Raw genomic sequence first — 55851 nt, 5'->3', positions numbered from 1 at the left:
TTCCTAGATATGTGTCGGATCGTTGACGTGGCAAAAGCCACGCCCTATCCGAAATTTTCTAACTCACGACTGAAGTCACGAGTTTGCGAAAGCTGTTCATCAATAGTCAAAAGAGCGCCTATTGCCTTTGATGGCAATAAGCGCTCTTTTGAAATACTTGTAAGCCTAGCACAAGCGGGTCTTCACTTACTGACCGTTACACGTATCGTATCGCTTGAGGTTACTCCTGAAGCATTTACAAGCTCGGCGCGGTACTCATATGTGCCTATGCTTCTGTTAGCTATAGCTTTCATCGCAGACTGGGCGTTTGGCGATTGATCCGTCAGAGCTTGCGTATCAATAAGCACGCCGTTCTCAAACAAACGATATTGGGTACTGTTAGTACCCCACCACAAGTCCATTTTTACGTTGAAGCTACCGGAACCTCCCCAATTATCATGGGACAAAATCGGTTTCCCTGGATTCGCGTTCGTTACAGTCACAACCATCACATCGCTTCTCGTTGTGCCGAATGCATTGGACAGTTCCGCAACATATCGATACGTACCGTTCTTCTTGCCGTTAATTTCAGTAGTATAAACCTGGGCTAGCGGTGTGTCATCTTTGAGCATTCGCGTATCAATCACTACATCGTTCTCATAAAGCTTATAGGTGTTCCCGTTATCTCCGTACCACATATTCATCGTAACATTATAATTACCCACAAGAAGTCCTGTAAGGTAACCATTGTCGTTCGAAAGAGTGGGCTTTCCTGGTGCAGCTTTACTTTTCGGAGGCGAATCTACAGACGAATCGGGAGTGATATCCCCAGCTTGAAGATGATGATAACTAAAATGACTGATACGACCACTTAATCCATTTTTTTCGTAGACTCCAATATAATGGCCGGGTACCAAATTGCGAATTTCGCTAGGCACTCCACTCTCCAATGCAATTGCATCCGCTGGCACACTTCCACTTAGCGTACCGGGTATGGGAATGGCGGTTGGGGATACCTGCAGAAATAACTGGTATACCGATCCAGTCACACTGGACGACGTATATACAGCTGCTGTAACACTCGTCGATCCCGGAACGCTTCCCGGCACTACGACCAAGGGTGCTAATAAGGGAGGCGCTGGCGTATCCTGCGGGGTAACCCCATTCGTATTTCCTTTAAAATAAGCCCAATTGGCCTGGATCCCCTCCAGCAGTGCAATTCCATCCGAGCTTACTTTCAGGCTTCCAGCCTGAGTCCCAATCGAAATCTTGGTTCCCTGAATTACGTTTCCTGCGAATCCATATAATTGACTGCTTTTCATGATCCCTTCTGTCAATACTCTCCCCGACGCCCCCGGTTTAATTCGCTCCAACGCGATGCCTACAAAGCTTTCAGGAGCATCAGTGGCATTCATGAGCCGCAGGGTAGTATTGTCGGTATCAAAACGCACAGCCGCAAATCGGGGAATCCCAACCTGGGTATAATTGTTTAAAATTAATTGCTTATTCGATACCTGCGGATAATATTCACTACCTGTCACATTATATTCCACGGCTCTGCCTGAAACGCCCAAAGCTTCATTAATTTTGCCCAATACATAGGAGTTGGGCTGATTCGTATAATTTTCATTAAAAATGATCGTTTTGGTGGTTCCATTTTCAAAGGTCACTTGAAGTGTTTTATTATGGATGGTACGATCCCCAAGCCTTCTTCCCAACGTATTATTGACGTCAATGTTGGAACTCAAGCCCACCTTGATACCCGATATATCCCAGTATCCGTATAGATAGCCATCCAGGCCACCGCCTCCGTCCCGGGTTTCATACGTCCCCAGAATATCCGGCACGGCATCTCCGCTAACCCTTACAGAGGATTGGCTGCCTGTGGAGCTGCTGAACAAGGCCAGCGCCCTTCCCCTATGGCCATCCTCGTAACCGATCGGTGTGCTGTTCGTAAAGGTAACGTTATAATCCGCATGGTTCGCATATTGGTTCTCCGGTTTTTGCGTAATCCAAGGCGAATCATTCTGAACCATATAAGTCCCTATAATTTCAGTGTTATTGAAGATGACCTCATCGTTCGTTCCACTGCCCAAGGATTGGATAACAATAGGCTGCAAGGTCTCCGTGGAAACGATTTGACTGTTGTTGATCACATTGATTTGGGGTTTGGTGAAATCCTCGCGATTATGCACATACCAACCGATAGCTTTCGAAACAAAAGAACTGCCATAAACAGTCTCCCTTACACCGCTCGCGGAACCATAACCCCAAGCATGCGAACCCACCCCGCTGATCCCGCCCAATACCTTGGTCGGGTCCAAATCTGCCGGTGGAGTAACACCCGGATGAGCCGCCACCCAGCTTTTGCGATAATTAACAGCTTCGAGATTGCCATAATGCTCGATATGGGTATTTTTCACGATATGAACCGCATCCTTATTATTGCCGCTGTCCTCATTGTTAACCGGATGCCTCATATTTTTGGCGGTAATCGTGAGATTCTCCAGATTGGCCGTTCCCTTCAGCCATATGGTGGATTGGTTGGTGATCTCAAGGTTAGTGGCTGATGGACTATTCTCTCCTTTTAGGATGACCGTTTCTCGGTCGGTTCCCCGAAGGGTCGTATAAGGCTTAACCACCCAGTTTTTCTCCGTATATACACCTGGATAGATCAGTATGATATATTGCTTTTCGGGACTGCTATCCTGAATGCTATCGTTAGCCAGCTTAGGAGAGATGAAATCGCCGGTTCCATCAGTCTTTACTGTCAAGGTAACGGTTTCCACATACCCTTCTGTGACTGTAACCGCAGATGAAGCCGTTTTGGCTCCATCCACTGTCGTAATCGTGATAGTAGCCGTTCCCTCTTTTTTCCCATAGACGGCTCCATTCACATCCACAATAGCTACCAGCGGGTTGTCTGAGCTCCATGTGACTGCCCTTTCTACCGCATTTTGAGGCTCTATGGTGGCCATCAACCGCCTTGTCTTGCCTACACCGATCTCCATAGTTGTATGGTTCAGGCTGACGCCAGATACACGAGCTGGGATGGGGTCATTGGAATAGGTCACAGGCCGGATTTCTACGTCATCCAGATAATAGGCATCGGCTAACGCAGGAGAATCCGTATACAAATACATCGTCAAATTGGAAACAACACCGACTTCATTCAGCTTAAAATAGCCCTGTACCTGCTTCCAATTGGTAGCATCCATCGCAGGTCCTATTACCATAACCACCTGCTTGGAAACACCATCTAATTGGTACTGCAAACATATACGAAGCTTCTCTCCAAGAGTTGAGCCTTGCGCCAGCTTCCCCCATGCGGAATAGTAATATTCCTTCCCGTTTTCCACGCCGGGAAAATAGATTTTTGCATACGGATATTCTTTGGTGATTTTGACCGACTGATGACCGGAATGATATTCTGATGTGCTTAATTCCGTACTAATCCTTGATCCGGTATAGGGCAGTATGCTCATTTCCATCCCTGGATCAACTAACATATTATCACCCAGAATTTTGGGCAGAGAGCTGAAAATATACAAAGTTTCTTCCTGTGCTTTCCACACCGAATGAAAGCCGAACAATGCGTCTAACGCATCGATTGAAACCAGCAAATCACTTCCCGTCCATACAGGCACATGCTCCAGGTTTACGGGCGTATTTCCTTTATAGGCTGATCTTTGTCCGTATACGACCCGAATGACACTGTTATCCTTTACAGCGAGGAGAGAGCCTTCATGATCCCATTCATAAGGTACTTTCATTTTCTTAAGAATCTCGACCAAAGGCACCCTAACGCTGCCATCGATGATTTCCAAAGGTGTTAAAGTTGTTGCCGGCTTTCCGTCAAGCATCATCTTTATGCCCTCTATGGGAACCGCCACTAGGCCAATCCGGTCAATACTGAAATCACCTGTGGTTGTAATCGGGTCAACACGGATCTGCTTTATAGTTCCCGTCCAGTTACCAAGGCTCCACATCGGTACATAGTAGTCCGAATAGTTGCTGTCATAATTATTGACGTAAAAGTCGACGGCCATGGCTTCTTTCCAGACTTGATCCTTTTCGGTGATAAAATAAACCTTGCCTGCCATATCAGCAGTACTGTTTTTCATACGGATATGCAGGTAGGGATTCTCTTCCGCAGAAATCCCCAGTGAATCGGGTGAAAGTATGCCCGGATCATCACCCGTTGATGTACCCGAATAATAACCTCCCGCAATGCTTACAGGGTTGACCTGTTTAGCTATCGTCCAGCCCTCGCTGTCTCCATCCGTATTGAAATCCCATAATTTGCTGTACTGGATACTGCCATTATTAGTTAGGAGCGGAGGTTCAACCGCTTTGGAAGGGAGGACGGTTCTGCCTTCCGGGTATAAGACCCGGACTCTATCCTTTTGCTCGGGTGTAGGCACAACATTCGTATGTGTACCTCCCGCTGTAAATACTTCCCGGATTGCATCCAGATATCCAAATCCGTTTAACCCGGCTGGCAGAATAAAGTGGCCCTCCCCGTATTCATTCCAATTATCGAGCAATATGATTTTGCGGCCCGGGCTTTCTTTCGGTAAAGAGGGTATAAAGCTGTCTTTTACCCATTGTGCCGTTGATTGAAATTCCTGGGGTGTTGCATAATAACCCCGCGCTCCGCCCCAAGCGCTATCATCCCTGCCCATGCTGATAACGGGGATCACATCCATTATCCCTACATCCCTCTGCTGCTCCAGCTTAGACTTCTGGAGGGCTTCTCTCCCGGCAAGCGCGCCCCAGGAGTAGGCAAACACAGCATCCATACCCGCATTCTGCATATCGCTCATCATGGCAGAATCCGCACCTGAACTGGATATCAGAATAATCACATCATCAAAGCCAGCGTCTTTGCAGGCTTGCCTTAAATAGTCCATTTCCACCTTAAGTGACTCTGCCGTGCCGCCCAGACTATTTTTCAAAGGGGTATAGCCATATATACTAATAACCGGCTTGTTGTCGACGACCAGATATCTCGGGTCTTTGAAATAATATTCCATCCAGTAGGGCACCAGGTTATTCCTGAAATCATCGCTTCCGCTTACCTTGGAGGCAGCAGCCTCCCACATGATCATAAAATTCGTCTGGTTACTATATTTACCATTAAAGTAGCCATCATGAAGCGCCGCTCCCAGACGTGGGTCCTTAATCGGCTTTCCTTCCGATCCCGTTGGCCTGTACCAGCAATACATCTGGAAGTCGACTCCATGCTCTACCATCCACTTCGTTTCCCAGTCCGCTACCTCCGGGTTTCCTTCGTCATAAAAGCCAAGCACCGGGACTCTTTCTGGGTAAGGCTGGATCCGATCCCATCCCAAATGCTGCCCTTCTCTCCACAAGGAGCAGGCCTGGGCACCAACTAAGGCATTCCCTTCCTTGGCCACCGGCACAGGGGCAGGTACATAATCCGCAGGCTCCTCAGCCTCTTGGTACAAAAGAATATCATCCAAGGACATACTTCCGTGATTGGAGGCGGCAATGGCAAAGCTGACAAGATCAACGCTGCTCGCCAGTACATCCAATTGTTCTACCTTCAGCTTGCCGTTCACATAAAGATCTGCTTTATTTGTAACCGTATTCATTTTAAGCTTCACATGGTACCAGAGATTGGGTATATAATCATAAAAATTTATATATTGGCCAGCAGCGTTTTTATAGGAGAATTTTCCGTCTTGTGTCAGCCATTGGAAGGCTGTTGATTCTCCACCTTTTAGTTCCATGGAGAAGCCATCCAATTTCGTTGGCATCAAAACCTTGTACTCCATAACCAGGCGCCCGTCTTGGGAAGGAACAGATCGCCCTATATGCATAGCTCCATTCGCGTTGGCTGCATTCATTTTTAAGCTAAACACATCCGGAGCTTTTGAATTATTCATTTTTTCAACGGCAATCGCACCACCATTAGGCTGTGCGCTCCAGTCCTGTGGCAGCGGTCCTTCCACGGTAGAAAGGAACCTTTCATTAATGACATAGCCTTTATGAATCTTGACCGGTGAAAAATACATTTCGCCCGTAGTCACATCGCCTGTAATCACAAGAAAGTTGTCAATCGACTCTACACGATGGGTAAAGCCTTTTTCCGTTGCCTTTAACAGGCCGTTGACATAAACCTGCACGTTGTTGGCTTCGAGGTCAGCAATCACTTTAACCCCATATTCCACATCGGCGGTAAGCGTCTGGAGGTCATACCAGGTCTCCCCTGTTGCCAGACTCAGCTTGCCATTCTTTACCTCAAGGCTAACCCCTGCCACTTCTCCACTACGAAGCTGCCACTTTACTCCATTTACAATAGCAGGCATTCTAAATCTGTATTCCAAGGTGAGCTTGCCAGCATGCTGCGGACGAATTTTTTTAGTCATGGATACGGGAAGTACATTACTGGTATCGCTAATTTTAAACCAGCTGTTATAGCCGTAGGAAATCGCCCCTCCCGCTTTTCTTATATCCCATCCACTAGCCACGGCATCATTGGGATTATAGGCAGTAGTCATGACAGAAAAATCCTCATCCAATAGGTACTCCGCTTTGGGCGAAGCTACCATTTCTGCATGAGCGGTAGAAGCTCCCCATTGATTTATCATCCAAATAGACAAGATACATAGAGCCACAAGAATCCCTGACAAGCTGATCTTCTTTCCCAGACAAATCTCCCCTTTCATTATTGAAATCCGCTTTATGCTTTATCATCGCCTTTGTTTCAGCCAAACCGTAAGACTGCTTTCCGACATCAGAACGATAGCTATCCATTCGTCCTAAAGCAGCGTTTTGGTTAATCAACTGTCGTGTAAGCCTACTTTACATACTGCTTGTATATTTCTGCCGTTGTGTAAATTTTATCTTTATTCTTGGCGTACCAGTCTTTGTACCATGCCTCGATTTTGTCGCCGCCGCCTTTGCTCCAGGCCGTTTTAGCATCGTTTATCGCCTGATCCACGGAATAAGAATCACCGCTTACAATTGCTTTGTTGAAAATATCGTTGATCGATTGCGTTAATGAAGCCGAAAAAGCCGATAAATCTTGTGGAAGGGCCGGATTATAACCCGAAGCCGTGAATCCGTTGAAAGGACGCTCTGGATTTAAATAAGCAGGCTTCGCTTGCTGAAGCAGTAGATCCAGATATTCCTTCTGCAGCGGAATTTTCGCATCGTATACTTTTTCCGGTTGCGCGCATTTGGCAAGCAAACCTATCCCTATGTTGGCATGAATTCGGAAATCTCCGTTATAGTCCACCTCAGCTTTTGATTTGGCCGGATCAATCTGCTTCGGACAACCATTCTCTCCCATCTTCCAATGTTCATTTTCGACACCATATGTCAAAGACAATTGTGTCGAATCCTTGGTAAGAAAGTCCATATGGTCCATAACAGCCTGAGGATTCTTGGCTTTCGCATTCACCGCCGCTACCATCTGAATCGGTTCCCAGCCCCAGCTGTATGAACCGTATGCTGTCGTTGGAAATGGAATAAATTTAATTTTGGCATTTGGATTATTTTTACGTAACGTTTCGAAATTTTTGTATCCCACACTCATTGCGTTGATATTATTAGCACCGTAAATACCAAGCTTGCCGTTGACAAAATCCTGAAGCGCCTTTTCCCCTTTATCTGTCAAGAAGTCTTTATCTACCGTTCCTGCATCGAACAGCTGCTTCTTCAATTGCAGAGCAGCTTTGGAATTATCCCACTGCCGAACAAGCTCTCCATTATTTAGGATCATGCCGTCTGGGATTTCACCACTATTGTACATACGATCGATTACTCCCCCGCCGATGAAGCTTAGCTGGTAACCGAATGTATCCTTCTTCCCGTTGCCGTCCGGATCCCGTTCAGTAAACGCCTTGGCAACAGCCAATAGCTCTTCAGGGGTTGTCGGAGACTTCAAACCCAGATTTTCCAACCAATCCTCCCGAATCACCAGTCCCACATTCAGCGTAGAACCAACCACACGGCCAAAATAATACATCTTGCCATCTTCATTCATAGCCAATTTCTTGACGCCTGGATTCTGCTCAAGAAATTTTTTGTATTCCACACTTTTGCTGACCATATCATCTATTGGCATAAACTGCTTTTGCGCAAGAAACTGATTTTTAATTTTTGCATCAAATTCAAAGATTAAATCAGGAGCCGATCCCGAGGCAAACAAAGTATTCAGCTTCGCCAACGATTCCCAGCGTGGAATCGGGACAAACTCTACATTTGCCGGTCCGTTGGCATTGATCCATTTGCTCCAGCGGTTGTTGTCTATGGTACCTTCGGCAGCTGGTACAGTCCCCCGGTCATAGACGGAAACCGATATTTTCGACTTAGGCTTCATTGTCGCCGGTTTAGTCGCGTCTGGAGAAGCTGTATCACTTACTGTGTTATCCTTACTATTGGAGCAACCGTTCATAGTCAATATTACCAATGCCGATGCCAAAACGATCCTTATTTTTGTACGATATCCTGCTTTTATCCCCTTCATATTTAACCCTCCTGATTATATTTCGTTCATTTCTCCGAGCATTGATACCCTTGCCCATTCATACTCCTACTTCTTTCCTTATACGCTAACCGATTGACATCACCTCCTTAGCAATCCATAACAGCCTCTATCCCTTAACTGCACCAACTAAGGCACCTTTGACAAAATATTTCTGCAAGAATGGATACACGATCATTAGGGGTAGCAGCAAAATCACAACTGCTCCTGCTTTGATCGCTTCTGGTGTCATAGAAACCGAGTCTTCCGCTTGAAATGTATTGATTTGCTGAAGCAACTGCTGGCTTGCCACCATATTCTGCACAAGTACAGTAAGGTTGTATTTCTTAGCATCATTGATGTACAGGAGCACTGTTAGAAACTGGTTCCAATACCCTACAGAATAGAACAAAGTTAACGTGGCAAGGACTGGTAAGGAGAGCGGGAGAAAAATTTGCAGCAGCATTCTGTATTCTCCGCATCCGTCCATTCGTGCGGCATCTTCTAGTTCAGCGGGAATATTGAGGAAGAATGTTCGCATAATCATCATATTGAATGCGCTAACCAAGGACGGCAGCCAGATCGCAGCGTAAGAGTTAATCAACCCCAATTCTTTGATGACCAGAAAGCTTGGGATCAATCCACCGCCGAACAACATCGTGAACACAATCGCCAATGTAAAGAAACGTCTGCCATACAATGTATTTCTAGACAATGGATAGGCAGCCAATATTGTAAATAACATACTCAGGGCAACACCAACCACTGTTATGATGATACTATTTTTCAAAGCGTGAATAATTCTTGTTCCTTCGATAAGCTGCCTATAGGCTTCGATGTTCCAACCGATCGGCCAAATCGACACCTTTCCCGAGATAATGGCAGAACTATCGCTCAATGAGACTGCCAAAATATTGATTAAGGGCACCAATGCACTAATCCCGAATAAAGCCAAAAAAACGTAATTAACGGCGAAAAAAACGCGTTCTCCCTTGCTGGTTTTCATTCTGGAGTCCCTCCTACCATAAGCTCTGGTTATAACGTTTTGCGATTTGATTGGCAGTCACTACCAGAATTAATCCGATACATGATTCAAATAAGCCCAGTGCAGATGTCAGACTGAATTGTGAATTCTGTACACCAATCCGATATATGTAAGTGCTAATGACGTCCGATAGAGTCGCGACAGGCGTTCGCAATACATACACTTGATCAAATCCAACCTCCATTACACGCCCCAAGGAAATAATCAGAATAAGAATCATGGTCGAAGCCAGTCCAGGAATCGTAATATGCCAAATTTGCTTCCATTTATTAGCACCGTCCAGGTTGGCCGCTTCATATAAGCTGGTATCGATGCTTGTTATTGCTGCCAGATAGATGATCGCTGAAAACCCGGTTTCTTTCCATAACGCCGATCCGATAAATATCGACCACCAGGAGAAATTGTGATAAAGAAACGCATAGGTCTCTCCGGTTATCCGTTCAATTACATGATTAACAATGCCTGTTTCCTGATTAAATATCGTGAAAACAAACCCGCTGATAATGACCCATGAAAAAAAATGAGGTAAATAAATCAACGTTTGGATCGAGCGTTTGAACCACATCCTGCGTACTTCGTTTAAGAGAATAGCCAATATTACTGGCAATGGAAAGCCAAATAAAATGCCCGTTAAACTTAACACAAAGGTGTTCTTCACAATTCGAACCGTTTCGGGATTCGAGAAAATATAATGAAAGTGCTTAAGTCCTACCCATGGGCTGTCGAGAAAACCTTGAAACAGATTGTAATCCTTGAAAGCAATAATCAGTCCTAGCATAGGTATATATTTGAAAATAATAAAAAACAATAACACAGGGGTAAACATGATAAACAGTGGAAAATTTTCTTTCAATCGCTTTTTCTTGATGGTTACCATTTGATGCCTACCCTTCCTTTCTTAATCTCTTTTTATTGATAGTTACCATTTGATGCTTACCCTCCATTCTTCTGTGGTGTCTGTTATAAACCTAAGTGTAGGGATATTCATATTACGCCTGCAATAGACAAGAATCTGTTGTCAAACAATTTTCTGTATAAGCTGGGATATGCGATTTGCCTTCACTATAATTGCCGCGTGAGGATACTTGCTCAATAATAGACACAATTCAGTAGCAGTCATATTTCCGTCCAGTTCTCGAAACAATTCCTTTATCTGGCTTGGCATTCAATTTTGACCACAAAAAAAAAGCCTCAAACATATGAAAGATTCATACGCGAAGGCTTTATGAACATAGAGCAGCGAAAGAATCTCACTTTACTGATTCACTGCGGAATACAACTGGCGTTTTCCCGGTAATTCTCTTGAATACCCTGTTAAAAGAGACACTATGCTGATAACCGACCTTTCCGGCAATATCCTGTACAGACATGGAAGTATCACTCAGCAGTTGTTTGGCATGCTCCATCCTCACGAAGGCCAAATAATCAACAAAGTTTTCCCCGAATTCTTCTTTAAATAGTTGACTTACATATTTCGAATTGATTTGGAATTTATCACTTAAATGATTTAAGGAAAGATCCGGATCAAAATAGTTGGCTTCAATATAGCTCCTTACCTCGGCAAGCAGGCTCCTATTGTTCCTGCCTTCACGTATACGCTCCAGATGTTCTGATGTTTCAGTCAGAATCAGACTTGCCTTACCACGGAATTCCCGTAAAGTATCAAACCGCTGCAATAATTCATTGATAGGCAGCAGCCCTTTATTTCGCCATATTTCGCCATAGTCCTCCGAAAGCTCCATGAGCTCCCGATTCATTTGATAAATCAGATAATTTAGTATACTCTCTACATCTTCTCTGGATAGCAGTGTTCTCTCCAATTCATCAAAGAATGCCTCAAGCTCCTCCCCCCACGTTGGATTGCCCAAGCGGAATTGCTGTGACAGCTTCCGTACAGGCTGGAGATGACGGAACATATCCCCTTTCGGAGACATTTCGATATCGTTGTAAGCAATGATTCGATTGCTGCCCAAACCAGATTTATAGCCAAGCGCTTGCTTTGCGTCGTCGTATGAACGATAAATCAATGCGGCTTCCTTGATTAAACTGCCTACACCAATCGTAACGGTAAACGTCAGGTTGCTCTGCACCCATTCACGCACTTCCTCCAGCATACTTGCAAGCCGCTCGGAATTCTCCCCCTGCTCGTCCTGATATTGATAAAGCACCCCTACGATATGATGATCCATCCATTCATGCCAAACGATCACACCGTTATTTTGTGCCACTTCCGCAATCACACTGCACAGAATAAATTTTAACAAGTATTGATCCTTCTGGCTGTAGCTCATCTTAAAATCAGTAAATTTATCCATTTCAAATAACACGACTTCAAAACCGCTATACTTCACAGGACGTTCAAACTTGATCATTTCGTCCGTCCATTGCTCAGGTGTGATCTCTCGCGAACCTTCCAAGGCCTCTTGAAAAAATACTTCTTGCGGAATACGATATTCTCTTCATGCCTTTGTTGAAATTTATTCGATTCCTCTATTAAATTCTCTACCGCATTCTCAATAAAACTGAGCTGATTTCCTCCTGTATACGTAGCCAATTTCTGGCTGATCTTGAAGGAGAGCGATTGAATTTGATTAATCATAAGCTCGACCGGACGATAATTGCGACGGGTGATATAAACAATCCAGATGACTCCAAGCGCAACTATACTCAGACCAATAATAAGCCATATATAAGAAAAATTAGAAATAAAATAATACACCTTACCCGCCTCGACACCGCTGCGGAGATGCCAATTGGTTATCGGTGAGTGAATATCGGATAAATACATTTCTGTTGGCTTCTGCTTGGCTCGCTCTAACTCGGAACCATTTCTTGACAGAATTACATTGCCCTCACCATCCACAAGCTCCGCGTAGCTGATCCCTGAATCAAATAAATCCTGGAGTATCTTCTGTAAAGCCGTTATTTTGACATTGGTGACAATCTTGCCTTCTTCCCCGGAAAATAAAATCACGCTGCGAACAAGTGTTATTACAGATATCGGCTCCGTCTGCGAGGAGAACTCCACATATTGTCTACTTCCGCTCCATGATTGAAGCGACACATCTCCGGTCAGTTGGGCTTGCAGAAATTCCTTATCCCCAAATTCGCTGAGCGGAATAAAACGGTTCTTGCTTAAAATGGCTTGATCCGAGTTACGGTAAAGATAAATCGAATCGATAATGGCATGCTTTAAGACTAGATTATTCAATTCAAGTGAAGCTCCATAGGTTTGGAATAAAGGGTTAATTTCTTGCTGTGGTGTAAAAAAATCACGAATACTGCTGTGGTCTGCTATAATTTCATTGATAATACTTTGATCAATAGCCGAAAGTGATTGATCAATAAGCTTCATTACTTGTGTGGAATAAATTCGATTAGCTTCCTCGGCTTCCTTCTTTAAAACCTCACTCACTCCCAGAAAAAGAAATAAAATGAGCAAAGTAACAACAATCAAAAAAACCGGTACATAAGAAATCAATATCCGTGAAAACCAATGATTCCTAATAGGTACACCTCATTTTTTAAAACAACCTTATTATAGGTTAATTATAGCGACAGGATATTAGTTCAACAATAGACATGTTTCTGTGATAGACATAATTCCGTTCAGTTAGAAGCACGGTTATAAAGGTCGGTTTATCATGCCTGTTGATTAACCAGTTTTTAGGTTGTTTAGAGACGATAAATAGACGTGTTATCCAACACTCTAGCAATAGCGATACTCCATTCAGCTTGCAACTGCTCATGCTGAATCTGTTCTTTAAATCAAATGAGTGGTATTGACTTGCAAGAAATTACGAATGAATTGGCATGAGTGTACAACCATTTTATGATGACGTAGGTCATTAGCCCGGCAAAAAGTTGATTGAACACAGCATTCTTGGTTGTACCAAACAAAACAAGACAGGCACATTCAGGTTTTGCTTGATACCATTGTTGTCTGTGCATACAACGACGCGATGGCGAAGTGCTGACTGACACTGTTGTGTTCCAAGATAACAAGCCATATCCCGACTTACATTTGAAATTTCGGATGCCATTCGTTTTAAAGAGTGGGGAGTTACCAAGTCCACATTGTGGTGCAAACGATTTTACAGAAAGAGCGATCTTTTTTCAATTTATGGATTCCTTATTTTGGTTAATCAACAGGCGTGAATAAAAACACGATTAGATGTGTGGTTCTTTCCAAATTTCTGTTTCCAATAACATATAATCCTTCAGCTTTTGATCTGCCGAGTCATGACTTAGACGGACAATTTCCTCCACTTGCTGTGGGGAGCCTTGCAGGTCTTGGCTGGGATACTCTTTCTTCGAATGACGCAAAATTTCAAATAACATGCCCAACGGGAACCACCTTCTCTTCTTCAACAAATTCATAATCAACCGAAAGCATCCCACTGGCATGCGGAACAGAAGGAATAGGCAAATTAATAATTTCATATGACGTTATTTCAATAACTCTCGATTTATCTGGATGTAATGAACCTAGGTGCTGATTGACCGTCGTTACGCTTCTTTTGAGAATGCCGAATGCCTTAATGAGTGCTAATGGCATCATTTCCGTGCCTATGCGAAAATTCATAAAGCTTCACTGCGTCTGTGCTGCCCACAGCTTATCAGCTGGCACTTGAATTTCCCCTAATGTATCTCTCTCCACACGATATGTCATCGTTAACCTCCATCTGAATGGCCAAGATTAATAAAAATGCTGCCTGCCTTCTATAATAAATGATAATGATTATCAATCTTAATTATATTAAAGGAATAGGATTTTTCCCAATAAAAATAGAAACATTTCCCTTACGGCTACGTCTAAATAATTGAATAACAAGCACTTCGCCAATTAGAGATATCACAGGACTTAATCGTAAAATTTCATAGAGGAGAGATCATTCTGAGAAAACAAATCGGTTGGACACTTTCATTTTTCTTATTCATTTCTGCTATCTGGGGCCATACTGTGTTAGCTAATTCGCACGACTCAGCGCCAAAAGCAATTACGTTGTTTGAGAATACCCTTTTGTATAATGAGGCCAACGATCAATCCGCTCCTGTAGGCGCGATCTCTCCGCAGTCCGTGAAAGTGACGGGATTAGAGCAAGGATGGCTCTACAAAGATGATCCATGGGTTCGAATAAGTACGTGGATGGGCGACAAATGGATTCACCCCAGCCTTGCTTATGGAGGAGAAGAAACGGCGGCAACTAATAAAATCAGTCTTACAGGGGAAGAAGAACTCTATAACTACCCACTCAGCAACTATCCAACGGGTGCAACCATAAAGCCGCAAACTGTGCAAGCCCAATCCATATTAGGCCCTTGGATCAAGATCCAAACCTGGCTGGGTACCAAGTGGATTTTACCAAAGCACCCTGTCATTTCCGAGGAACCCCGTTGATAGAGCAAGATCATGATGGATATGTGATGATATCCAACCTACACACAGAGAAAGGTTCCGATGGAACTACCAAGCTGGTTTCAGGTACTATTCATATCAATAAGGACCTTGCCGGAAAAGCCATAGATATCTCTGTTATTGGTCAGGACTCTTCTGTTGTTGCAACCACCGATTACGTTTTCATCGCTGATCAGGATATTAATCCACCTAAAACGGGTGATAACCGTACCTTCCAAACTCAAGCCTCCCTCAATGGCGAAATAATGGCGTATCATATTATTGTCAGGGACCTCTATCGATATGAGCATTTTACTGATTATTTGTACGCGATGAATGGGGCCCCGATGAACCTCATGTTCGGACCTCCCTCTGGCTTTTCAGGCCAATTATCCGTTGATCAGATCAACCGTTTTTTTGTACGGTTGGATAATACAACCCAACATGCATGGACCGTAAGTCCAGTTAACATGGAATTGGAAGTGTATAAATCCAATGAACAAAACCAAGAGCTCGAGCTTGTTTACAGCTACAAGCTGCCAACTATTAACGGGACGATCGATACGAAATCAGGTTATTACATGGCTATTCCATGGAATCAAAGAGGTAACGATGGACAGTTTATCTCCCCAGGACGCTATTTGGTAAAACTATCGCGGCCTGATACGATCACTTACTTGCAAGCCGATAGTAAAGAAGTACAAACTTATACGGTTGAAACTGATACCAGACATCCATGGAAGTTCTTTGTGGAATATGTGAAATAAAAGCAAAAAAAGCTTGCCCGTTGAGGGCAAGCTTCTTGATGTTGTGAAAACCTTCTAGCATGTTCAGGTCTGAACAATCCAATCCTGCACATGCTAGAAAGTTGTTTAGTCTATTGTTATTAAGCCTCAACCTTATCGTCGCACTTCTCGACGTTGCCTTGTTCTTCCTTGTGCTTGAACGATTGACCGCAGCCACATGAAGCAACAGCATTCGGATTATTAATGGAAAAGCCCCCGCCCATACCTGCGTCTGTGTAGTCGATCTCTACGCCGTACAGATATTTGGAACTATCCTCGTCCACAACGACCTTAAGGCCGTGAATAGTCAATATTTTATCGTCATCCTTCTGCTCATCGTCGAAACCCATACCGTAAGAGAAACCACTGCAGCCTCCGGCTTTAACGCCCAGACGCAAGAATAGGTTCGGTGATTCTTCGGAAGCAAGAAGTTCCTTAATTTTGTCAGTTGCTGACTCACTAATTGTAATCATAACAGAAATCCCTCCTAAAGTTTTCCTTGAGGAAAACTGGCATCTTAACTTAACATAAGCTTTCGTAAAGCTTACTACTAAGTATACTCCTATTCAGAACAATGCTCAAGGGCAGATACATCTCTTAGGACCATTCATTACTGTCTAGGTCTCATCGCATAATATTGTAATAATAATTGATCCAGTTCTCTGCTGCATTGCTGCACTTCCGGATGAAGGAAGCCATACCTGGTTCCCAGTGTGACCATTTGGCCTCGAAGCTGTTCAATTTCTATATTTAATCGTTCCTGCGGTTCGGTCACGAAAATCGTTATCACGTTATTATCACCTTTTGCCCTACGTAATCACATTGCAATAGTATACAGGAATTTGTTAATATTGGGAATATATTTTCCCTAAATTTGTAATTAACATGTAGATTTTTGTAGATCGTGGAATTAAGTTCATGTAAATATTGCCCCTCCCAACGCGTAGGTTTATAATAGGTGGGATGGATTGCACGATGATAATTCAATAGGTGTGAATTCCTGAACCGAACTGGCTGACAGGTATGCGAGCGACTCACACCGCCAAACGCATTTACTCTTTTTCTAACTAAATGCGTCGATTTAAGCTGGGCTTTATTTTCTATTCAATAGGAGGAATCAAACAATGAGTGTTGTGACTACGGACCCGGTCAAACGAATGGCAGAAATTGCCGACAAGGTTGAGAATGGCCAGCGTTTATCGCAGGAGGATGGGTTGTTTTTATATGAATCCGATGACTTGTTAACCATTGGTCAATTAGCTAACAAGGTCAATACGCGTCTGAACGGAAACAAGGTCTATTTTGTCCAAAATATGAGTTTATACTTCACTAATGTTTGTGAGGAGCACTGTTCTTTCTGCCATTTCCGCCGCGATGAAGGTGAGGAAGGCGCATATACGCTGACACCAAGCCAAATGTTAGACTATATAGCAGAGAACTTTAATCCTGAAATCAAGGAATTCCATATTAGCCAAGGGCATAATCCTCATTTGCCATTCGAATACTACGTAGATTGCATTCGTCAATTAAAACAAGCTTACCCTGACGTCACGATTAAAGCTCATACAGCAGCGGAAATTGAATTTTTTTCCCGGATTAGTGGACTCAGCTACCGCGATGTATTGAAAACGCTCATGGATGCTGGCTTGTCTACGCTGCCTGGCGGTGGAGCCGAGATTCTGACTGAACGTTACCGTACGAAGATGCACGTCGAGAAAGTGTCTTCCGAAGAATGGTTGAATGTTCATCGCAATGCGCATCAGCTTGGCATGAAAACACATGCAACGATGCTGTATGGTTCTATTGAAACTAAAGAGGAACGTATTCGTCATATGATGCTTCTGCGCGAACTTCAAGATGAAACCGGCGGATTCCTTGTTTTCATTCCCAATTCCATTCAACCAGCAAGCAAGAATGCTGGTCTCAAAAGACGGGTTCCTGCCTTCGATGAACTGAAAACTATTGCGATTAGTCGCTTAATGTTGGATAATTTCCCTCATATTAAAGCTTATTTCATCAATATCGGCACCAAATTAACCCAATTATCCTTCACTTTCGGAGCTTCTGATGCACATGGCACGATTGTAAAAGAGAAGATTTCGCATGCGGCCGGGGCTCTTTCACCTGAAGGTCTGACGCGCGATGAACTTGTTTGGTTAATTCAAGGCGCAGGTCGTGTTCCGGTAGAACGCGATACTTTCTATAATGAAATCAAAGTGTATTAGTCATACTAAGGAATAGAGATAAAGATATAGAAGGGATATTGGATGGGATGAAAAAGTTCGTTATTCTCGGAGGCGGTTATGGCGGTCTGACCATAGCCTTGAACATGCTGGAGAAAGATTTGCCAGAAGATACTGTACTTGTCCTTATAGATCGAAGTCCTTTCCAAGGACTCAAAACCGAATATTATGCACTCGCTTCTGGAACCATTGCCGAAACCCACGTCCGTGTGGCGTACCCTGTGGATCCGCGGTTAATTCTGTCTTTTGGAGAAGTCAGCGAAGTGGATTTGAACAACAAACAAATTCATTTCAAAGATAAGGAACCTTTGACGTATGATTGGTTAGTTATCGGATTAGGCTGTGTAGACAGTTACCATGGAATTATTGGCGCGCAAGAGCACTCTTCCAGTATTCAAACTCTTGCCCAAACTCGCGCTACGTACCAACGCATCAATGATATTGCTCCTTACGGGCAGGTTTCCATCATCGGAGGCGGTTTGAGTGGTGTGGAAATGGCGGCAGAGCTGCGTGAAAGCCGCGCTGATCTGAACATTCGTCTCATTGATCGCGGACCAAGCTTGCTGTCTGCTTTCCCAAGCAATTTGCAGCAGTATGTGCGTGAATGGATGAATGAGCATCACATCGAGCTTCGTCCCCAAGTTTCGCTCGTTCGCATAGAGGGCGGAGATTTGTACAATCAAGATGAAATCATCAAGACAGACGCAACGATCTGGACAGCCGGCATACAGCCAACACCCATCGTTGAGGCACTCAATGTACCCAAGGATCGGCAAGGTCGCATCGTGCTGAATGAATATCATCAAATTCCTGATTATCCTGAAGTTTACGTCGTTGGCGACTGCGCTTCCCTGCCGTTCTCCCCAAGTGCGCAAGCTGCTCAAGCGCAAGGCAAACAAATTGCTGAAGCGATGCAGGCCATTTGGAAAGGCGATACACCACGTTTGAGTAAAATAAAGCTCAGAGGCACACTCGGTTCGTTAGGCAAGAAAAGCGGTTTCGGCATCATGGGTAAACGTACGTTAATGACAGGAAAAATTGCTCGTATTCTTAAGAGCGGCGTCCTTTGGAAATCAAAACGTCATTTCGGCTAATACTCAATCACCCAGAAGATCGTACATCGCTTCAATCTCTTTAATTTTTGCTAAAATGTGTTCGTGCAACTGCTCTGCACTCTCTGCAGCAATGATTTCGCCATTCAAAAGTGCGTAGGGTTCCATATAACATTGCCCGCAATTGCCAAGGCAACCATATTCAATAACATCATAGTCCGGGTTTTCTTCCAATGCTTTCATAACCTTATCTGTTCCGTGATGCATGTTGCTTGCACAAAATTCAATAATGGGTCTCATTTTCCAAATTCCACCTTATGTCCTATATATTCAAGTTGAAAACCATTTTCATTTAGACAGTATTGTACTATAATAATAAAAGAAAGGAGATGAATCAAATGACTGAAAAAACAAAAGAAGTTATTTATGATGAAGTTCTTGAGGTTTTAGATAAACTCCGTCCTTTCCTGCAACGCGATGGCGGTGACGTCGATCTAGTTGATGTGGAAGACGGTATCGTGAAGCTGAAACTGATGGGTGCCTGCGGCAGCTGCCCAAGCTCAACAATCACGTTGAAGGCTGGTATTGAACGTGCATTGGTAGAAGAAGTAGAAGGCATAACAGAGGTCGTACAGGTATTCTAATACGACTATATCATAAGAAAGAGCTTACCTCTAGGGTAAGCTCTTTTTGTTAGTTGTTGCTATGTGCTTGCTTTTGTGCCGAATGCAGCACAGGTAAAGGCTGAATAGGGTCTAGACCACCCGATATATCCATAATATTACCAGTAATGAAATCGGAGGCCGGCAAACAGAGAAAATCAATCACACGAGCAATATCTTCCCCCGTTCCCGGTCTTCCCACAGGTGTTTCGCTGTCTTCTTCCTGCCGGGCTTCCTGCATGGTACGTTCTTTGTTCTTGCCACGAATGTCTCCCGGACATATCATATTAACGGTGATGCCATGGCTCGCTTCTTCTTCAGCCAATGTTTTGGTAAAGGAGACTAAGCCAACCTTCGCGGCCGCGTAAACGGCACGATGTGTCCAGCCTCTCGCCTCTGCCGCCTTGCCGAATCCAAAATGAATGATCCGTCCCCAGCGGTTTGCTCTCATCATCGGTATAACCAAATGATCGAGTTCCATTACACCCAGCAGATTTCCCCGCATCAAATATTCGATTTCATCCACCTGATAATCAACAAAAAATCGCCGTTCTCTAACAAAAGGACCCGCATTGTTTACGAGTATATCAATCGGTCCTAATTGGGAGCAGGTCTGGTCTACCATCCGGACGATGTCCTCACGTTTGGCCACATCGCCTTGTATAGCCACACTTCGCACACCAAGCTGCTCCAATTGTTGGACAAGCTCAAGGGCTTCTTTTTCACTATTCACATAGTTTATAGCCACCTGACAGCCGCGCTGAGCCAACGTGATCGCTGTCATTTTACCTAAACCCTTTGCACTGCCTGTAATTAGAACCGTTCGGCTTCTTAAATCCATGGTCCTCTTACCCCTCTGCAATCTTCGCCGTAATATAAGAGAAAGCTATTGTTAAGGTTCTGCATACCATATCAAATCCCTGCTGCAAATCAGCTATATTCGATTTAACATTTTCTACATGAATACGTTCCCCGGGAACGGGCTCTTTTTGCATCAAATCATCCAGCATTTCAGCATTAATATAATGAATTTCCATGTTGCGTTGATTTCTTAATCGGTCTAGGGGTGACTTATAATCTATTTTGAGATTGTAAAGCTGCAGCTCCAACGATCCGTGGATATGCTTCTCATGCATACGCCGCAAAACGGTAAAATACGAAAACCGCGATTTCATCGTTTCAGTCTTCAGTTCGAAGAGATCGTTCATGAATGTACCCAATTTATCTAAAATTGAAAATAAGCGAATAAAGGCATTTTTGTAAAAGTAAACAAAGCGATGATAGGCTTCGACCTCTTGAACATTCATTTCCTCCAAGAAAGCCTTGCTGATATGCTCGGCATACCGTTCACAGCAATATTTACTCTGCTCCAGCTCATCCAAAGCATCGATAAACCCTTTACTCCAAATCGCCAAACGATGGTACTTGGTATATTCCGAAGTCAACCGGATTCGCTCTTTGGACTCGAGTAATTGTATATAGGCTCTTACCGCATTACCAGCTTCCAAAAGCAGTCCACGGTCGATACGTTTCGGTTCATTGAATAGTACTCGAAGCATACGCACACCCCTTTTGGTCGTTCAATATCATTCTGTCAGAGATTTACCGCTTGTACGAGATAGATTGCTCCGTTTCACCGTTTGGGTAGGATTACGCTGAACCAGATACATCGCGGCTAATACGCCGATACCTCCCATGCATTGATTCAAGGTTATCGATTCGCCCAAGATGAAAAAGCCGGCAAGTGCTGCCGTTACCGGAAGCAAGTACCCATATGCGGATGATTTAAAAGGGCCCAGCTTTGCTAAGCTCCAGTTATGCAGCGCGAAGCCTACTGCCGTTGCCAATAAGGACGTATAAATTAAACTCATCCAACCCGTTGAACTAATAGCTGCGTAATACGACATATCAGCTCTCAGCAAAACGAAAGGCAGCAAGGAGACAGCTCCCGCTGTCATTTCTAGGGAGATGAGCAGCGGAAGCGGATAACGGCGTACTAGCCGATTCATACCGATCAGATATATTGCTCCCATCACGCTGCGCATCAACAAAAGAATATCCCCTCTAAGTGTCGCTCCGCCCAGATGAAAGCCTTCCGCTCCTCCAGAAACAATAATAACGACACTGCAAAGAGCAAGCGGAATACCAAGCATAACTCGCCACGTGAGCTTAACTTGACCCGCCATTAGTGAAATAAGCACGGTGATGACGGGCATGAAGCCTCGCCCTAGAACAGCGCCATTGGCTGAATTAGAAAACTGCAGAGCATACTGCAAGAGCGCTTCCATGCCTATGGCATTAAGAATCCCTAAAGCGCATACCAAGAGCAGGTCACGGCGTGCGATGTGAATTTTGAGCGTGTGCGAGCGATAATAGAAATAAGTATAAACCCACAGAATAGGAATCATACTTGCAAAGCGCAAGCCATTAAAAACAAGCGAATCCCATTCTCGTCCCCCTATTTTTAAAGAAGCCAAATTAATTCCCCAGAGAATATAGACGATAACAAACCCTACATGCGGATAAAAAGATCGTATTCGCTCAGAACTCATCCAAAGTACTCCTTCCAACGCGTATCGACTAGCTCGACGATATCTTCGCGCGGGAACAGCTCATCCAGATGCAAAATGTCAATGAAAGCTCGTAAATTCGTTGGTACCATGTTTGAGTGTCCACCTTTAGCATAAGAAATACGAGGGTAAATAAAAGGAAATAGCCTTCCATGAGAAGGCCTCCTCTAACGCCAACCAAGCTGGACGCACATTTGAGGAGCTCTCACGAGAGGCATTAGGCTTTGTGTTTGCGATCATATAGCGTTAATACACATAAATAACATAAAAATCCGAACATGCAAGCAACAATCATGGCATGAATCATTGCTGTAAATAAATAAGCAACTTCATTCCCCATGGACCAAGTGACAACCGCGCCACTGAAGACCTGCAGCAACACTAAAATAAGTGCCCATTTGCTGCCGAATAACAGCTTGTCTGAAGCTTGGTAATGACGTCTGGCTTGTACATATAGAAATAAGATACAAATAAACAAGAGCAGGGCTGCCACACGATGAGTAAACACAATCCCCGTGGCACCAGATAGTTCAGGGATAACCTCACCATTGCATAGGGGCCAACCGGAACACCCGCCGCTTGAAACAGTGTGACGCACGAAAGCACCTAAGTACACAACGACGTAGCTATAAATCGTTGTCCCCCAAACCAGCACTTTAAAACCTTTGTAAATGGTCGTATCTCTTTGGAACTGTCCCCACGGGGAAAAAACAAGCGCAAGCAGCAAAGAAAAAGCGAATGCGAGAAGGGATAATCCAAAATGGAGTGCTAATACGAGTGAAGATTGCGGCCATACGACAGCCATCGCACCCATTGCCGCTTGAATAAGCGTCATCAACACAGTAGCTGATATGAAAAATTTGGCGTCTCTTCGTTTTACATAACGGAATACAAGATAAAGTGTTGCGATCAATAACATGGTAACAATGCCAACAACCAATCGATGGCTGTACTCAATCATCGATGAAATCGTGTGTGCCGGGACGAATTGCCCATGACACAAAGGCCACTCATCTCCACAGCCTCTGCCCGCGTCTGCTTTGGTGACCAAAGCGCCCATGGCCAGAATAAGAAACATGCCAATAGCCGATAGATTCGCCAATCTTTGAATCCATTTTTGCATTAATTACACCTACTTTTATGTCATGACTTCTGTAGCTCGTTCCGAAAATGATCTATCCGCTTTCAATTATAGCTTTAAAAGGAGGGCAAATCCATTCGCAATTGTTACAAAGCTCTGAAACCACCTTAGATCACGGTCCGCATTGCTTTTTCTGTAACATTTGCGCTAATAATGCGCTCACGTAAGCTAATGTTTCGCCGCCAAATCGAAGAACAATCAGGAGATGAGCAGCAAAAAGCGACCCCTTCGGAGCCGCTTTGCCATGATTATGAGAGATCATTCATCTTGCTGCTTGAAGCAATTCATCTTAACCTTCTGCTCGAGGTGCAAGCGCAGCTGCAACTTCTAAAGCGCGATCCAAGAATTGTTCAATTTCCTCGCGAGTCTTGCGAAGCTTGTTGACGAAACGAACCAATTCTTGCCCTTGACGGAAAGCAATAAAGCTTGGAATGCCTAAAATATTCAATTGCTCACACAGATCAGGCACCTCATCGCGGTCCAACTCAATGAATGTAATACGTCCCTCGTAATCTTGCTCGACCGATGGCATGAAAGGATCGATATAGTGGCAGTCTTTGCACCACGTTGTTTTGAAAATAGCAACAGTCAAGGTTGACTGTGAAATGTGGTTTTGAAAATCTTGTTCGTTGGATACTTTAATCATAACAGACACCTCACCTACTTAGGAATGTATTAACTTATAGCATGCCCTAAAAACAGTGTCAAGATAAACGCTTATCCGCGATTTATACGCAATTATTATTTTACATTAAAAGTAAATTATGATATCATATAAATATCACATTGATATTCGACAATGAAAGGGTGTTACAGAATGAAAGAAACGAAAGCTTGGTCGTTGAATGGATTTATTGGATTAATTTTATTCCTTATAGGTGCAGGCTTTGGGATTTACCTCCTCACACAAGATCAAGTAGCCATTGGTGTCACTTTAATTATTTTAGGTATCCTCTTTGTTTCAACCATTACAGCAGTGCAACCCAATGAAGCTTCTGTCATCACCTTTTTCGGCAGTTATTTAGGAACCATCCGTAAAAGTGGCCTTTGGCTAATTGTTCCTTTTTCCTCCAGAAAAAAAATCTCTTTGCGGGTGCGTAATTTTAACAGCGTCAAATTAAAGGTAAATGATATTGAAGGAAATCCGATAGAGATTGCCGCCGTTGTCGTTTTTAAAGTTGTCGATACGTACAAAGCACTCTTCGATGTTGACAGTTATGAAAAGTTCGTGGAGATTCAAAGCGAAACTGCACTGCGGCACGTAGCTAATAAATATCCGTATGATCGATTTGAAACTGAGGGTTATTCCCTTCGAGGAAATGCGGATGAGGTTGCTGCTGAGCTTAGTGTCGAACTGCAAGCGCGCCTTTCCGTTGCCGGCGTGGAAGTTCTCGAGTCTCGTCTGACTCATCTCGCTTACTCCACAGAAATCGCCAGCTCTATGCTGCAGCGCCAGCAGGCTGCTGCGATTTTGTCAGCGCGACAAATCATTGTTGATGGAGCTGTGGGGATGGTTCAAATGGCGATTGCCAGATTGGAAGCTGAAGGTTTGAAACTAGATGAAGAAAGAAAAGCGGCCATGATTAACAATCTACTTGTGGCGATTGTTTCAGACCGTGCAGCGAGTCCGGTCATTAATACCGGTTCGTTGTATTAACGGTCCTTCTCATGGCGCCTAAGAAAAACTTTCCGCTTCGACTCGATCCCAAGCTGTACGAGGCTTTGGAACGCTGGGCGGAGGACGAATTTCGCAGCGTTAACGGGCATATCGAGTACTTGCTGCGTGAAGCACTGCAGCGCACAGGACGATTGCAGAAGCCAGGGCCTGAACCACCCCTAGCTAACCAAGAACAAGCAGAATGAGGGCTCCATCACAAACCCATCTCGCATAGATTTAGCGAGATGGGTTTTTCATATATAACAAGCTGGGGAAACAGGAGTTCACCCCTTAGGAGATGAGCGACCCTGTAAGCATGAAAATCCTCCTTATATGCTGCTCTTAACGGATAAGTGGCTCTGTAAGCACGGAAACCATCCTTATGGGTAATGAATTGAAGAGAAATTGTAGTTAAACGCAGTTGTAAGCTCCAAAATCATTCTTACAAGCTCCCCCAAGAAGATGGGTGGCTCTATAAGCACGAAAAACAGGCTTATAGATATTGAATTAATTGGGATGGAAATTCCAGTTAGGTAAAGAGAAATCAGCAATGGCAATTGACGCTGAGTAAATGAGTCGGCTATTCAGCTTACCATGGATGGCTACTTACGACGGAAGCACACATAATGTTAACCTGCTAAATGAGTCAAGCAGGTGGTGCACCATTATCCGTACATTCGCACATAGCTGGAGCGAAATTTGCAAACAATACCTGCAGATGCTTCATAGTCGGATGAAAGTGGAGGCAAAGAAAGATGGGGGGAACAGTTAAACCAAACAAAGGATTTGTCCGTACCGTTCTGCACAAATTCCTGCTTTCAAGAAACGTTATAGGGATTATTCAGCGGATTTCTATGAGGCAGAATACTGATACTGATAATGATAATGCACCCCAAAAGCTTCCTATTCCAACGGCAACGGTTCAAAGGCTGAAGTATAAAGAAATCAAACAGCTACAGCTACAACGAGCAGGTGTGGAAGGGTTTGAAACCTCGGAAGAGGAGAAAACGCTTGTGGAACGAGTCCGCGAACAAACCCGCCATGCAAATCGGAATAATGTTACTCGAACACATGCCTATTGGACTTCCTACCAGCAGCATCCCGAGCTTCACTGGGCGCTGCTTGCCCATATGGTTTCTCGCAATGGCGGTTGGTGTATGACAGATCTTCGCGGCGAGTTACTTCCTCATTTGCTCAGTACCACAATGATCGATGATCTCTTTACTTTTCTAGAGCGAGCCAACAGCTTAATTTTTCATGATGCTTATCCCCAATTGCTGCTTTATTCCGAAAGTAAAAAACAAAATCGAAGCTTGTTTCATTTGCTGCCTCAATTAGGCGTATCATCTTGGATGCTGCCGATTTGGCATGATTTTTGGTTGTATAAGGAATCTGCGGCCTTAACCGTTGCTCTCATTATCAATGAGCAAAATTATATGGAGCGCCAAATCATACAAAACACGCGGTATCAGCAAACCGTTCTAAACGCTCCGCTTTTCAAAACCCAAGCATGGCTTCAGTTGAACCAAGTCGGATTTCCTTTTCGGCCGCGATTGAGTCATCAAGAGACCCCAACTTCTTATTTTCATATCGCCGGTCTTATTCTTGAAAATTTCACAAACTTAACGGAAAGAATCGAATTCGGGAAAAGCTTATATGCCATCCTATTCGCCCATTCCGATGTTTTCCCGAGCTTGCATGAGTTCGCTTCCTCCACACCTCATAGCGGTTCCAGAGCAGATTATTGGCCTCATCTATTTACCTCAATAAGAAAAAGCCCTCCCAATAATATTTACCAGGAAAGGCTTGATAGTCATAAGTTGAGAAGCGATACGACACATTTGTACAGCCCTTCACTTGCTGACGCTTGGGCAAATCGCCCCATGGAACCTGTGGAACAAGGAGATTGGTTTACAGAAGTGAACCAGCCAATGAAACATCTGTGCTCGATTCCGGTGCCATCCCCCATAGATATGACCAATGAAGTATTTTTTGGCTTGAATAAAATAGAACTGGCTATTCTGGGGGCACAAGCCCTTCGCGACTAGCCCCGTTTCAAGACTCGACCGGCTTTGCCTATTAGTTTTTGCACTGGAGCCGGGAAATTCTTAACATCTTCCTTCGTAACCACACGTGTCAGCATCAAAAGTAAAGGATACAAGGCAACCGTAAATGCACAAACAAGAATGGCATTAATTGCTTCATTGAGGCGATACCAAGCAAACAGATGAACATACGTGTGCGTCAGCCATTCTGCCGCGAGTCCTAGAATCGCAATAACGGCAACCGTCACTAGCAAACCGATAAACCGACGTCCAAGAATAGTAAAACTTACTTCCTTACGAAGCGAGCGTATATTTAGCCATGACATCGCAATAAAACAAAGCCCAGTTGAACCGATAATGCCATAGATGCCTAGCCAATGAACAAGAAGGAAGCTGCCAGCAAGCTTAATGGCAATACCAACAGCTACATGTGCCATCAAAGGCTTCATTTTTCCCATTCCCATGAGAACCGCGCCCGAAGTTTGCATCACAATTTGAAACATGGCGCCAAGAGTCAACAGCGAAATCAATGAGGGACCATGACTTATGCCATATGCGGTATCCTCGTATCCAAATAGGAATAAGTCCAGAGGCCGTGCAGCAATACTAATCAGAAGCACAGCCGGCAGCCCGGAAAGAATAGAAAGCTGTAGAACCCGAGTCGTCTGATGCCCTACTTGCTTCATATCCTTACGGGAATAAGCTGCCGAGATAATCGGAACAACGGATTGACTCAATGCGATAGCTAGAATGATCGGAATGCCTGCCAGCGATTGTGCTCGCCCAGAGGTAATACCCACTAAGCCTAATGCCTCGCTATGTCCGACACTCCCTTCAAGAAGAGGAATAATAATCGACGTATCGATCAGATACACAAGCGTAACCGTTACCGAGAAAATAACGATGGGAATCGAGAGTTTAAGAAGACTGCGGTATATGTCTCCATAACTGGCTGGCTTTTGCCCGGCATCCCCTGCACCTGCAGCCATCTGCTTGACGGCAGCTTGGGAAACTGTTGTTTGTGAGAGCTGTTTCTGTCCGTCTTTGCGTTTCAGCTTCAACGCGAAATAGAGCATAACGGCAAGGGCAGCAATCCCCCCTATAACACCGCCAAAGGAGGCTCCGGCTACTCCCCATCCTAAGCTAATATTCAGCAGGATATAGGCTAGTCCTATCGAGGTAACAAGCCTGAAAACCTGCTCCACAACTTGAGAAATCCCGTTGGGCATCATATTTTGTCTACCTTGGAAATAACCGCGCATAATCGCGATCAGCGGGAAGAACAACATAGCGGGAGCTATTGCGCGCGTTGCGAGTGTCGCATCCGGCCCCCCATGGGAGATCGTTTCCGCATAGAACGGAGCGAATACATAGAGCAGAATCGTCATCAACGCCCCGGCTATCACAGCGAACCAAATCGCTGCGCGGTAAATTCGCTCGGCTTCGGCAGGGCGACCCATTGCATACTTTTCCGAAACCATTTTACTTAATGCACTTGGAATTCCCGCCGTTGCCACGACTAATAAAACAGAATATAAAGTGAACGCAATGGAATAACTCCCCATCCCACCGTCCTGCAACAGATGAACCAGCGGAATTCGCTGAAAAACGCCGATAAACCGCGCTACAAGCGCGGCTACGGTGAGAATGAGCGTCCCTTTTACAAGAGAATCTTTCGTTTCCTTCGTCAAGTCCGTTCCTTCTCTCTACGTTCGTTAAAATATATTAAAATACCCAGATGAAAAAGACGATAATCATTGCAAGCTGCAGCATAATTTTGACGAGACTGCTTGCAAAAAAACCAAGCACGGAACCGAAGCCGGCGCTAAGTGCCTTTTTCCATGGTGTTCTGATGATGATTTCACCAATTACAGCACCAAGGAATGGTCCAATAATGAGCCCAAAGGCAGGAATGACAAATGGTCCGACAATGAGACCGATTGTGCTTCCGATAATCGCTGCTTTCGAGCCTCCGAACTTTTTTACCCCCAACGCACTAACCGCATAATCCGCTACGATGACGATAATGACAATCAAAGACTGTATAAGCCAAAACCAGACGCCAAAAGGTTCAAAGCTGATCAACCAGCCATAGAGGAAAAATGCGCCGTAAATCGCTAAGACACCCGGAAGAACCGGATAAACAGAGCCAATCATACCTACAACAAATAACAGAATGACCAAGCACCAGCCTAAAGCAACCATCTTAATCAGCTCCTTCCATTCTTGAGCGAATGCGGCTTAATTATGTCTTTAACAGATAGCCATAGATGATTTCCGCAACACCATGCTCCTCATTGGATAAGGTTGTGATATCGGCAATCCGCTTTACTTCGTCCTGCGCGTTGCCCATGGCCACACCCAGCCCTGACTCACGAATCATAGCGATATCATTCTCGCTGTCGCCCATGGCAATGACTTCGGACATCTCGATTCCTAACAACTTACACACAGCCTCCACACCTGTTGCTTTGTTGATGCCTAATGGATTCAGTTCAATATTAGATGGATGCGAGTTCGTAATCTCAAGCGTTCCCCAGCCTTCTACGATGGTCCGAATACTTGTCAGCTTCTCCGAATTTTCGCTAAAATAGCCGAACTTGAGCCATTCTTGTCCATCAATATCAAAGGTTTCGCTCTCTCGGTTGAATATCCCTTCAACCGAATACGCCCACCACCAGCTGTCATGCTCCACGGCCAAGGCATGCAAGCTTCGCACGGTTTCAGCTGGGAGCAGTGTACGTCTTAGCAGCTTATCCGGCCTCTCCCATACCTCGCTGCCATTGACAACAACCAACGGGCCTGTAAGCCCCAATTCCTTGATGTAGGGCATAGCGCTTACGGCGCCGCGCCCGGTAGACATCATGACAATCTTACCCGCTTGAGTAGCCTGGCGAATCGCTTCCTGATTCTCAGCCGAGATCTTCTTCTCTTCGTTCAGCAAAGTTCCATCCATATCTAGAGCAATTAATTTATAAGATCCCAAGTTTCTTCCCCATTTCCTGTCTCTATGTCCAATTAGGCTTAGTAAGCTGCAAGTACTTTCTTCGGCAACTCTTCCATAAAAGTCATATGCCAGAGGGCAAACACATAGATCGTCCATATACGGCGGGCGTAGTCCCCCTGACCACTACGGTGCTTCTGGAGCATCCGTTCAACAGCTGCCGTATTAATATAATCTTCAATTCCGCTGGATTTAATTTGCTCCAGCAGCATATCGCCCATCGGACCTTGTACCCATTGGCGCAAAGGTACGGGGAAGCCCAGCTTCGGCCGATTCAGAATGAAATCCGGAATGATGCCTTCCATCGCTTTGCGGAAAATATACTTCGTTGTACCATTCGCAATACGATACTTCGTTGGAATGCGGCGTGCTACATCAAACATCGCGGTATCGAGGAAAGGAACCCGCAGCTCAAGGGAATGAGCCATTGTCATTTTATCGGCTTTCATCAGAATGTCGCCTGGCATCCACAAGTTCATATCGATATATTGCATCCGACTCACTGGATCAAGGTGCTTGGTCTTATTGTAGTAATCGCCTGCAATTTGTATAGGGTTCTTGTAAGCTCTCAGCATTTCGCTATCGAGGCGCAGCACTTCCGCTTTCATATCTTCGCTGAAGATTTTGGCGTTACCGAGGAAGCGCTCCTCCAGCGGAGTCGTACCGCGCAACAAATAATTGCGCCCTTTGACGCTGCTCGGCAGCACCCGCGCAAATCGATTGAGCATGCGCTTCACCGATTGTGGCAGCCCCTCGATTGGGCGCAGAGAATGCGGCTCGCGATATATGCGGTAGCCGCCGAACAACTCGTCCGCTCCTTCGCCGGACAGAACAACTGTCACATGCTCGCGCGCCAACTTGGCGACATGGTACAAAGCGATCGCCGAAGGATCGGCAACCGGCTCGTCCTGATGCCAGATGGCATTCGGCAAAGCAGCAAAATAATCATCGCGTGTGATGATTCTGTCATAATGCTCGGTACCCAGTGCCGCCGCCGTTTGGGCAGCAATCGGCGTTTCGTTGTTGGCGCCTTCGAAACCGACGGAGAACGTGCGAATCGGCTCAATATTCCGCATATGCGTTGCGATCGCCGTGGAATCAATCCCGCTGGATAAAAAGCATCCGCGATCTACATCACTGACCATGTGGTATTTAACCGAATCCTTCAACGTTTCGCGGATCTGTTCCACATACTCGTCAAACGGACGTTCTTCCGGCTCAAACATCGGATCCCAATACTTATGTATAGACATTTCGCCATCAAAGGTTACTTTCACATAATGGGCCGGAGGCAGCTTGTGTATACCATGGAACATGGTATTCGGCTCAGGCACATATTGGAAGGTCAAATAGTTCAGCAAGCTGTCCGTATGGATCAACCGGTTCATGCCATCTGCAGCAAGCAAGCTCTTGATTTCCGAGCCAAACAAAAACTGCCGATCGTTAACATGATAATAAAACGGCTTTATGCCGAAGTGGTCTCTCGCTCCGAACAGCTGCTTTTTCTTCCGATCCCAAATGACGAAGCCGAACATCCCGCGCAAGTGCTTGACGCATTCTTCTCCAAACTCCTCATAAAGGTGAACAATAACCTCCGTGTCGCTTTGCGTGCGGAACTGATGTCCACGATCCTGCAGCATCCCGCGCAATGATTTATAGTTATAAATTTCTCCATTAAAAATGATCCATACGGAATCATCCTCATTCGCCAGAGGCTGATGACCTTCTTTAAGGTCAATAACCGATAATCTGCGAAAGCCCAACCCAATTCGATTATCTGTCCAAAAGCCGGAATCATTCGGCCCCCTATGCTCTATTACACTTGTCATCTGCTCCAACATGGGAATAGACGGTTCTCTATCTTCAAAATACATTACACCCGTGATACCACACATGGTAAAACTCACTCCTCCGCGCCATCTTCAATCTTTCTCTTCGACTATCGATACATTAGTATAACATATCAGCCAGTCATACTGGAAATACGATGAAAGCACGGGATTAGCCAAAACCTAGAGAAAAATGATGGAAACGATCAGTCGTTTCAAGGATGAGGATAACCGACTTTTTTTCATAACGCTCGCCGCCTTTCCCTTGCACATAATTGTTTACCTAACGCAACTTTTAGGGTAAACGAAATTTCTTTTCCCTCCAGTAGGATATGCTTAAGGGCACGGAACGGTTACTCTCGTGTGTATTGTTTTCGAAAAGCAAGCGCGAGCAGCCCATTTGGTGACGAAAGCAGTTGGAGTAATAGGCCGCATGATGAAAGAACATATTGCCCTGCTCTTAGATCCCCTGTCTCTTCTTCTTCTCCTGCATATAGTGCACCTTGTGTCACGAAAATAAGATCGAACACCCCTAATCCTTGCCTATTCCGATGCTTTTCTCCTTCTTGTCGTGAAAATGAGTCCAAGGCATAGCTCAATAATGCAGCAAGCAGGCTGACACTATCTTCAAACGACTAAAAAAACCATCAGAGAACTGATGGTCCTATCCATAAACACGGTTGTTTTCAGCTTTACAGCTCAACAATTCCGCCCGTTCTCTCTTTTTCGTTCGCTGTAAGCGTGTTTTTCGTGCTTTCAGCGTCGCTGGCGGACCTCTTGCCTTCCGTAACGCGGAAAAACAGCTTTACAGCTCAACATTCCGCCCGTTCTCTCTTTTTCCTTCGCTGTAAACGTGTTTTTGAGGCTGTCGAAAAACTCTTTTAGGGGATCAAAATCTGATTAATAAAGCAAATAAATGGGCCGCCAGATCATTTGTAGTCGATTATTTATTTTTTTGTTACGAAACCCACTCATAATAATCAATATTTCCCAAAAACATATAAATTCTCCCCAAAAAGGAGCTTGCCGCGGCAAGCTCCTTTTTTACACACATATGCTAACGTTCGGTTACCATGATTTTTACCGCCGCCTAGCTTCGTCAAAATCCCATCATTCGCAGCGTCGTAGGCCTGAAATAACTTGGCTGCTATCGGAGAGGCTCCATAACGTCCGTATCCACCTTCCGGCACAACTACCGCTACGGCCAGCTTCGGATTTTCGACAGGAGCAAAAGCGATGAATACCGCATTATCAATGGTGCCGCCAGATACGGCCTGTGTGGATGTACCTGTTTTACGAGCAACGTTGTAAGGCAGTTCGTCGATTCCCTCTGCGCCACTTTTCATCCCATGAATGATGGTGTTCCAATCCGCTTTAGCGAACAAACTTGTGGAATCATCCAACACTTCAGGTTCGATTTTTTTAACCAAATCCCCTTCAAAGCTTCTAATTTCATCTACAAACAACGGTTTCATTCTCTTGCCTTTACTAGCCAAAGTCGCGGCAAATTGAGCCAACTGAAGGGTGGTCGTCTTTTCGTTCTGACCCCAAGAAGCATATACCATGGCAGATTGGTAACTGTCTTTTGTCGCATTTTTGATAAAATCGTTGGAGCCCGCATATTCCCCTGGCAGTCCACTGCCTGTTTTAACCCCAATCCCGAATTTAGCTAAATATTCTGCCCATTTTTTCGTAACTGCTGGATTTTCCCCGCCATATTTCGAATAAAATGGAATTCCTATCATCGCAGACATATACGTATTGGATGAATGTTCGATAGCTCCTGCCGCTTTCAATGGCCCATAGGCCACTTTGCCGGAGTTGGAAATCGAACTTGTACTACCAGTTTTCCCAAAGCTAAACGTACCGGAATCATAATAGGTGTCGTTCGCTGAAAACAGCTTCTCTGTGAGTCCGATCAGCACCGATAAAGGTTTGATCGTCGAACCCATAAAAACAATTGAAGACGGATGTTTAGGAAGTTCCTTTTCTGTATAATTCGGATACGCGGTTCTAATGGAACCATTGTATATAAAGTTACCCACCTTATCCAAGGTAGCTTGCGACATCCCGCCCGTCCAATCATTTGAGTTGTAATCGGGGAAATTAGCCATTGTTACAACACGTCCTGTATCCACTTCCATGGCTACCGCATAACCGGCTTCGGCATTTTTACCATAAGAAATAAATGCATCGTTCCTCGCGTAAGGCGTATGCAGGAAATCTATCTGATCTTTAATCGCTTTTTCCGTCGCCTTCTGGATGTCCTTATTAATGGATAAATACAAATTATTTCCCTTGGTGGGCTTCGTAACCGCTGCTTTTCCGATAATTTTCATCGATGCATTGACGGGATACACTTTGTAACCATTTTTCCCGCGAAGTTCATCTTGATACATGCGTTCGATGCCGTCGAATCCCACATTTTCCGTCTCCAGATACTCCTTGCTGTTTGGGTTATCCGTATATATTTCTTTGGCTTTTTCTGTTGAATAAGCTCTGAGATAACCAATTAACTGCGGTGCGATGGTAGTTGTGTTATCATCGTCCATCTCGTAAGTCCGAATACTTTCTTCAGTTACTTCCAACCATCTAAACTCATCTCGGTGTTCTAACAGAAAGGCTATTTCCTCTTTCGACAAGTCTGTTTTAATTTTACGAGGAACCCCGTTGTAGAAGGGATCTTTCACTTTATTTTGGTTGATATCATAGCCAAGGTCCATCGCAAGCACAATTTCAGCAGCTGTCAACTTTTTGGCATCTTTTTTTCCATATTTATCAAACACATCTTTCAATTTATTGGCCAAGCCAATAACTTCACTCTTGTCGCTTTGGGAAGGTTCTATCCTAAAAAACAGAGATTGCACTGGAATCGTGTACGCCAGCGGTGATTTGGTTGAATCGTAAATATTACCGCGTATCGGTGCAATTTTGTTCGTTTGATTCGTATTCGTGTTTTCTGCCGCTTTCAAGTCTTTGGCTTGAACGAATTGGAGAATGGCCAACCGCACGATAAGTACGGAAAATAATAAAAAGGTTACAAAGAAAAATATATTGATCCGAAATGAAAAGTGCCGCTTTTGGGTGATTTCATTTTTCTTCGGATCATCCGTAATGGATGACTTCATCACTTCTCAGATCCTTTCTTACACATTTGCCTCTTCATGGAACACTTCAAGCAAGGAGCGAATGCCTTCCCCTGTATGATACGCATAACGGATGATTCTGACAGCATCCATGCCAACTTGGCTAGGCGCCCAAATATCATTCGTTTCATGATCGCCGATATATAAAATATCCTTGGCTTCTAAACCTGCCCGATGCAAGGCCAATTCGAAAATGGCTGGATCTGGCTTCTCTAAACCCACTTCTGTCGAAACGATAACCGGATCGAAATAGTCCAAAATCCCTTTACTCTCTAAAATCGCTTTCAGAGTAGGAGCAAAATTACTGATAATCCCTATTCGAAAGCCCTTCGTACGCAATTGTTCGAGAAACGGCTTTACATCATCAAAAAGCTCGTAATATTCGGGTGCCACATAAATGTCGTAAAGTTCATGGCAGCAGTTGTAAATTTCTTGCTCCGTCCATTCCTCATGAACGCCCAGTTTGTGAAGCACATATTTATATAGATTTACCCAGAATTCACGATCTGACTCGGGGGTGCATTTGGCAAATGAGTCCTTCTTATCCACGTAATAAAATTGACGAAATGCTTCTGTGAAAAGTTCACTGATATGAGCTTCATCGCGATCCAAGGAGCGCTGTTGCAAATATTGTTTTAGAATGGTTTGGGCTGCCGGGATTGTAAGTAGAGTATCCCCCGCATCCAAGTAAATCATCGTATATTCCTGAAGTCGTTTACGCATTTTTGCTCCTTCATCCCATAGAAATCACACCATTTCAGTGTACCACATTTAACAAGGTATGAAAAAGAAGCCATTCTTGAATGATCAAAGAATGGCTTCCTTCCTACAAGTCGTATATTGCACTAAGCATCCTTAATGTGGGTTTGATCAAAGTTCGGCGGATTGAACCAATTGCCTCCGCTTGAAACCCAGGTAGAATCTAAAGGTACCCATCGATCTGACTCTTTCAGGTGGACCTCATTCCAGGCATGCGGGCCATAACTGCCCTGCCCGTCATAGCCAAGCCCCGTCACTACCTTCACATCAAGTCCAATCGATCTAGCCATCTGAGCATACAATCTGGAATAGTCGATACAAACACCTTCACGCGTGTTAAACGTGTCCTCTGGTGTCTGTTCCTTCCAAATGCGCTTCTCCTCATATAGCTTCACTTTATTCCAGTCATATTGGACTCGGCTGCCGACCCATTTGTACAATAGCTTGGCCTTCTCTTCATCCGTATGACCGCTGGCGGTTACTTCTTTGGCTGCATCCGCAATATTATTTGGAACCTTGGCATCCAGAACCTCATATTTGCGTTGTAAAATATTCGTGAATTCCTGTTCGACTGCTCGCGTGAACACTGGTGCTTTGTCGGCAATAAAATCACCGGTAAACGGCGAAATGACCTCCTTTGCACCTTTTTGATACAGCTGAGAAGACTCAATATAAGGGGTAACCGAAGAATGGGGGAAAAGGGTCACGTAAATAAATAAGACTGCAATAAGGATAAGCGCTCTTGCAAGTCCAGCAACCGAACCAATAGCTCCACCAGTGACTGAGCTAATAAAAGATTTGCTGCGCTCTCTATAGACATCGCGACCCGCTAACCAATGACTGAGAAGAGGATCTGCAAGTACATTAAGCAATTGCTTTACGATCACATAACCAAGTAAGAACAACACACCAAAGCGCAGCAGCGGAAAATCGCGAAGGCTCGTCAAAGACGTGTAGTAGGTTTGCTTAAGTAAACCACTATCGGTCGGAGGAACTTGCAACTGCTGTTCTTTCAGCCATGTTTGAATCCAGGGAGACACCCATTGAACACCTTTCCACGCAATAAATATAGCCGCAATCACGATGATAGCTTCTGTAACCATAGATAGAAGATGCTTCGCAGAGCCTGAACCCCCCCGAAAAAAACCTTGAAGGATCGATCCTGCAACTGTCAGAACAATCAGGATGGATATGAAATTCATTGATTGTGTGTAGGTCCATGCTGTGTCTGTCATGATTTTCTCACCACCCCTTCCTTACGAGCTGCCCTTTAAGATTTGGCGTTCTTCTTGGCTTGTTCGATGAAAGCATTGATCGCCGCATTGGCATTCATTGTAAATGTCTTATCGAGGAACGTGATTTTCACGTCATCTGACCCTGCTTTACCTTCCAGCTTCAAGCTTTTCGTTGTAACAAGAAAGGAACCGTCCGGGTTTGCTTTGAATTGAGCATCTTTGGCTTCTGAGATCAAGGCAGTCGTTGCCTTCGCTTTCACTTCATCGCCAACCTGCGCGGCTACAGATGCCCCAATATCCATCAGTTTATCCTTATAACTAGCTCCATAAACGAGTAAAGCTCCTACAATGACTATGACAAGTACCCATTTAATGACTGTTTTTACGATTCCAATTACGATGAAGAGTAAAATAATTGCGCCTACAATCAAGTACCAACGATCTTGAGCAAACGAAATCCACTGATCCAAACCTAACCCCTCCTAATTATCCATAAGTCCTACCTATCATACTACAGCCATCCTTTATTCTTCATCCCTTTTTTTCCTTAATGCGATTAACTTTTTTTGGATTTCTTCCGTTTTATCTACGCTGCCTCTTGTTCTTCGAAAAGAGTGCCTTAACCGCAAAACAAGGAAAATAGCTACAGCCGCAAACAAAATCAGCAAATAAGAATCCATTGTCAAGCCCTCCTAGGCAATTGTGTCATTTGTATGGAAAGGTCATATCCGTGGGACGAGCGGCGTACATCTAAAGGAGAGACAAGTCCAAATCATGGAGGTGATGAGAACATGCGAACAGCAATCTGGTTGTACCTATTTATGTTTGTTGCTTTTTTTGATTTACACGCACAGTACCCTATTCTGTCCCCTTTCGCCTTATCCTTAGGAGCAGCGCCTTCTTTCATCGGGTTAATCATGGGCGTATACTCCCTTACACACTTGCCTGGTAATTTACTTGCCGGCTTCGGCGTGGATAAATACGGCAGCAAGGCGTTCATCGTCCTAAGCCTGATTGTAGCAGGGATCATCTTGCTTTTTCAATCTAATGTGAAAGATCCTTGGCACTTGTTATACATTCGCTCGATCAGCGGCTTTGTCCTCGCTTTCTTATCCCCTGCATGCTTATCTTTATTAGCTCGAATTGCCAAAGATAGGATTCATCAAAGCAAGCTCATGGCTGGCAATGGACTTGTCCATACCTTAGCTTCCGTTGTATCGCCTGCTGCGGGTGCAATCTTAGTCGCCAAAATCGGCTTTACAACGGCATTCTCTGTATTGGGCTGGACCCTCATTATAACCGGCATACTGGCTATCTTTGGAGTGCAAGAAAAAAAGCTGTTGGCCAACGCCATGGATCAATCGCTCGCTTTAGATCCTCATAACCATAGTCTGCTAAATCAAGACTCGGATTCTGCCGCTAACGCTTCTATTCCATGGTTATTTTTTCTTATTCCAATGGCGCTCTCCTGTTCACAGGGCATCCTTTTCTTTGAACTTCCACTTATGCAATCCGCACGGAATTCGATTATGACCTCCGGTGTTTTTTTCACCGTTGTCAGCTTAGGCGCCTTATGCAGTATCAGTTTCTGGTTTCTGAACAAAATTTCTCCGTTTATACGAACCGTAGGCGGAAGCTTCTCGCTTGCTGCCATTTTCTTCGGTTTGGCCATTAACTGGCCAATCCCTCTTACGGTTTCGCTATTTTTCATTGGAATGGCGAAAGGAATTATTTATCCGGCTCTCGCCGCTCTTCTAGCCCGCATAACTAACAGTAATCGCTATGGCCGCGTCTTTTCCTTGCTTTCGATTTCTTACTCGGTCGGTGCCTTTTTTGGCCCTCTCTTGGCCGGACAGCTTCGCGATCATCTATCCCCTTATTTCATAGCCTTCTTCGTCTTAATGTTGGCCCTCTCGTTGTTACCATTACGAACATTCAAAGTTCCAGTTGCGACATAATCCTTTGAAAATCCGATCCATATACAGGCGGCTTGGCTATCCAAGCCGTCTTCTTGCTGTCAATCCGTGTCATTTCCCGGGAAATGACGCCAAATCGTTTACCCATATATCGCAATGAACCCTTGGATCACTCTCGAAAACGGGTTATACTACAAAAAACGTGAATCGAGGAGATCCCATGTCGATAGCTATCATTGTAGAAGGTAAAAACGACAAAAGCCGCTTAAAGCGAGTGGTTGACGAGAACGTTACAATTCTCTGTACATTCGGTACGCCAAGCTCCCTAACACTTGATGAATTAGCCAAGAAGGTAGGTCAGAAACAAGTCTATATATTTACAGACAACGATTCTTCCGGCAAACGAATACGTTTCCTGCTCCGCGATACGTTCCCGGACTCTGAACAGATTTATACGCGTAAAGGCTATGCCGGAGTTGAAGGAACACCCGAAGAATATATCATTCAGCAATTAGAAAAAGCAGGGCTGGATGAGTATATTATATACCCGGACCCAGACCCTGCTTTTGAATAATGGCAAAATCAAAAAATGACTACTTCCCTTTAGATAAGGTAATAACGTCTTTGACGATATGATCCGCATCCAGCTGCGGATTACTTGCGTCGTAATAATTGCGAATCATCCCTTTAGGGTCGACCAGCAAAATAGCGTTGGAGTGGGAGAAATTACCGTCCTTCTCCTTAATGACCATAATACCGAAATCTTCTGCCAGCTTGTGAACTTTCGCTTCCTCGCCACGGAGGAACATCCAGCCCTTAGCATCCGGTTTGGATTCAAATTGATTGGCAAAGTTCGAAGCACTTCCGGTGTATCTCGGGTTGGATCGACCGAAATCGAGACAATTTCAGCTTTTGTTCCGAACAAATCTTTCTTTTTCAAAGCATCCTGTACTTGTGTTAGCAAATACGTCGTTGGCATGCACACATCAGGACAGAATGAATAAAAGAAGTACACGAGTCTGACCTTGCCGTCCAAATCTTTCGATGTCACCGACTTACCGTCCAAGTCTTGCAATTGAATAGCCGGCGCAGCCTTCATGGCTAGAAGACGCTTGTCCGGCTCGCTGCCATTTACCCATAATTTATAGGCAAAGGAGGCAATCATCGCGATCAGAATAGCGCCTAACGCCAGTTTAAACCAGTTCTTTTCAAAAAAGGTGCTCATACGTCTACATCCCTCGCTTACTTCACGGTATCGATCACCATAAGGATCGATAAGAGAGTCAAATACATAATAGAGAACAGGAACATTCGCTTCGCCCAGACGACCTCAGCATCACCCGTTGCCTTGAAGCCTTTAATGGTCATGAAAACCCATATTAATCCGAGTACCGTAGATCCAAACAGAAACAAATAACCTAAGTAACCAAAGGCTGTCATCATCACTGTCACGGGAACGAGCACAACAACATAACGCACCATACTAATCTTCGTGACATAGGAGCCTTTCACAACCGGCAATAAAGGGAATCCCGCAGCGCGATATTCTTCCATACGTCGTATCCCAAGTGCCCAGAAATGCGGCGGCTGCCATAAGAATAAGAAGGCAAAGAGCAGAATAGCTCCTAAATCGAATGTGCCGCTAACCGCACAATAACCGATAACCGGAGGCGTTGCCCCAGAGAAGGCTCCTACGAATGTGCTCCACACCGAAGTTCTTTTGAACCAAGCCGTATACAGCCATACATACAGGAACAATCCAATGAGTCCAACCCAAGTGGCCAGAGGCGATTGTGCTCCGAAGTAGAGAACACCTAAACCAATGATCGCCAGTACGATACCATATCCTAAAACAAAATTAGGCGTCATTCTTCCGCTTGGAAGCGCCCGATCCTGTGTCCGCTCCATTTTGGCATCCATTTCACGGTCCAAATAATTGTTAAGGACTGTTCCTCCTGCCATCACAAGAGCTGTTCCCAGCATCGTTAAAAGAAGATGAACCCAATTGACATCCCATCGGGCTGCGACCCAATAACCAGCAAAGGCTGTCATCAAATTCGAATAAATAATGCCCGGTTTCACCAAGCGATAATAATCTTTCAGGGTCACACGTCCATGTGACGCTTGAGTTGCGCCCTTGTCTATGGATTCTGAGCGAACAGAAGCTTGTGCTGAGCCACTTGAAGCTGCCTCGTAGCTTACTTGATTTTCCACGTAAAATGCCCTCCTCTATATCAAACTTCCGAATGATCTTTATGAACAATCTCATCATACCAACCTGAACCCCATTTGACAATGAAGTGCACCCAGTTGTCATCATATTGTCGATTCTACCTTCCAGTATGCGTGGAAAATGCTCTCATCATTCGATTCCATGCAAAAAGGAGCCTGCATGGCTCTTTTTTAAGGCAATAACGTGTTATTTGCCAATCATTAATGGCGTTAAAGATAATAAAGAGCGGCGAATCTCATGCCAAGCTGCTGTCAACGCATGCTGAAGCTCCCAAGCATGTTTTCCCATAATAGAAACAATCAAACCATATTTATAAGTTAGACTCGCTCCTACTCGCACTTCTACATCTTTAAGCAGCTCCAGCTTAGTCAGGATTTCTTCAAGATGTTTTTGCTTCAGACGATCCGAGAATACATATAGATTCCCTAGATGGGATTGAACCTCCCAGCAGCCAGGTAAGGAAAGCTCCATCGTGTTTGGTTCAATCTTTTGATTTTGATAATAAATAAGCTCATTGTCATACCATACCTTCACCTTATTCTTATAACATGTATATTGAAAAACTTCGCCTCTTTGGGTTCTGCCGGGGCATAACACATCTGTGAATATGAAGATCGAACCAGATCCAAGATGAACCTCCATTTCCGCAGTTAGATTAGCTTCCTTATAAAGCATAAGTGGTTCAGGAACATACTCCAGCATTGATTCAGCAGCTAAATAGAGGACCTGCCGCTGCGAGGCCTCTTCGTCCAATAGGGATGGATGAACCTTCGTAAAGGACTGGTTCGTTAGAAAAACACGCGCGCCCTCCTGCAGGCGCATGTCGATTTCGTAATGATCCCCCGACATAAGTCCCGGGGAGCAGTCCATCATATAGACGCCAATTTGATCCATAGGCGGCATATCAGGGTCCAACGTTTTGTTCTCGTAACGAAACGTTTTGGCGATTTTGAGCGGGGAGATCTGATATTTGCTCACGAGCTGCGTCAATCCGCTGCGCACCGCAAATTCAGCCTTCATCTCCCCGGTTACCCTAGGCATGGCTAAACTCCGTTTCCACCCAGGTGACAATATCGTCCAAGCCTGCCCCGCCCATCAGGTTAGAGAAAATATAAGGTCTTTCGCCGCGCATCTTCTTCGTGTCCGAATCCATGACCTCGAGGCTCGCCCCCACATAAGGGGCCAAATCGATTTTATTGATCACGAGCATATCTGAGCGCATAATGCCGGGACCGCCTTTACGCGGGATTTTCTCGCCCTGCGCAACGTCGATAATATAGATGAAGCGATCCACCAATTCCGGGCTGAATGCCGCCGCCAAATTATCCCCACCGCTCTCAATGAAAATAATATCGAGATGGTCGAATCGCTTCTCTAACTCCTCAATCGCTTCGAAATTCATCGAAGCATCTTCACGAATTGCAGTATGCGGGCAACCGCCTGTCTCCACGCCTATGATACGTTCCTCAGGAAGTACCTCTGAGCTGATCAGAATACGGGCATCTTCCTTTGTATATATATCGTTCGTAATCACTGCAATACTGTAACGATCATTAAGCTTACGGGCTAGCCGCTCCACCAAAGCCGTTTTTCCTGAGCCGACAGGTCCTCCGATACCGATACGCATAGGACGGCTTCGATCCACGGCTGGCTTCTCCCATTGGTGATGATGATGACCTTGACCTTGACCTTGACACATAGCCATTCCCCCTAAGATATTATAGTAAGTTCTGAGTGCTAAGACATAAACAATCGCGAATACAGCGTTTCATGTTGGATCATTGCCATATCTGCTGAAGGCGTATTCGTGTATGCCTCCAACGGATCCAGGTGCGCTACCCGCTGCCACTCGCTGCCTGTTATCGGCAATAGCTTTGCAAGGAGTATCTGCCCCTGGGTTTGCCCCATCGACATCAATCGCAGCGCACTGTTAACACAGGTCACAATACAGCTGTATAAATAACCTTCGACCGCTTGGTTCAGCGGCACACCCAGATGATAGCTCACCCATCCATGAACGATTGGATGGTTCGAGCTGCATCGTTGACTGCTCACCGCTTCATCGAGGGGAAGCCAGTTCAGCTCAGGGTATATGGAACGTGATAGCTGGAGCAGCCTTCGCCCCATCTTCTGAACTCCACTTCGGGCCTCACTGGATACTCGCTGGACATGAAGCATGTGATCCACTTCCCAAAGCTGTTTCCACTCCTCCCTCGGAATATGGATATAGGCCGCTTTGATGACCATGGCATCGGACGACGCCCAGCTATGGGCAAGCATCGTTCGCATGTAGCCTTCCAGATCTTCAAACGTCTTTAACCTCTCCTGCTGCACCAAGGTTTCCAAACCGAAGGAATGGGAAAAGCCCCCAATCGGCAAGGCGGAATCCAATAGCTGTTGATAAGCAAGCCAGTGATAGGGCGCGGTCACATGATCATCAGTCTTTTCAGTCATTCTCGTCACCTCAGTCAAGCAATTGCCAAGCTTTTAGAATAAAAAATACAACTGCGCCATCGGGAGCTCCGTCGCTGGTTCACAAGTAATGACTTCCCCATCCACCTTCACTTCATAAGTTTCTGGGTTTACTTCAATAGAAGGAGTACCGTCATTATGAATCATATCTTTCTTCGTAATGCTGCGGCAGCCTTTTACCGGCTCCACACGTTTTTGTAATCCAAGCGATTTGGCAATCCCGCGATCATAGGCGGCTTGCGATACGAAGGTAATCGAGCTTTGTGTCAACGCCTTGCCGAATGCCGCGAACATGGGTCTACCGAAGACAGGCTGTGGCGTTGGTATAGAGGCATTGGGATCTCCCATTTGCGCATAGGCGATGCTGCCTCCTTTGAGCACCAGATCTGGCTTAACACCAAAGAACATGGGACTCCATATGACTAAGTCAGCAAATTTACCAGGCTCAACAGAACCAACAAGGTGGGAAACTCCGTGCGTTATCGCAGGATTGATTGTATATTTGGCGATGTAGCGTTTGATCCGAAAATTATCGTTTTCTCCGTTATCTGGAGCAAGCGGTCCCCGCTGCTTTTTCATCTTATCCGCCGTTTGCCAGGTGCGAATAATAACCTCTCCCACACGTCCCATCGCCTGTGAATCAGAACTGAGCATACTGAATACGCCAAGATCATGCAGAATATCCTCAGCAGCAATCGTTTCTGGACGAATGCGTGAATCCGCGAAAGCAACGTCTTCCGGAATACGACTGTCCAAATGATGGCATACCATGAGCATATCCAAATGCTCTTCAATCGTATTAATCGTAAAGGGGCGTGTCGGGTTTGTAGAAGAAGGCAGAACGTTAAGCTCGGCAGATGCCCGGATAATGTCCGGCGCATGACCGCCACCCGCTCCTTCCGTGTGATACGTATGGATCGTTCGCCCTCTAATGGCAGCCAAGGTATCTTCCAAAAATCCCGCTTCATTTAGAGTATCTGTATGAATGGCCACTTGAACGTCGTACTGGTCTGCTGCTTCCAAGCATGTATCAATGGCCGCAGGGGTCGTCCCCCAGTCTTCATGCAGTTTCAGGCCTATAGCTCCTGCTTCGATTTGTTCGGTCAAAGGTGCGAGAAAGGAGGCATTCCCTTTTCCTGTAAACCCCAGGTTCATGGGAAAAGCTTCCGCAGCCTCCAGCATGCGGCGCATATGCCATGCACCCGGCGTACAGGTCGTCGCATTCGTACCGGTAGCAGGTCCTGTTCCTCCACCAATCATGGTCGTTATACCAGAGGATAAGGCGGTTTCGATTTGCTGGGGGCAAATGAAATGAATATGAGCATCGATGCCCCCAGCTGTCACGATTTTTCCCTCGCCTGCAATAACCTCCGTGCTTGCCCCAACCATCATATTCGGGTGAACGCCATCCATAATATCCGGGTTCCCTGCTTTACCGATGCCAACAATATGGCCGTCTCTGATACCGATATCGCCTTTGACAATGCCCCAGTGGTCCATAATAACCGCATTCGTGATCAAGGTATCCAGCACGCCTTGGTCACGCGTAGCTCCACTGGATTGGCCCATGCCATCGCGGATGACCTTGCCTCCGCCGAATTTGCACTCATCGCCATATTGAGTGTAATCATGCTCAATCTGCGCCCAAAGCTCTGTATCTGCCAAACGAACAGCATCGCCCGTAGTTGGACCAAACATTAGCGCATAGCTCTTACGATCTATTCGATTCACCTTGGTTCCCCTCCCATGCTTGCCATCTTTCCTCGACCTTGTCAGGCAATGTACCTTTGACAGCCGCACCTTGACTCAAATTGTTAAGCCCATAAGATCGCTTGGACCCGCCTAATTCTACAAGATGAACGGGCTTCTGCTCCCCAGGCTCAAAGCGAACTGCCGTACCCGCCGGAATATCTAAACGCATACCGAACGCCATAGGCCTCGGAAACGCCAATGCGCGATTCACTTCAAAAAAATGAAAGTGGGAACCCACTTGTACAGGTCTATCCCCTGTATTTGTGACCAAGATGTCAATGGTCTGTCTCCCTACATTCATTTCAATAAACCCTTTGCCTGTACGATATTCCCCCGGTATCATCCTTTCACCTCTTCCCATGTTCATTCGCTCACGCCCCTAATCGGAATGGCTTAACAGACCGTTAAGCAATTGGCTGGTGTACAGTAACAAGCTTCGTTCCATCGGGAAAAGTAGCCTCTACCTGAACCTCATGGATCATGGAAGGCACACCTTCCATCACTTGTTCTGCTTTGAGAATCGTTGTTCCAAATGACATCAGTTCTGCAACCGTTAATCCATCCCTTGCGCCTTCCATAATTTCAGACGATAGTAGGGCCATGCTTTCCGGATAGTTTAGTTTCAAGCCTCTGGCGAGTCTTCGTCGAGCTACATCTGCTGCCACCGTAATGAGCAGCTTTTCTTTTTCTCGTTCCGTTAGATGCACGTCTTCACCTCTTCAAAAACCGAATATTGGATACTTGATAGACTTATTATATCGTGAATTCCAAGCATGTAAATATTTCATGTAATATTTTATAACATTTAAAACAAGGAATTCGAAGTCATTCTTCGTATTTATATGAAAAAAACAAACAATAATGCTCTTCTTGTGCATGAACAACAAATTAAAACTCTTTTGTGTCATGTATATTGACATGAACTCAACTCCCACTTTATCATAAGCTGTAATCCAAATCTTGTAAGTAAGGGAGCTTTCTTTTCCATCCTGTCACAGGCGCTTGTTATTATAACGGTCACCTTATTTGTAGGGCAGCAAGGCTACACGGGTGGAACGAATGGGCTCACGAACTTCAACACTTTCCTAGGCCTGAAGCTTCAATCACCGACGACCAAATTGTTATTTTTTTATATCACACTTGCCGTAGTTATTCTCGTTCTTGCTCTTTGCAGTCTGCTGGTTTCCAGTCGTTTAGGCAGCATCTTAACGGCGATTCGCGATGGTGAAAATCGGGTTCGTTTCATCGGCTACAATCCTGTCACATATAAAGTATTTATTTACTGTGTATCTGCGGGCCTAGCTGGACTTGCCGGTGTTCTTTTCGTCCTTCAAGAAGGCATTATCTCACCTGCCCAAATGGGAATCGTTCCATCCGTTGAAATGGTCCTATGGGTGGCTATCGGCGGACGCTCAACGATCGGGGGCGCCGTGCTGGGCGCACTGGTCACCAATGCAGCCAAAACAACCTTTAGTGAAGCTTATCCGGCCTGGTGGCCGATTATGCTGGGAGCTATGTTTATCATTGTTGTGCTGTTATTGCCCAAAGGTATTGTTGGAACCTTACCCATTACGCCACAAATTGGAAAAGAAGTTTGCTTCCCAAGCCCATTACTTCACATGAAGCAAACTAAATCATACCTCAACGCAGACTTTATGAAACTTGAAGGAGGAACAATCCCATGCACGGACCATTTGCGATGCAAGAACCTGTTACCAACAAAGAAATTTTAAGCGTAAAGGGAGTTGAAGTTAATTTTAACGGATTCAAGGCCTTGCGCAATCTAGACTTTTCTTTGCCATATGGCGAACTTCGATTTCTTATTGGACCGAACGGGGCAGGTAAAACTACGCTCCTGGATGTCATTTGCGGGAAAGTGAAGCCTTCACAAGGTCAGGTTGTGTTCAAGAATTCAATCGACCTCACGAAACATCAAGAACATCAAATTGCTCGACTCGGCATCGGCCGTAAATTCCAAGCTCCTTCCGTCTTTTCCACATTGACTGTTTTCGAGAATCTGGCCTTATCCATGAAACAACAGCGCGGCCTGCTCAGCGCTCTCTGGACCAAGACAACTCCTGAACAACGAGATAGGCTGCACCATAGATTAGAAATGATTGGCCTGAGCAGCAAAGTGAATGACCGTGCGGGATCGCTTTCTCATGGAGAGAAACAGTGGCTCGAAATTGGCATGCTGCTCATGCAGGAGCCCGATCTTCTTTTACTTGACGAGCCTGCCGCCGGTATGACCGATAGTGAAACAGAAAAGACAGGTGAACTGCTGCACGAAATATCAGCCAATCAGACCATCATCGTTGTCGAGCATGACATGGCATTCGTTCGTCAATTCGCCAGAACCGTTACCGTTCTGCATGAAGGCACCATTCTATGCGAAGGATCCATGGAAGATATCCAAAAGAATGATCAGGTGGCAGAAGTTTACTTAGGAAGCAGAGTGGAGCGCGGTGCTTAAGCTAGCGAGTATCGAATCAGGTTACGGGGAGAGCATGGTCGTGCGTCACGTGAATCTGCACGTGCAGCCAGGGCAAGTCGTTTGCTTAATGGGGAGAAACGGTGTTGGCAAATCTACACTTATGAAAAGTATCATGGGACTCATTCACCCGAAGTCAGGCTCCATACATTATCAGAGACAGAACATCACCTCCTTCTCTCCTGACCGCCGTACCAAACTAGGAATAGGTTATGTGCCTCAGGGCCGTGAGATATTCCCCCAGCTTACTGTAGAGGAAAATCTGCTGCTGGGTCTTGAAGCCGCGACAGACGGGAAGAAGAAGCTCTCCGATTCACTCTTCGAGACTTTTCCGGTTCTCCGAGAAATGCTGCACCGCAAAGGGGGCGATCTCAGCGGTGGGCAGCAGCAGCAATTAGCTATTGCACGTGCATTAGCCCCCGGGCCTAAGCTGCTTCTGCTCGATGAGCCTATGGAGGGTATTCAGCCGTCTATTGTCATGCACATTGAAGCCATTATTGAAAAAATCAAGAATGATCGAGAAATTGCCGTATTGCTAGTCGAACAAAGCTTAGAATTTGCTGTGAGCATCGCCGACTACTACTATATCCTCGATCGAGGAACCATAGCCGCTGAAGGGAATGCGGCACAGTTGAGTGAAGAACAAGTTAGAAAGCATCTGACTGTATGATCTGGAGACGAATGACTCACCCTACTATAGGAAGCTGGATAACTTGACCTAAGAAATTAGGAACCAAGTACCATCCAGCTTCTTTTTCTTGCAACTAATTCATTAAATCTTTCGTAATAAACTGGACGTCACAAAATGGATAATGTTAACATGAACATATAGGATCGAATGTTGCGTCTGGCATACCGAGCACCGAACCTTTGAAGGAAAAGGAGGGGGAACGTTTATGTCTAAAGTTCTAATTATTGAAGATGATTTGAGTATTGGTGAAATGATGTCCATTTATTTGTACGAAGAAGGTTACGAAGTGAAACGCGCAGAAAACGGCCGACAAGGCGAAGAGCTGTTTCATGATTTTAAACCTGATGTGATTGTCCTGGATATCATGCTGCCTGACGTTGACGGTATCCAATTATGCAGTACCTTCCGTAACGCATCGACAGTTCCTATTCTGATGGTGTCCGCCAAAAATGAAGTATCGGACCGCGTCAGAGGTTTGCAAACGGGAGCTGATGATTACTTATGCAAACCGTTTTCGATGAGAGAATTATCAGCAAGGATACAAGCGTTGCTAAGACGCTCACACGCTTTTCTTTCCCAACCATCTGCTGCTGCAGCGGCGAGTGAGCAAGTTGTCCAACTGGATATTGAGAAACGCTGCCTTTTTGTTCATAATAAAATCATCGAGACAACCTTCTCTGAATTCGAAATCATGAAACTATTTTGGCAAAATCAAGGACGTGTCTACAATCGTGAAGAGCTGTTAAATCGCGTACGAGGCTTTGATTCCTACGTGACGGAACGTGCCATTGATGTGCATATTGCCAATCTCCGCAAAAAAATCGAAACTGATCCCAAAGAACCGAAATATATTAAAACGGTTTGGGGCGTAGGTTATAAATTTCTACTTCATTAAGTTCCCTTCGTTGGGAGCTTTTTTTATTCCAAAATTGAACCGTAAACAGTCACCAAATAGGCAGGAGCACAATATGATGATTATGGAAAAAGGAGTGAATGACAACAGACGGCAGTCATTAAAGCGAATACGAATGACACGCGGAAACTAGCCAGATTGCTCCGAGCCGAGGCCGAAGGTGAAGGAGATATAGGCATGCTGATGGTTGGCAACGTGGGTATCAACCGTATTAAGTGCTAATTGTTTGGACTTTAAGAACATCCGCACCATTTCCTCAAATGGTCTTCCAAAGTCCCGGCGGCTTCGAAGCCACGCAAAAAGGCTACTTCTATCAACGCGCACGCGAGCCTGAAATCCGTTTGGCCCAAAAAGTAATAAACGGCGAGCGGTTTCTCCCAGCAACGAACTCCTTATGGTACTTCAGACCAACAGGAGAATGCCCTAGCTCTTGGTATAACCAAGAGCATTCAGGACGCTACAAAAAACACTGCTTCTTCTCACCCACGTTCAATGATTGCCCTGCTGCATTTGGCACGTTTGGTTAATTTAGCTCATTAAACAGGAACGCGGCTCCACGGCTTCAAAGAAAAAACTACTTACGAAGAAGGCTTTCTATCAGAAAGCCCTAGGAGGATTACGATTATGATGAACAACCCTTACAAGATTGGCAACCAAGCTAACATGCAGTCCCCTTACGGATATCCGTATCCGGCTTATCCCGTACCTACGGCTGTTACGAACAATGTCGTGCCTACTATTCCTAGCGGTTCCACATTTCCATCTCCCGGCGGAACCACACAAGCAGGCCTAAATATGCCTGGGCAATTACCACTCGAGCAATCTTTTATTGAGAACATTCTCCGTTTGAATCTTGGAAAAATGGCAACGATTTACATGACGTACGAAAATAATTCCGAATGGAATGCCAAAATTTTCAAAGGCAGACTGGAAGCCGCGGGACGCGATCACATTATCATCAGCGATCCAGCTACCGGTATGCGTTACTTATTGCTCATGGTTAATCTTGACTACATTACGTTTGACGAAGAACTCCAATATTCTTACCCTTTTGCAGGTGGTATGGGCCCACAACCAAGATAGTAGATATGCCTTGGATAGCCGTTTGCTCTTATTCAGAGCAGCGGCTTTTTGCTTTTTTACTCATTTGACTACTTGACTAAAATGCCACATATGTACTTTCCGTTTTCCGCCTTCGACCCATTTTTCCCAATTCCCTTGTGCAGAGGAATCACTGTCCTCTAAACGCTCCTGTTTCAAAAAGATATACTCCTCGTAAGTAACATCATTCCAAATTTCTACAAAAAGTTCTTTCTGATCCGTTCCTTCCAACAGCTCTAATCGCCCTTCCCGCTTCATCCACTCCTGCATATAGATGATAAAGGACTCTCTATAATCGGATTTTATGGCATACTCTACAAAAACTTTGCACATTTTTAGATCTCCCTCTGATTTATTTTTTGCTCCAAAATGGTAAACTAGTAAGAAACGCAGTAAACTACATGTAGGCTGATCAATTTCACTTCGCTTGCTACAGAAAACTCTTAGGAGGAAACCCAATTGGACACAGGCACACATCTTGTTATTGGTTTAGGGTTAGCAGGACTGTCGCAAATTGATCCGACCGTTTCAGCGGACACAGCGGTTACAACTGCCGTTTTTATCGGAACGGTCATTGGCTCACAGATTCCTGATGTGGACGGGCTTCTCCGCTTCAAGGGGAATGCCACTTACATCCGTAATCATCGCGGACGTTCTCACTCTTTACCAGCTCTGCTGCTATGGACACTGCTGATTACCGGAGCACTTGCTCTCTTCTTCCACGGACTCCCTTTATTACATGTGGGTATGTGGGTAGGCATTGCCGTTTGTTTTCACGTTTTTACTGACTGCTTCAACACATATGGCACACAAGCGATCCGACCTTTCTCTGAGAAGTGGGTATCGTGGAACATCATTCACATCTTTGATCCCTTTATTTTTCGAGTCATATTGCCGCGATCTTCATGTGGGCATTCCATGTTGCGATGCCTACACTCATATTCCCAACCCTGTACGGAATCATTGCCATTTACTACGTATGGCGTTCATTGGACCATTACATTATACAAAAAGGACTCTACCGTAAAGATCCGACATTTCAACCAGGGGACAAATACACGCTTATTGTAACATTCAACCTGTATGTGTGGAACGTTGTCAAACAACGAACAGACGGTACCTACCAGCTCGGTGAACTGAAAAATGCTAAGCTGAAATGGATGGACACCATCAAATGCGAAGACCATCCGGCTATTGAGGCGTCAAAGAATCACGAGGACATTCAAGCCCTGCTTTACTTCTCTTCCTTCACCTGCGCGGAAGTCAAAGAGCATAGATGGGGTTACGAGGTCAGATGGGCCGACGTGCGTTATCGTCATCGAAAGCAATATCCATTTGTAGGTGTTATCCTCATGGATCACAATTACCAAACCCTTGACTCCTATGTGGGCTGGGTGAATGATACAAGGCTTGAGAAGAAGCTGCGAGTCGATCTTTATTAACTGCAAGGCGCGTTAATCATACGCGTCTTTTTAACGCGCATTTGGCACACTACAAAAGCCCAGAGGACGAATCCTCTGGGCTTCATATTAAAGCAAAAACTATAGACGAGTCATGCTACTAGCTGCGGAAATTACTTCCTTGGCCTGCCAGCGTTTGCTCGGCGATTTGTACGAGTCGACGAGTAATGTTACCACCGATTGCGCCTGCATCGCGAGTAGCCATGTAGCCCATGTAACCATCTTGAGGAATTTGGATGCCCAGTTCTTGAGCTACCTCATATTTCAATTGATCTAAAGCTTGAGTGGCTTGTGGAACTACCAGTTGGTTACTGCTACGAGATTGTCCTGTACCCATAAGGATCAGACTCCTTTCAGTCAGCTATAATCTTTGATGTATTTGCAAGCTTGCAAAGATAGTATGTGGAGGAAATGAATTTATATGCACAGCGTGAAAAAAAGTTTAAAATAAGATGTAAGGTTCATTTTCAAAGAAAGTAGGGTCATATGAAATGAGTAAACCACTTGCATTCCTGTTCGCTTTTGTAGGCACCTTGTTGCTCGCCTCCATTAGTTTGTTTATTGCCCTCAAACAACCTTGGCTGGTTCTTGTTTGTTCTATCCTTTCATTAGGATTTATCGGATATGGCTTTGTCGTCAAAGCGAAAATTCGTAAAAGGAATTCTCGGCAATAGCATCAAATGCAAAAGACCTAGCGGATGTATTCAAACCCGCTAGGTCTTTTGTATTTGACGTTTAATTGGGAAGATACCGTGAGAAAGAAGGTCTACAAAACTACGAAGCCCATACGTTTTTTGACTTCCAATAAGGTTTGGTTTGCCACTTCTGCTGCTTCCTCGGCGCCCTTTTTCAACACATCGTAAATTTCACCTGATCGGCGAATTTCATAATAGCGCTGCTGAAGGGGTTCCAGAACAGCTACAAGATGCTCAGCCAAATCCTTTTTGAAAGGACCGTAGCCCTGCCCTTCATATTTGGCTTCAATTTCAGAAATGTTCATCTCAGCAAAATGTGAGTATATGGACATTAAGTTGCTGACTTCAGGCTTGTTCTGCGGATCAAACTTCACCTCACGGCCTGAATCCGTGACAGCACGGCTCAACTTTTTACGAATGACGTCTGGACCATCTAGCATAGCAATAAAGCTGCCTGCGTTAGCACTGCTCTTGCTCATTTTCTTGGAGGCATCGTCAAGGGACATAATTCTCGCGCCGATCTCCGGCGTATAAGCCTCCGGCATGGCAAACATCTCACCGAATCGGTTATTAAATCGATTAGCCAAGTCGCGAGTTAACTCTAAATGCTGCTTCTGATCATCTCCCACAGGAATAAGATCAGCATTATACAAGAGGATATCGGCCGCCATCAGTGAAGGGTAAGTGAACAGACCAGCACCGATAGATTCCTTCCCTTCTGATTTATCTTTGAACTGTGTCATCCTCTCCAACTCACCCATATGTGTCAAGGTAGTCATAATCCATCCCAGCTCCGCGTGAGCATGTACATGAGATTGCAAGAAGATGGAGGCCTTATTCGGATCAAGCCCTGCCGCTACATAGAGGGAAGCTGCTGATTCCGTTTGTTCTTTCAGAGCCGCAGGATCTTGCGGAACGGTAATGGCATGCATATCCACCACCATAAAATAACAACGATGCAAGTGCTGCAGTTTTACATAATTGCGAAGCGCACCAATATAATTACCAATCGTCAGTTGTCCACTGGATTGCATACCTGATAATACTCGTTTCATTTGACAATTCCTCCTATTGTTCATACGTTAAAAAACAACAAAAAGACCTCTCGCCGCAAGGGACGAGAGATCGTGGTACCACCCTAATTTGTCTGTCAGCAAATGAAACATGCTGTAAGACCTTCAGGCTCTGATAACGGGGAGCTACCGTTTGGCATACTTGGACAAATGAGGATGTTAGTCCGGCCTAGGTCCCGGCAACCTCTATCTGCGTTCAGCCTCAAGCTCAAGGATCCATTCGGCTTGCTCGTTTCACCGGTTCGCACCAACCACCGGCTCTCTGAGAAACGGGACACAAACATACTTGTTCCTATCATCGCTTACTGATTTTCTATTATTATACACCCTGACCCCCTAATGTCAACTAAGGACATTGTCCTATCCGATCACCTTCGTACATAGGATAGAAGCATATCCAATCCTTCGGACAAAGGGGTGTCATTCATTGTCATCGACTCTATACCGGTGGAGCCTGCCTGTCTCCACGACCCTATGCGTACTTCTGATCATCCTGATAGCAACAACAAGAGAGCTTCCCCACATGGGCTTGTTCATTCACGAAACTCAGCTTGTTTTCGCCGCTTTCATGGCGATTTTTCTCGATGCCCTGCCTTTTATGCTGCTAGGCGTAATTTTATCCACGGTGGTTGAAAACTTCATCCCTGAAGCTTTCATACGTCGAATGACACCGCGGCATCCGATTGGCGGCATTTTATTCGCCTGCGTTCTTGGCATTATGTTCCCTCTCTGTGAATGCGGCATGATCCCTTTCGTTCGCCGCCTCATGCACAAAGGGATGCCCGTCTATATTGCCGTTATTTTCATCCTGGTCGGTCCGATTCTGAACCCCATCGTCTTCGCCTCGACGTTCATCGCTTTTCGGAAAGCACCGGAAATGGCATATTCGCGTATGGGGCTTACATTCGGCGTTGCTCTTGTCATCGGACTTCTTTTGACCCGATTCCTGAAGAGCAATCCACTGCGTCATGCCATCCCTGACCAAGCCGAACATCGTGAGCATAATGGGCATGGGCACGTGGACGGACACGATCACAGACACGGGCACGATCACGGACACGGACATGATCACAGACACGGACACGGACACGGACATGGACAAGGACACGGACATGGACATGGACACGATCACGACAACGATCACAGACACGGACATGGACATGATCACGGACATGGACATGATCACAGACACGGACACGATCACGAACACGGACATGGACACGGACATGGACACGAACACGGACACGAACACGGACACGGACATGGACATGGACACGGACACGGACATGGACATGGACATGGACACGGACATGATCACTCACACGGCGGCCGTCTCATGACTATGTTCAGCCACGGTACCACCGAGCTATTCGAAATGAGCAAATATTTGATGCTTGGCGCACTCCTGACCGCACTTATTCAAACTTTCGTTGCGCGAGATAGCTTAACAACAATTGGCCAAGGACCCTTCATTTCTCACGTATTTATGATGGGCTTTGCCTTCTTGCTCTCACTGTGCTCCACGACAGATGCTTTCGTGGCTTCTTCTTTCTCGTCGACCTTCTCCACTGGTTCGCTACTCGCCTTCCTAGTCTTTGGCCCGATGATTGATGTCAAAAGCACCTTCATGCTGCTTTCCATCTTCAAAGCTCGTTTTGTACTCACTGTGTCCATTGTCGTCGCTATAACCGTGTTAATAGGATCGTTGCTGTTCATGCATTTCTTTCTACACTAAGCAAAATGGCATCTAACGGTTTCAGTCCACTATGGTTTGCATGCTACTCATCCTTTGCTTACTGCTTCCACCACAAGCGACTAAAGATAAAAGCCCTCTAGCCACTCATCTGCTCAAGGTAGCATGTAAGGTCAATTTTAGGCCTTACAGCTTCTTTTTTCTACCTCTTTCGTCCTTTTCATCACTTGTAAGATGGTTTCCGTGCTTACAGAACGGCTTTTCTGCCCGCGGCCTCCTGTAAGCATGATTTAGGCCTTACAGCTTCTTTTTTC

At 45.1% G+C, this 55851-nt stretch carries 51 protein-coding genes, 4 pseudogenes and 1 other annotated feature; of the genes and pseudogenes, 19 read left to right on the top strand and 36 right to left on the bottom strand.

Features of this window, described 5'->3' with window-relative positions:
• Positions 1-182: 182 nt before the first annotated feature.
• The 8 genes and pseudogenes from FU659_RS22585 to FU659_RS22555 all read right to left on the bottom strand — a co-directional run.
• Positions 183-6674 (bottom strand): glycoside hydrolase family 99-like domain-containing protein, encoded by a 6492-nt coding sequence (locus FU659_RS22585; protein WP_147949618.1) that lies wholly within the window; start codon positions 6672-6674, stop codon positions 183-185.
• A gap of 131 nt (positions 6675-6805) precedes the next feature.
• Positions 6806-8479 (bottom strand): type 2 periplasmic-binding domain-containing protein, encoded by a 1674-nt coding sequence (locus tag FU659_RS22580; protein WP_147949617.1) that lies wholly within the window; start codon positions 8477-8479, stop codon positions 6806-6808.
• A gap of 127 nt (positions 8480-8606) precedes the next feature.
• The gene (locus FU659_RS22575; RefSeq protein ID WP_147949616.1) at positions 8607-9482 is read right to left on the bottom strand and encodes a carbohydrate ABC transporter permease; all 876 of its coding nucleotides are present in this window, start codon (positions 9480-9482) and stop codon (positions 8607-8609) included.
• A 13-nt stretch (positions 9483-9495) separates the two neighbouring features.
• Positions 9496-10398 carry an ABC transporter permease gene (locus FU659_RS22570; protein WP_147949615.1) on the bottom strand — a complete coding sequence of 301 codons (903 nt, stop codon included), beginning with the start codon at positions 10396-10398 and terminating at the stop codon, positions 9496-9498.
• A 373-nt stretch (positions 10399-10771) separates the two neighbouring features.
• A complete protein-coding gene (locus FU659_RS22565; protein ID WP_147949614.1) occupies positions 10772-11938 on the bottom strand; it encodes a helix-turn-helix domain-containing protein in 1167 nt (388 codons plus the stop codon).
• On the bottom strand, positions 11890-12876 hold the full coding sequence (locus FU659_RS22560) for a cache domain-containing protein (protein WP_222708604.1): 987 nt from the start codon (positions 12874-12876) through the stop codon (positions 11890-11892). The genes FU659_RS22565 and FU659_RS22560 overlap by 49 nt, the downstream gene beginning before the upstream one ends.
• 815 nt (positions 12877-13691) lie before the next feature.
• Positions 13692-13862, bottom strand: coding sequence for a hypothetical protein (locus FU659_RS35720; protein WP_187274318.1), 171 nt, complete (start codon positions 13860-13862; stop codon positions 13692-13694).
• Positions 13863-13953: 91 nt separating this feature from the next.
• Positions 13954-14193 (bottom strand): annotated as a pseudogene (locus FU659_RS22555) (class II fumarate hydratase); the annotation flags it as partial.
• Between the two features lie 291 nt (positions 14194-14484).
• Here FU659_RS22555 and FU659_RS22550 point away from each other — a divergent pair.
• Positions 14485-14922 carry a hypothetical protein gene (locus FU659_RS22550; RefSeq protein ID WP_147949612.1) on the top strand — a complete coding sequence of 146 codons (438 nt, stop codon included), beginning with the start codon at positions 14485-14487 and terminating at the stop codon, positions 14920-14922.
• Positions 14919-15686 (top strand): hypothetical protein, encoded by a 768-nt coding sequence (locus FU659_RS22545; protein ID WP_147949611.1) that lies wholly within the window; start codon positions 14919-14921, stop codon positions 15684-15686. Before FU659_RS22550 ends, FU659_RS22545 begins: the two co-directional genes overlap by 4 nt.
• A 119-nt stretch (positions 15687-15805) precedes the next feature.
• On the opposite strand, the gene FU659_RS22540 is transcribed toward FU659_RS22545, so the two are convergent.
• Together FU659_RS22540 and FU659_RS37460 are read right to left on the bottom strand one after the other, a co-directional pair.
• Positions 15806-16177 carry a HesB/IscA family protein gene (locus FU659_RS22540; protein WP_147949610.1) on the bottom strand — a complete coding sequence of 124 codons (372 nt, stop codon included), beginning with the start codon at positions 16175-16177 and terminating at the stop codon, positions 15806-15808.
• A 137-nt stretch (positions 16178-16314) separates the two neighbouring features.
• Positions 16315-16494, bottom strand: coding sequence for an aspartyl-phosphate phosphatase Spo0E family protein (locus FU659_RS37460; protein ID WP_261807975.1), 180 nt, complete (start codon positions 16492-16494; stop codon positions 16315-16317).
• Between the two features lie 334 nt (positions 16495-16828).
• On the opposite strand from FU659_RS37460, the gene mqnE reads away from it, so the two are divergent.
• Both mqnE and FU659_RS22525 read left to right on the top strand, forming a co-directional pair.
• A complete protein-coding gene (gene mqnE / locus FU659_RS22530; protein WP_147949609.1) occupies positions 16829-17929 on the top strand; it encodes an aminofutalosine synthase MqnE in 1101 nt (366 codons plus the stop codon).
• Positions 17930-17976: 47 nt separating this feature from the next.
• Positions 17977-19041: an NAD(P)/FAD-dependent oxidoreductase gene (locus tag FU659_RS22525; RefSeq protein ID WP_147949608.1), complete on the top strand. Its 1065-nt coding sequence runs from the start codon at positions 17977-17979 to the stop codon at positions 19039-19041.
• A gap of 3 nt (positions 19042-19044) precedes the next feature.
• Here FU659_RS22525 and FU659_RS22520 read toward each other — a convergent pair whose 3' ends face one another.
• Positions 19045-19299 (bottom strand): YuzB family protein, encoded by a 255-nt coding sequence (locus FU659_RS22520; protein WP_147949607.1) that lies wholly within the window; start codon positions 19297-19299, stop codon positions 19045-19047.
• A 98-nt stretch (positions 19300-19397) separates the two neighbouring features.
• On the opposite strand from FU659_RS22520, the gene FU659_RS22515 reads away from it, so the two are divergent.
• On the top strand, positions 19398-19643 hold the full coding sequence (locus FU659_RS22515) for a NifU family protein (RefSeq protein ID WP_056829608.1): 246 nt from the start codon (positions 19398-19400) through the stop codon (positions 19641-19643).
• Between the two features lie 49 nt (positions 19644-19692).
• On the opposite strand, the gene FU659_RS22510 is transcribed toward FU659_RS22515, so the two are convergent.
• The 5 genes from FU659_RS22510 to FU659_RS22490 form a co-directional block, all read right to left on the bottom strand.
• Positions 19693-20502 (bottom strand): SDR family oxidoreductase, encoded by an 810-nt coding sequence (locus FU659_RS22510; protein ID WP_147949606.1) that lies wholly within the window; start codon positions 20500-20502, stop codon positions 19693-19695.
• Between the two features lie 7 nt (positions 20503-20509).
• On the bottom strand, positions 20510-21220 hold the full coding sequence (locus FU659_RS22505) for a Cthe_2314 family HEPN domain-containing protein (RefSeq protein WP_147949605.1): 711 nt from the start codon (positions 21218-21220) through the stop codon (positions 20510-20512).
• 27 nt (positions 21221-21247) lie between these two features.
• Positions 21248-22213, bottom strand: a complete 966-nt coding sequence (locus FU659_RS22500; protein WP_147949604.1) for a DMT family transporter — start codon at positions 22211-22213, stop codon at positions 21248-21250.
• A gap of 235 nt (positions 22214-22448) precedes the next feature.
• Positions 22449-23354, bottom strand: a complete 906-nt coding sequence (locus FU659_RS22495) for a COX15/CtaA family protein (RefSeq protein ID WP_187274316.1) — start codon at positions 23352-23354, stop codon at positions 22449-22451.
• Positions 23355-23661: 307 nt separating this feature from the next.
• Positions 23662-24018: a thioredoxin family protein gene (locus tag FU659_RS22490; RefSeq protein ID WP_147949603.1), complete on the bottom strand. Its 357-nt coding sequence runs from the start codon at positions 24016-24018 to the stop codon at positions 23662-23664.
• A gap of 171 nt (positions 24019-24189) precedes the next feature.
• Between FU659_RS22490 and FU659_RS22485 the strand changes: the two genes are divergently transcribed.
• From FU659_RS22485 to FU659_RS22475, 3 genes are all read left to right on the top strand, one after another.
• Entirely contained in the window at positions 24190-25029 is an 840-nt protein-coding gene (locus tag FU659_RS22485) for an SPFH domain-containing protein (protein WP_147949602.1), read from the top strand.
• 11 nt (positions 25030-25040) lie between these two features.
• Positions 25041-25235, top strand: a complete 195-nt coding sequence (locus FU659_RS22480; protein ID WP_147949601.1) for a type II toxin-antitoxin system antitoxin — start codon at positions 25041-25043, stop codon at positions 25233-25235.
• Between the two features lie 549 nt (positions 25236-25784).
• Positions 25785-27077, top strand: coding sequence for a DUF2515 family protein (locus tag FU659_RS22475; RefSeq protein WP_147949600.1), 1293 nt, complete (start codon positions 25785-25787; stop codon positions 27075-27077).
• On the opposite strand, the gene FU659_RS22470 is transcribed toward FU659_RS22475, so the two are convergent.
• From FU659_RS22470 to FU659_RS35710, 9 genes are all read right to left on the bottom strand, one after another.
• The gene (locus tag FU659_RS22470; protein ID WP_147949599.1) at positions 27074-28765 is read right to left on the bottom strand and encodes a putative polysaccharide biosynthesis protein; all 1692 of its coding nucleotides are present in this window, start codon (positions 28763-28765) and stop codon (positions 27074-27076) included. The genes FU659_RS22475 and FU659_RS22470 overlap by 4 nt on opposite strands.
• A gap of 34 nt (positions 28766-28799) precedes the next feature.
• The gene (locus FU659_RS22465; protein WP_147949598.1) at positions 28800-29279 is read right to left on the bottom strand and encodes a DUF456 domain-containing protein; all 480 of its coding nucleotides are present in this window, start codon (positions 29277-29279) and stop codon (positions 28800-28802) included.
• Between the two features lie 40 nt (positions 29280-29319).
• A complete protein-coding gene (locus tag FU659_RS22460; protein ID WP_147949597.1) occupies positions 29320-30060 on the bottom strand; it encodes a Cof-type HAD-IIB family hydrolase in 741 nt (246 codons plus the stop codon).
• A 38-nt stretch (positions 30061-30098) separates the two neighbouring features.
• A complete protein-coding gene (asnB, locus tag FU659_RS22455) occupies positions 30099-31973 on the bottom strand; it encodes an asparagine synthase (glutamine-hydrolyzing) (RefSeq protein ID WP_147949596.1) in 1875 nt (624 codons plus the stop codon).
• Between the two features lie 914 nt (positions 31974-32887).
• Positions 32888-35035 (bottom strand): peptidoglycan D,D-transpeptidase FtsI family protein, encoded by a 2148-nt coding sequence (locus FU659_RS22450; RefSeq protein ID WP_147949595.1) that lies wholly within the window; start codon positions 35033-35035, stop codon positions 32888-32890.
• A gap of 18 nt (positions 35036-35053) precedes the next feature.
• Positions 35054-35776 carry an HAD-IA family hydrolase gene (locus FU659_RS22445; protein WP_147949594.1) on the bottom strand — a complete coding sequence of 241 codons (723 nt, stop codon included), beginning with the start codon at positions 35774-35776 and terminating at the stop codon, positions 35054-35056.
• A 122-nt stretch (positions 35777-35898) separates the two neighbouring features.
• Entirely contained in the window at positions 35899-37047 is a 1149-nt protein-coding gene (locus tag FU659_RS22440; RefSeq protein ID WP_147949593.1) for a transglutaminase domain-containing protein, read from the bottom strand.
• Between the two features lie 35 nt (positions 37048-37082).
• On the bottom strand, positions 37083-37517 hold the full coding sequence (locus tag FU659_RS22435; RefSeq protein WP_147949592.1) for a hypothetical protein: 435 nt from the start codon (positions 37515-37517) through the stop codon (positions 37083-37085).
• A gap of 54 nt (positions 37518-37571) precedes the next feature.
• Positions 37572-37727 (bottom strand): hypothetical protein, encoded by a 156-nt coding sequence (locus FU659_RS35710; protein WP_187274314.1) that lies wholly within the window; start codon positions 37725-37727, stop codon positions 37572-37574.
• Positions 37728-37838: 111 nt separating this feature from the next.
• Between FU659_RS35710 and FU659_RS22430 the strand changes: the two genes are divergently transcribed.
• Positions 37839-39005 (top strand): MFS transporter, encoded by a 1167-nt coding sequence (locus tag FU659_RS22430; protein WP_147949591.1) that lies wholly within the window; start codon positions 37839-37841, stop codon positions 39003-39005.
• Between the two features lie 178 nt (positions 39006-39183).
• On the top strand, positions 39184-39537 hold the full coding sequence (locus tag FU659_RS22425; protein WP_147949590.1) for a toprim domain-containing protein: 354 nt from the start codon (positions 39184-39186) through the stop codon (positions 39535-39537).
• Positions 39538-39642: 105 nt separating this feature from the next.
• Here FU659_RS22425 and FU659_RS22420 read toward each other — a convergent pair whose 3' ends face one another.
• The 8 genes from FU659_RS22420 to FU659_RS22385 form a co-directional block, all read right to left on the bottom strand.
• A complete protein-coding gene (locus FU659_RS22420) occupies positions 39643-40188 on the bottom strand; it encodes an SCO family protein (RefSeq protein ID WP_261807974.1) in 546 nt (181 codons plus the stop codon).
• A 17-nt stretch (positions 40189-40205) separates the two neighbouring features.
• Positions 40206-41177 carry a heme o synthase gene (gene cyoE, locus FU659_RS22415; RefSeq protein ID WP_147949589.1) on the bottom strand — a complete coding sequence of 324 codons (972 nt, stop codon included), beginning with the start codon at positions 41175-41177 and terminating at the stop codon, positions 40206-40208.
• A gap of 205 nt (positions 41178-41382) precedes the next feature.
• Positions 41383-42237, bottom strand: a complete 855-nt coding sequence (locus tag FU659_RS22410) for an urease accessory protein UreD (RefSeq protein ID WP_147949588.1) — start codon at positions 42235-42237, stop codon at positions 41383-41385.
• The gene (gene ureG, locus FU659_RS22405; RefSeq protein WP_147949587.1) at positions 42230-42895 is read right to left on the bottom strand and encodes an urease accessory protein UreG; all 666 of its coding nucleotides are present in this window, start codon (positions 42893-42895) and stop codon (positions 42230-42232) included. Before ureG ends, FU659_RS22410 begins: the two co-directional genes overlap by 8 nt.
• A 38-nt stretch (positions 42896-42933) precedes the next feature.
• Positions 42934-43650, bottom strand: coding sequence for an urease accessory protein UreF (locus FU659_RS22400; RefSeq protein WP_147949586.1), 717 nt, complete (start codon positions 43648-43650; stop codon positions 42934-42936).
• A gap of 33 nt (positions 43651-43683) precedes the next feature.
• Positions 43684-45366 (bottom strand): urease subunit alpha, encoded by a 1683-nt coding sequence (gene ureC / locus FU659_RS22395; RefSeq protein ID WP_397356303.1) that lies wholly within the window; start codon positions 45364-45366, stop codon positions 43684-43686.
• A 13-nt stretch (positions 45367-45379) separates the two neighbouring features.
• Complete coding sequence (ureB, locus tag FU659_RS22390; protein ID WP_147949621.1) at positions 45380-45763, bottom strand: urease subunit beta; 384 nt, start codon at positions 45761-45763, stop codon at positions 45380-45382.
• Between the two features lie 61 nt (positions 45764-45824).
• Positions 45825-46127 carry an urease subunit gamma gene (locus FU659_RS22385; RefSeq protein WP_147949584.1) on the bottom strand — a complete coding sequence of 101 codons (303 nt, stop codon included), beginning with the start codon at positions 46125-46127 and terminating at the stop codon, positions 45825-45827.
• A 261-nt stretch (positions 46128-46388) separates the two neighbouring features.
• Here FU659_RS22385 and FU659_RS22380 point away from each other — a divergent pair.
• The 6 genes and pseudogenes from FU659_RS22380 to gerQ all read left to right on the top strand — a co-directional run.
• Positions 46389-46985, top strand: a pseudogene (locus FU659_RS22380) (ABC transporter permease subunit); the annotation flags it as partial.
• A gap of 116 nt (positions 46986-47101) precedes the next feature.
• Complete coding sequence (gene urtD, locus FU659_RS22375) at positions 47102-47893, top strand: urea ABC transporter ATP-binding protein UrtD (RefSeq protein WP_147949582.1); 792 nt, start codon at positions 47102-47104, stop codon at positions 47891-47893.
• The gene (gene urtE, locus FU659_RS22370) at positions 47886-48581 is read left to right on the top strand and encodes an urea ABC transporter ATP-binding subunit UrtE (protein WP_147949581.1); all 696 of its coding nucleotides are present in this window, start codon (positions 47886-47888) and stop codon (positions 48579-48581) included. Before urtD ends, urtE begins: the two co-directional genes overlap by 8 nt.
• Before the next feature lie 226 nt (positions 48582-48807).
• Positions 48808-49497, top strand: coding sequence for a response regulator transcription factor (locus FU659_RS22365; RefSeq protein WP_147949580.1), 690 nt, complete (start codon positions 48808-48810; stop codon positions 49495-49497).
• Between the two features lie 117 nt (positions 49498-49614).
• Positions 49615-50042: pseudogene (locus FU659_RS22360) on the top strand (cell wall hydrolase).
• Between the two features lie 97 nt (positions 50043-50139).
• On the top strand, positions 50140-50598 hold the full coding sequence (gene gerQ / locus FU659_RS22355; protein WP_261807973.1) for a spore coat protein GerQ: 459 nt from the start codon (positions 50140-50142) through the stop codon (positions 50596-50598).
• Positions 50599-50658: 60 nt separating this feature from the next.
• Here the strand turns inward: gerQ and FU659_RS22350 are convergent, their stop codons facing one another.
• Positions 50659-50949 carry a hypothetical protein gene (locus tag FU659_RS22350; protein ID WP_147949579.1) on the bottom strand — a complete coding sequence of 97 codons (291 nt, stop codon included), beginning with the start codon at positions 50947-50949 and terminating at the stop codon, positions 50659-50661.
• Positions 50950-51075: 126 nt separating this feature from the next.
• On the opposite strand from FU659_RS22350, the pseudogene FU659_RS22345 reads away from it, so the two are divergent.
• A pseudogene (locus tag FU659_RS22345) lies at positions 51076-52058 on the top strand (metal-dependent hydrolase).
• A 118-nt stretch (positions 52059-52176) separates the two neighbouring features.
• Here the strand turns inward: FU659_RS22345 and FU659_RS22340 are convergent.
• Complete coding sequence (locus FU659_RS22340; RefSeq protein WP_147949578.1) at positions 52177-52413, bottom strand: alpha/beta-type small acid-soluble spore protein; 237 nt, start codon at positions 52411-52413, stop codon at positions 52177-52179.
• Between the two features lie 154 nt (positions 52414-52567).
• Between FU659_RS22340 and FU659_RS22335 the strand changes: the two genes are divergently transcribed.
• The gene (locus FU659_RS22335; RefSeq protein ID WP_147949577.1) at positions 52568-52750 is read left to right on the top strand and encodes a DUF5325 family protein; all 183 of its coding nucleotides are present in this window, start codon (positions 52568-52570) and stop codon (positions 52748-52750) included.
• A 92-nt stretch (positions 52751-52842) separates the two neighbouring features.
• Here the strand turns inward: FU659_RS22335 and trpS are convergent, their stop codons facing one another.
• Positions 52843-53826 (bottom strand): tryptophan--tRNA ligase, encoded by a 984-nt coding sequence (gene trpS, locus FU659_RS22330; RefSeq protein WP_147949576.1) that lies wholly within the window; start codon positions 53824-53826, stop codon positions 52843-52845.
• A 55-nt stretch (positions 53827-53881) separates the two neighbouring features.
• Positions 53882-54152 (bottom strand) — a binding site (T-box leader).
• A gap of 119 nt (positions 54153-54271) precedes the next feature.
• Here trpS and FU659_RS22325 point away from each other — a divergent pair.
• Positions 54272-55579, top strand: coding sequence for a permease (locus FU659_RS22325; RefSeq protein ID WP_261807972.1), 1308 nt, complete (start codon positions 54272-54274; stop codon positions 55577-55579).
• The last annotated feature ends 272 nt before the right edge of the window (positions 55580-55851 follow it).

Source organism: Paenibacillus sp. N3.4 (assembly GCF_008017805.1).
In the GTDB taxonomy this organism is placed as follows: domain Bacteria; phylum Bacillota; class Bacilli; order Paenibacillales; family NBRC-103111; genus Paenibacillus_E.
This window is presented reverse-complemented; position numbering and strand designations above follow the sequence as displayed.

Coding starts and splice junctions, on each gene's coding strand:
- FU659_RS22490 (WP_147949603.1), bottom strand. CDS start 24,018: ATGATTAAAGTATCCAACGAACAAGATTTTCAAAACCACATTTCACAG.
- FU659_RS22450 (WP_147949595.1), bottom strand. CDS start 35,035: ATGAAGTCATCCATTACGGATGATCCGAAGAAAAATGAAATCACCCAA.
- mqnE (WP_147949609.1), top strand. CDS start 16,829: ATGAGTGTTGTGACTACGGACCCGGTCAAACGAATGGCAGAAATTGCC.
- FU659_RS22485 (WP_147949602.1), top strand. CDS start 24,190: ATGAAAGAAACGAAAGCTTGGTCGTTGAATGGATTTATTGGATTAATT.
- FU659_RS22540 (WP_147949610.1), bottom strand. CDS start 16,177: ATGATTACAATTAGTGAGTCAGCAACTGACAAAATTAAGGAACTTCTT.
- FU659_RS22495 (WP_187274316.1), bottom strand. CDS start 23,354: ATGCAAAAATGGATTCAAAGATTGGCGAATCTATCGGCTATTGGCATG.
- FU659_RS22365 (WP_147949580.1), top strand. CDS start 48,808: ATGTCTAAAGTTCTAATTATTGAAGATGATTTGAGTATTGGTGAAATG.
- FU659_RS35720 (WP_187274318.1), bottom strand. CDS start 13,862: ATGTTATTTGAAATTTTGCGTCATTCGAAGAAAGAGTATCCCAGCCAA.
- FU659_RS22520 (WP_147949607.1), bottom strand. CDS start 19,299: ATGAGACCCATTATTGAATTTTGTGCAAGCAACATGCATCACGGAACA.
- FU659_RS22440 (WP_147949593.1), bottom strand. CDS start 37,047: ATGACAGACACAGCATGGACCTACACACAATCAATGAATTTCATATCC.
- FU659_RS22510 (WP_147949606.1), bottom strand. CDS start 20,502: ATGGATTTAAGAAGCCGAACGGTTCTAATTACAGGCAGTGCAAAGGGT.
- FU659_RS22425 (WP_147949590.1), top strand. CDS start 39,184: ATGTCGATAGCTATCATTGTAGAAGGTAAAAACGACAAAAGCCGCTTA.
- asnB (WP_147949596.1), bottom strand. CDS start 31,973: ATGTGTGGTATCACGGGTGTAATGTATTTTGAAGATAGAGAACCGTCT.
- FU659_RS22515 (WP_056829608.1), top strand. CDS start 19,398: ATGACTGAAAAAACAAAAGAAGTTATTTATGATGAAGTTCTTGAGGTT.
- FU659_RS22580 (WP_147949617.1), bottom strand. CDS start 8,479: ATGAAGGGGATAAAAGCAGGATATCGTACAAAAATAAGGATCGTTTTG.
- FU659_RS22465 (WP_147949598.1), bottom strand. CDS start 29,279: ATGGTTGCTTTAGGCTGGTGCTTGGTCATTCTGTTATTTGTTGTAGGT.
- FU659_RS22570 (WP_147949615.1), bottom strand. CDS start 10,398: ATGGTAACCATCAAGAAAAAGCGATTGAAAGAAAATTTTCCACTGTTT.
- FU659_RS22340 (WP_147949578.1), bottom strand. CDS start 52,413: ATGGGTACAGGACAATCTCGTAGCAGTAACCAACTGGTAGTTCCACAA.
- ureG (WP_147949587.1), bottom strand. CDS start 42,895: ATGTGTCAAGGTCAAGGTCAAGGTCATCATCATCACCAATGGGAGAAG.
- FU659_RS22400 (WP_147949586.1), bottom strand. CDS start 43,650: ATGACTGAAAAGACTGATGATCATGTGACCGCGCCCTATCACTGGCTT.
- FU659_RS35710 (WP_187274314.1), bottom strand. CDS start 37,727: ATGGATTCTTATTTGCTGATTTTGTTTGCGGCTGTAGCTATTTTCCTT.
- FU659_RS22350 (WP_147949579.1), bottom strand. CDS start 50,949: ATGTGCAAAGTTTTTGTAGAGTATGCCATAAAATCCGATTATAGAGAG.
- FU659_RS22575 (WP_147949616.1), bottom strand. CDS start 9,482: ATGAAAACCAGCAAGGGAGAACGCGTTTTTTTCGCCGTTAATTACGTT.
- FU659_RS22420 (WP_261807974.1), bottom strand. CDS start 40,188: ATGAGCACCTTTTTTGAAAAGAACTGGTTTAAACTGGCGTTAGGCGCT.
- FU659_RS22585 (WP_147949618.1), bottom strand. CDS start 6,674: ATGAAAGGGGAGATTTGTCTGGGAAAGAAGATCAGCTTGTCAGGGATT.
- FU659_RS22500 (WP_147949604.1), bottom strand. CDS start 22,213: ATGAGTTCTGAGCGAATACGATCTTTTTATCCGCATGTAGGGTTTGTT.
- ureC (WP_397356303.1), bottom strand. CDS start 45,366: ATGTTTGGTCCAACTACGGGCGATGCTGTTCGTTTGGCAGATACAGAG.
- ureB (WP_147949621.1), bottom strand. CDS start 45,763: ATGATACCGGGGGAATATCGTACAGGCAAAGGGTTTATTGAAATGAAT.
- FU659_RS22560 (WP_222708604.1), bottom strand. CDS start 12,876: ATGAAGCTTATTGATCAATCACTTTCGGCTATTGATCAAAGTATTATC.
- trpS (WP_147949576.1), bottom strand. CDS start 53,826: ATGAAACGAGTATTATCAGGTATGCAATCCAGTGGACAACTGACGATT.
- FU659_RS22410 (WP_147949588.1), bottom strand. CDS start 42,237: ATGCCTAGGGTAACCGGGGAGATGAAGGCTGAATTTGCGGTGCGCAGC.
- FU659_RS22505 (WP_147949605.1), bottom strand. CDS start 21,220: ATGCTTCGAGTACTATTCAATGAACCGAAACGTATCGACCGTGGACTG.
- FU659_RS22445 (WP_147949594.1), bottom strand. CDS start 35,776: ATGCGTAAACGACTTCAGGAATATACGATGATTTACTTGGATGCGGGG.
- FU659_RS22525 (WP_147949608.1), top strand. CDS start 17,977: ATGAAAAAGTTCGTTATTCTCGGAGGCGGTTATGGCGGTCTGACCATA.
- FU659_RS22480 (WP_147949601.1), top strand. CDS start 25,041: ATGGCGCCTAAGAAAAACTTTCCGCTTCGACTCGATCCCAAGCTGTAC.
- gerQ (WP_261807973.1), top strand. CDS start 50,140: ATGATGAACAACCCTTACAAGATTGGCAACCAAGCTAACATGCAGTCC.
- FU659_RS22430 (WP_147949591.1), top strand. CDS start 37,839: ATGCGAACAGCAATCTGGTTGTACCTATTTATGTTTGTTGCTTTTTTT.
- FU659_RS22335 (WP_147949577.1), top strand. CDS start 52,568: ATGAGTAAACCACTTGCATTCCTGTTCGCTTTTGTAGGCACCTTGTTG.
- FU659_RS22475 (WP_147949600.1), top strand. CDS start 25,785: ATGGGGGGAACAGTTAAACCAAACAAAGGATTTGTCCGTACCGTTCTG.
- urtD (WP_147949582.1), top strand. CDS start 47,102: ATGCACGGACCATTTGCGATGCAAGAACCTGTTACCAACAAAGAAATT.